This window comes from Microvirga arvi, from assembly GCF_016892765.1.
In the GTDB taxonomy this organism is placed as follows: Bacteria; Pseudomonadota; Alphaproteobacteria; order Rhizobiales; family Beijerinckiaceae; genus Microvirga; species Microvirga arvi.
In genome coordinates this window covers 1-56,702 of sequence record NZ_JAFEMD010000019.1, presented here as the reverse complement: position 1 = coordinate 56,702, position 56,702 = coordinate 1, and the positions used below count along the sequence as shown (strand labels likewise).

The 56,702-nt window shown below is 60.5% G+C and carries 52 protein-coding genes and 4 pseudogenes (1 of these 56 running past the window's edge); 26 read left to right on the top strand and 30 right to left on the bottom strand.

What is annotated here, in order from left to right; translation table 11 throughout:
* From ILT44_RS13780 to ILT44_RS13755, 6 genes are all read left to right on the top strand, one after another.
* Positions 1-1,367, top strand: partial view of an aldehyde dehydrogenase gene (locus ILT44_RS13780; protein WP_204240168.1) — the 3' portion only. The gene continues 130 nt to the left of window position 1, outside the view; the window shows 1,367 of its 1,497 coding nt (coding positions 131-1,497); the start codon falls outside the window, past its left edge; the stop codon is at positions 1,365-1,367.
* Positions 1,368-1,373: 6 nt separating this feature from the next.
* Positions 1,374-2,363, top strand: coding sequence for an amidohydrolase family protein (locus ILT44_RS13775; protein ID WP_204240167.1), 990 nt, complete (start codon positions 1,374-1,376; stop codon positions 2,361-2,363).
* 13 nt (positions 2,364-2,376) lie between these two features.
* Positions 2,377-3,267: a polysaccharide deacetylase family protein gene (locus ILT44_RS13770; RefSeq protein WP_204240166.1), complete on the top strand. Its 891-nt coding sequence runs from the start codon at positions 2,377-2,379 to the stop codon at positions 3,265-3,267.
* A 19-nt stretch (positions 3,268-3,286) separates the two neighbouring features.
* Positions 3,287-4,285, top strand: a complete 999-nt coding sequence (locus ILT44_RS13765; protein WP_204240165.1) for an asparaginase — start codon at positions 3,287-3,289, stop codon at positions 4,283-4,285.
* Positions 4,286-4,455: 170 nt separating this feature from the next.
* Entirely contained in the window at positions 4,456-4,791 is a 336-nt protein-coding gene (locus ILT44_RS13760) for a transposase (RefSeq protein ID WP_204240228.1), read from the top strand.
* Positions 4,792-5,084: 293 nt separating this feature from the next.
* Positions 5,085-6,689, top strand: a complete 1,605-nt coding sequence (locus ILT44_RS13755) for an ABC transporter substrate-binding protein (protein WP_372441163.1) — start codon at positions 5,085-5,087, stop codon at positions 6,687-6,689.
* 111 nt (positions 6,690-6,800) lie between these two features.
* On the opposite strand, the gene ILT44_RS13750 is transcribed toward ILT44_RS13755, so the two are convergent.
* The 6 genes from ILT44_RS13750 to ILT44_RS13725 all read right to left on the bottom strand — a co-directional run bounded on the left by ILT44_RS13750 (position 6,801) and on the right by ILT44_RS13725 (position 14,164).
* Positions 6,801-8,546, bottom strand: coding sequence for a gamma-glutamyltransferase family protein (locus ILT44_RS13750; protein WP_204240163.1), 1,746 nt, complete (start codon positions 8,544-8,546; stop codon positions 6,801-6,803).
* Between the two features lie 170 nt (positions 8,547-8,716).
* Positions 8,717-9,730, bottom strand: a complete 1,014-nt coding sequence (locus ILT44_RS13745; RefSeq protein WP_204240162.1) for an ABC transporter ATP-binding protein — start codon at positions 9,728-9,730, stop codon at positions 8,717-8,719.
* Complete coding sequence (locus ILT44_RS13740; protein WP_204240161.1) at positions 9,723-10,703, bottom strand: ABC transporter ATP-binding protein; 981 nt, start codon at positions 10,701-10,703, stop codon at positions 9,723-9,725. Before ILT44_RS13740 ends, ILT44_RS13745 begins: the two co-directional genes overlap by 8 nt.
* Positions 10,700-11,521, bottom strand: coding sequence for an ABC transporter permease (locus tag ILT44_RS13735; protein ID WP_204240160.1), 822 nt, complete (start codon positions 11,519-11,521; stop codon positions 10,700-10,702). Before ILT44_RS13735 ends, ILT44_RS13740 begins: the two co-directional genes overlap by 4 nt.
* Before the next feature lie 9 nt (positions 11,522-11,530).
* Positions 11,531-12,466 carry an ABC transporter permease gene (locus ILT44_RS13730; protein ID WP_204240159.1) on the bottom strand — a complete coding sequence of 312 codons (936 nt, stop codon included), beginning with the start codon at positions 12,464-12,466 and terminating at the stop codon, positions 11,531-11,533.
* 228 nt (positions 12,467-12,694) lie between these two features.
* Positions 12,695-14,164: a M81 family metallopeptidase gene (locus ILT44_RS13725; RefSeq protein ID WP_204240158.1), complete on the bottom strand. Its 1,470-nt coding sequence runs from the start codon at positions 14,162-14,164 to the stop codon at positions 12,695-12,697.
* A gap of 293 nt (positions 14,165-14,457) precedes the next feature.
* Here ILT44_RS13725 and ILT44_RS13720 point away from each other — a divergent pair.
* The 3 genes and pseudogenes from ILT44_RS13720 to ILT44_RS13710 form a co-directional block, all read left to right on the top strand.
* Positions 14,458-14,755 (top strand): annotated as a pseudogene (locus ILT44_RS13720) (transposase); the annotation flags it as partial.
* Positions 14,756-14,767: 12 nt separating this feature from the next.
* Positions 14,768-15,354 (top strand): annotated as a pseudogene (locus ILT44_RS30875) (IS630 family transposase); the annotation flags it as partial.
* Positions 15,355-15,421: 67 nt separating this feature from the next.
* On the top strand, positions 15,422-16,141 hold the full coding sequence (locus ILT44_RS13710) for an IS6 family transposase (protein WP_443673960.1): 720 nt from the start codon (positions 15,422-15,424) through the stop codon (positions 16,139-16,141).
* Between the two features lie 662 nt (positions 16,142-16,803).
* On the opposite strand, the gene ILT44_RS13705 is transcribed toward ILT44_RS13710, so the two are convergent.
* Positions 16,804-18,798 (bottom strand): BTAD domain-containing putative transcriptional regulator, encoded by a 1,995-nt coding sequence (locus tag ILT44_RS13705; protein WP_204240155.1) that lies wholly within the window; start codon positions 18,796-18,798, stop codon positions 16,804-16,806.
* A gap of 336 nt (positions 18,799-19,134) precedes the next feature.
* Between ILT44_RS13705 and ILT44_RS13700 the strand changes: the two genes are divergently transcribed.
* Positions 19,135-19,566, top strand: a complete 432-nt coding sequence (locus tag ILT44_RS13700) for a DUF6647 family protein (protein ID WP_204240154.1) — start codon at positions 19,135-19,137, stop codon at positions 19,564-19,566.
* Between the two features lie 992 nt (positions 19,567-20,558).
* On the opposite strand, the gene ILT44_RS13695 is transcribed toward ILT44_RS13700, so the two are convergent.
* Both ILT44_RS13695 and ILT44_RS13690 read right to left on the bottom strand, forming a co-directional pair.
* Complete coding sequence (locus ILT44_RS13695) at positions 20,559-21,722, bottom strand: sulfite oxidase (protein WP_204240153.1); 1,164 nt, start codon at positions 21,720-21,722, stop codon at positions 20,559-20,561.
* A gap of 970 nt (positions 21,723-22,692) precedes the next feature.
* A pseudogene (locus ILT44_RS13690) lies at positions 22,693-22,887 on the bottom strand (IS110 family RNA-guided transposase); the annotation flags it as partial.
* 51 nt (positions 22,888-22,938) lie between these two features.
* Here ILT44_RS13690 and ILT44_RS13685 point away from each other — a divergent pair.
* Positions 22,939-23,061, top strand: a pseudogene (locus tag ILT44_RS13685) (IS6 family transposase); the annotation flags it as partial.
* A 648-nt stretch (positions 23,062-23,709) separates the two neighbouring features.
* Entirely contained in the window at positions 23,710-24,069 is a 360-nt protein-coding gene (locus tag ILT44_RS13680; RefSeq protein ID WP_204240151.1) for a hypothetical protein, read from the top strand.
* 393 nt (positions 24,070-24,462) lie between these two features.
* Here the strand turns inward: ILT44_RS13680 and ILT44_RS13675 are convergent, their stop codons facing one another.
* The 6 genes from ILT44_RS13675 to ILT44_RS13650 all read right to left on the bottom strand — a co-directional run bounded on the left by ILT44_RS13675 (position 24,463) and on the right by ILT44_RS13650 (position 28,469).
* A complete protein-coding gene (locus tag ILT44_RS13675) occupies positions 24,463-24,726 on the bottom strand; it encodes a hypothetical protein (protein WP_204240150.1) in 264 nt (87 codons plus the stop codon).
* Positions 24,727-24,857: 131 nt separating this feature from the next.
* Positions 24,858-25,529 carry a transglutaminase-like cysteine peptidase gene (locus ILT44_RS13670; RefSeq protein ID WP_204240149.1) on the bottom strand — a complete coding sequence of 224 codons (672 nt, stop codon included), beginning with the start codon at positions 25,527-25,529 and terminating at the stop codon, positions 24,858-24,860.
* Between the two features lie 347 nt (positions 25,530-25,876).
* Entirely contained in the window at positions 25,877-26,377 is a 501-nt protein-coding gene (locus tag ILT44_RS13665) for a hypothetical protein (protein ID WP_204240148.1), read from the bottom strand.
* On the bottom strand, positions 26,370-26,858 hold the full coding sequence (locus ILT44_RS31720) for a LuxR C-terminal-related transcriptional regulator (protein WP_204240147.1): 489 nt from the start codon (positions 26,856-26,858) through the stop codon (positions 26,370-26,372). Before ILT44_RS31720 ends, ILT44_RS13665 begins: the two co-directional genes overlap by 8 nt.
* Before the next feature lie 541 nt (positions 26,859-27,399).
* Positions 27,400-27,702 (bottom strand): hypothetical protein, encoded by a 303-nt coding sequence (locus ILT44_RS13655; RefSeq protein WP_204240146.1) that lies wholly within the window; start codon positions 27,700-27,702, stop codon positions 27,400-27,402.
* 377 nt (positions 27,703-28,079) lie between these two features.
* Entirely contained in the window at positions 28,080-28,469 is a 390-nt protein-coding gene (locus tag ILT44_RS13650; RefSeq protein ID WP_204240145.1) for a hypothetical protein, read from the bottom strand.
* Positions 28,470-28,757: 288 nt separating this feature from the next.
* Between ILT44_RS13650 and ILT44_RS13645 the strand changes: the two genes are divergently transcribed.
* Positions 28,758-29,186 (top strand): YybH family protein, encoded by a 429-nt coding sequence (locus ILT44_RS13645; protein WP_204240144.1) that lies wholly within the window; start codon positions 28,758-28,760, stop codon positions 29,184-29,186.
* 267 nt (positions 29,187-29,453) lie between these two features.
* Here ILT44_RS13645 and ILT44_RS13640 read toward each other — a convergent pair whose 3' ends face one another.
* A complete protein-coding gene (locus ILT44_RS13640; protein ID WP_204240143.1) occupies positions 29,454-29,837 on the bottom strand; it encodes a hypothetical protein in 384 nt (127 codons plus the stop codon).
* Between the two features lie 35 nt (positions 29,838-29,872).
* The gene (locus ILT44_RS13635) at positions 29,873-30,220 is read right to left on the bottom strand and encodes a hypothetical protein (protein ID WP_204240142.1); all 348 of its coding nucleotides are present in this window, start codon (positions 30,218-30,220) and stop codon (positions 29,873-29,875) included.
* Positions 30,221-30,983: 763 nt separating this feature from the next.
* On the opposite strand from ILT44_RS13635, the gene ILT44_RS13630 reads away from it, so the two are divergent.
* Both ILT44_RS13630 and ILT44_RS13625 read left to right on the top strand, forming a co-directional pair.
* Positions 30,984-31,184 carry a NepR family anti-sigma factor gene (locus ILT44_RS13630; protein WP_204240141.1) on the top strand — a complete coding sequence of 67 codons (201 nt, stop codon included), beginning with the start codon at positions 30,984-30,986 and terminating at the stop codon, positions 31,182-31,184.
* Positions 31,181-31,735, top strand: a complete 555-nt coding sequence (locus tag ILT44_RS13625; protein WP_204240140.1) for a sigma-70 family RNA polymerase sigma factor — start codon at positions 31,181-31,183, stop codon at positions 31,733-31,735. The genes ILT44_RS13630 and ILT44_RS13625 overlap by 4 nt, the downstream gene beginning before the upstream one ends.
* A 124-nt stretch (positions 31,736-31,859) precedes the next feature.
* Here the strand turns inward: ILT44_RS13625 and ILT44_RS13620 are convergent, their stop codons facing one another.
* Entirely contained in the window at positions 31,860-32,240 is a 381-nt protein-coding gene (locus ILT44_RS13620; protein WP_204240139.1) for a hypothetical protein, read from the bottom strand.
* Positions 32,241-32,437: 197 nt separating this feature from the next.
* Between ILT44_RS13620 and ILT44_RS31905 the strand changes: the two genes are divergently transcribed.
* The 5 genes from ILT44_RS31905 (at position 32,438) to ILT44_RS13600 (ending at position 36,089) form a co-directional block, all read left to right on the top strand.
* Entirely contained in the window at positions 32,438-32,560 is a 123-nt protein-coding gene (locus ILT44_RS31905) for a DUF6894 family protein (RefSeq protein ID WP_372441162.1), read from the top strand.
* Positions 32,561-32,617: 57 nt separating this feature from the next.
* Positions 32,618-32,935, top strand: coding sequence for a DUF1330 domain-containing protein (locus tag ILT44_RS13615; protein ID WP_204240138.1), 318 nt, complete (start codon positions 32,618-32,620; stop codon positions 32,933-32,935).
* 136 nt (positions 32,936-33,071) lie between these two features.
* Positions 33,072-33,770, top strand: a complete 699-nt coding sequence (locus ILT44_RS13610) for an IS6 family transposase (protein ID WP_204240137.1) — start codon at positions 33,072-33,074, stop codon at positions 33,768-33,770.
* Between the two features lie 599 nt (positions 33,771-34,369).
* Positions 34,370-35,719 (top strand): family 1 glycosylhydrolase, encoded by a 1,350-nt coding sequence (locus tag ILT44_RS13605; protein WP_204240136.1) that lies wholly within the window; start codon positions 34,370-34,372, stop codon positions 35,717-35,719.
* A 43-nt stretch (positions 35,720-35,762) separates the two neighbouring features.
* Complete coding sequence (locus tag ILT44_RS13600; RefSeq protein WP_204240135.1) at positions 35,763-36,089, top strand: ATPase inhibitor subunit zeta; 327 nt, start codon at positions 35,763-35,765, stop codon at positions 36,087-36,089.
* A 71-nt stretch (positions 36,090-36,160) separates the two neighbouring features.
* Here the strand turns inward: ILT44_RS13600 and adhP are convergent, their stop codons facing one another.
* From adhP to ILT44_RS13580, 4 genes are all read right to left on the bottom strand, one after another.
* Positions 36,161-37,183, bottom strand: coding sequence for an alcohol dehydrogenase AdhP (gene adhP / locus ILT44_RS13595; RefSeq protein ID WP_204240134.1), 1,023 nt, complete (start codon positions 37,181-37,183; stop codon positions 36,161-36,163).
* A 27-nt stretch (positions 37,184-37,210) separates the two neighbouring features.
* The gene (locus tag ILT44_RS13590; RefSeq protein WP_204240133.1) at positions 37,211-38,473 is read right to left on the bottom strand and encodes an aminotransferase class V-fold PLP-dependent enzyme; all 1,263 of its coding nucleotides are present in this window, start codon (positions 38,471-38,473) and stop codon (positions 37,211-37,213) included.
* 386 nt (positions 38,474-38,859) lie between these two features.
* Positions 38,860-39,228 carry a hypothetical protein gene (locus ILT44_RS13585; RefSeq protein WP_204240132.1) on the bottom strand — a complete coding sequence of 123 codons (369 nt, stop codon included), beginning with the start codon at positions 39,226-39,228 and terminating at the stop codon, positions 38,860-38,862.
* Positions 39,229-39,302: 74 nt separating this feature from the next.
* Entirely contained in the window at positions 39,303-40,406 is a 1,104-nt protein-coding gene (locus tag ILT44_RS13580) for an AraC family transcriptional regulator (protein ID WP_204240131.1), read from the bottom strand.
* A gap of 899 nt (positions 40,407-41,305) precedes the next feature.
* On the opposite strand from ILT44_RS13580, the gene ILT44_RS13575 reads away from it, so the two are divergent.
* Complete coding sequence (locus ILT44_RS13575; protein WP_204240130.1) at positions 41,306-41,728, top strand: hypothetical protein; 423 nt, start codon at positions 41,306-41,308, stop codon at positions 41,726-41,728.
* Positions 41,725-42,060 (top strand): hypothetical protein, encoded by a 336-nt coding sequence (locus ILT44_RS13570; RefSeq protein WP_204240129.1) that lies wholly within the window; start codon positions 41,725-41,727, stop codon positions 42,058-42,060. Before ILT44_RS13575 ends, ILT44_RS13570 begins: the two co-directional genes overlap by 4 nt.
* 617 nt (positions 42,061-42,677) lie before the next feature.
* Here the strand turns inward: ILT44_RS13570 and ILT44_RS13565 are convergent.
* The gene (locus ILT44_RS13565) at positions 42,678-43,208 is read right to left on the bottom strand and encodes a Spy/CpxP family protein refolding chaperone (protein WP_204240128.1); all 531 of its coding nucleotides are present in this window, start codon (positions 43,206-43,208) and stop codon (positions 42,678-42,680) included.
* Between the two features lie 260 nt (positions 43,209-43,468).
* On the opposite strand from ILT44_RS13565, the gene ILT44_RS13560 reads away from it, so the two are divergent.
* Together ILT44_RS13560 and ILT44_RS13555 are read left to right on the top strand one after the other, a co-directional pair.
* On the top strand, positions 43,469-43,738 hold the full coding sequence (locus ILT44_RS13560) for a DUF6894 family protein (protein ID WP_204240127.1): 270 nt from the start codon (positions 43,469-43,471) through the stop codon (positions 43,736-43,738).
* A 665-nt stretch (positions 43,739-44,403) separates the two neighbouring features.
* On the top strand, positions 44,404-46,014 hold the full coding sequence (locus ILT44_RS13555; RefSeq protein ID WP_204240126.1) for an amidohydrolase: 1,611 nt from the start codon (positions 44,404-44,406) through the stop codon (positions 46,012-46,014).
* Between the two features lie 654 nt (positions 46,015-46,668).
* Here ILT44_RS13555 and ILT44_RS13550 read toward each other — a convergent pair.
* The 4 genes from ILT44_RS13550 to ILT44_RS13535 all read right to left on the bottom strand — a co-directional run bounded on the left by ILT44_RS13550 (position 46,669) and on the right by ILT44_RS13535 (position 50,416).
* Complete coding sequence (locus ILT44_RS13550; protein ID WP_204240125.1) at positions 46,669-47,964, bottom strand: M20/M25/M40 family metallo-hydrolase; 1,296 nt, start codon at positions 47,962-47,964, stop codon at positions 46,669-46,671.
* A 72-nt stretch (positions 47,965-48,036) separates the two neighbouring features.
* Positions 48,037-49,134 carry an ABC transporter permease family protein gene (locus ILT44_RS13545; RefSeq protein WP_204240124.1) on the bottom strand — a complete coding sequence of 366 codons (1,098 nt, stop codon included), beginning with the start codon at positions 49,132-49,134 and terminating at the stop codon, positions 48,037-48,039.
* Between the two features lie 119 nt (positions 49,135-49,253).
* A complete protein-coding gene (locus tag ILT44_RS13540; RefSeq protein ID WP_204240123.1) occupies positions 49,254-49,988 on the bottom strand; it encodes an ABC transporter ATP-binding protein in 735 nt (244 codons plus the stop codon).
* Positions 49,985-50,416 (bottom strand): hypothetical protein, encoded by a 432-nt coding sequence (locus ILT44_RS13535; protein ID WP_204240122.1) that lies wholly within the window; start codon positions 50,414-50,416, stop codon positions 49,985-49,987. Before ILT44_RS13535 ends, ILT44_RS13540 begins: the two co-directional genes overlap by 4 nt.
* Before the next feature lie 500 nt (positions 50,417-50,916).
* Here ILT44_RS13535 and ILT44_RS13530 point away from each other — a divergent pair.
* Positions 50,917-51,974, top strand: a protein-coding gene (locus ILT44_RS13530; protein ID WP_204240121.1) for an IS630 family transposase whose coding sequence is annotated in 2 segments (ribosomal slippage) — positions 50,917-51,450 and positions 51,453-51,974 — 1,056 coding nt in all. Because the reading frame shifts where the segments join, the coding sequence is not laid out codon by codon here.
* A gap of 322 nt (positions 51,975-52,296) precedes the next feature.
* Here the strand turns inward: ILT44_RS13530 and ILT44_RS13525 are convergent.
* The 3 genes from ILT44_RS13525 to ILT44_RS13515 all read right to left on the bottom strand — a co-directional run bounded on the left by ILT44_RS13525 (position 52,297) and on the right by ILT44_RS13515 (position 55,179).
* Positions 52,297-52,929: a class I SAM-dependent methyltransferase gene (locus ILT44_RS13525; protein ID WP_204240120.1), complete on the bottom strand. Its 633-nt coding sequence runs from the start codon at positions 52,927-52,929 to the stop codon at positions 52,297-52,299.
* A 213-nt stretch (positions 52,930-53,142) separates the two neighbouring features.
* Positions 53,143-54,186 carry an ABC transporter substrate-binding protein gene (locus ILT44_RS13520; protein ID WP_204240119.1) on the bottom strand — a complete coding sequence of 348 codons (1,044 nt, stop codon included), beginning with the start codon at positions 54,184-54,186 and terminating at the stop codon, positions 53,143-53,145.
* 192 nt (positions 54,187-54,378) lie between these two features.
* Positions 54,379-55,179 (bottom strand): rhodanese-like domain-containing protein, encoded by an 801-nt coding sequence (locus ILT44_RS13515; protein ID WP_204240118.1) that lies wholly within the window; start codon positions 55,177-55,179, stop codon positions 54,379-54,381.
* Positions 55,180-55,414: 235 nt separating this feature from the next.
* Between ILT44_RS13515 and ILT44_RS13510 the strand changes: the two genes are divergently transcribed.
* A complete protein-coding gene (locus ILT44_RS13510) occupies positions 55,415-56,308 on the top strand; it encodes a LysR substrate-binding domain-containing protein (protein ID WP_204240117.1) in 894 nt (297 codons plus the stop codon).
* Positions 56,309-56,702: the final 394 nt, after the last annotated feature.

Sequence of the window (56,702 nt, the reverse complement as noted above, 5' to 3'; positions counted from 1 at the left end):
ACATCGAGATCGCCATCAAGGCGGCGGAGAGGGCCTTCTCTGTATGGTCGGCTCTGACAGGCGCCGAGCGTGGCGACATCATGAATCGCGCCACAGAGATCCTGAAGCGCCGCCTGCCAGAGCTCGTCACCATCGAGATCGACCAGATCGGACGTTCTCGCCGGGAGATGGCGGCCCAGCTTTCCCGTCTGCCGGAATGGTTTTCCTATTTCGGTGCCGTTGCGCGGACCCATGAGGATACCGTGCCCCCGTTCGCCGGTCATTACTTGAACTACACCCGACGCGTGCCGCTCGGAGTGGTCGGGCATGTTACACCGTGGAACCACCCACTTCTCATTCTCACCAAGAAGGTCGCACCGTCCCTTGCCGCCGGGAACACGATGGTGGTCAAACCGTCCGAGCTCGCCCCGATCACGCCCCTCATCCTCGGGGAAGTGTTGAAGGAAGCCGGCGTTCCGGACGGGGTTTACAATGTGGTTCCGGGCTTTGGCGCCACAGCTGGCCTTGCCCTGTCCTCACATCCTCGCATTCGCAAGATCGACCTGACGGGTGGGACTGAAACCGGCAAGGCCGTTGCTTCCATCGCGGGCAAGAACCTCGTAAAGGTGGCGGCTGAGCTCGGAGGCAAGGCAGCCGTCATCGTCTTTCCGGATACCGACACGAAGCGCGCAGTGGCCGCCACGTTGTTCGCATCCTTCATCGCAACAGGCCAGACTTGCGTGCAGGGCGCACGCTTGATCGTGCACCGCTCGATCCATGACGAGGTGGTGGCGCAGCTTGTTGAGCGGACAGGCCGCCTCAGACTCGGCGACCCGCAGCTCGAAACCACACAGGTAGGGCCGATGGTCTCCAAGAAGCAGCGCGATATGGTAGAGAGCTATGTCCGCATCGGCATCGATGAAGGCGCGACGCTCGCCTATGGCGGGTGCCGTCCCGAGGGCGAGTCATTCGCGAGCGGTTATTATCTTCTGCCGACGATCTTCACGGACGTGAAACCGGATATGCGCATCGCCCAGGAGGAGATCTTCGGCCCTGTTGTCTGCGTCATCCCCTTCGACACCGAGGAGGAGGCGATCGCCATCGCCAATGGCACGGAGTTCGGCCTCGCCACCAGCATCTGGACACGGGACGTGGCGCGTGCCCACCGGGTCGCTCATCAGCTTGAGAGCGGGATCACATGGATCAACGATCACCACCGGATCGATCCTGCCTCGCCTTGGGGCGGCTTCAAGATGAGCGGCATCGGACGAGAGAACGGTCTTGTCGCTTACGAGGAATACACGCAGATCCAGAACATCATCGTCAACCTCTCCGACGCGGTCTTCGATTGGTATGAGGATGACAACCAGATCAAAAGGTACAGCTAACTCCCCATGAACATCGACTTTCACAGCCACGTCATTCCGACAGCCTTCGTTGCAGCCATCGAGAACGACCCTGCACGCCTGAAGGCCCGCATCATCGGGACAGGCAGCGACCGCAAGGTCGTGCATGATCAAGGTTATGCCTATCCGCTGTTTGCGGAGTTCACCCAACCCGAAGCCAAGCTCGCGGCCATGGATCGAAAGGGGATTGATATTTCCGTTCTCTCCCCGGCACCGCCGACCTTCACCTATTGGGCCGACCGTGATCTAGCCGTCAAGGTAACGAGCCTGGTCAATGACGGCGTCGCTGATTTCGTGGCTATCCGCAAAGATCGCTTTCGAGGCATGGGAATTCTGCCGATGCAGCATCCCGATGACGCCATAGCGGAGCTCGAACGCATCGTAGAGGTCCATGGCTTCCGTTCAGTCGAAATCGGAACTGGTATCGAGGGAGTGAAGCTCAGCGATCAGCGCTTCCGTCCAGTGCTGAAGCGGGCCTCCGAGCTTGGCATCTTCATCTTGGCCCATCCCTATTACATCGGCAACAAGTCAGGGCTGGAGGACTATTACCTCACCAACCTGATCGGCAATCCTCTGGAGACCACCCTGATGGTCGCCGACTTGATGTATAGCGGCACCTTGGACGAGCTTCCAGATTTGAAGATCGGCCTAGCGCATGGCGGTGGGTTCGCGCCCTATCAGATCGGACGCCTCGCCCACGGTCACAAGGTTCGTAGCGAGACACGCGCGAAGTCGCAGACCTCGCCCCTCGACCTGCTGCGCCGGTTCTATTTCGATAGCGTTGTGTTCGAGCCAAAAGCGCTGACCTTTTTGGCGGATCTCGTCGGAGCGGAACACGTCTTTCTCGGAACAGACGCCCCCTTTGACATGGGTGACGAAGACCCGGTGAAGACCATAGCGGATGCACCTGGGCTGACGGACGAGCAACGTGCGCAGATTGCAGGGCGCACGGCTCTCTCGCTCCTGGGCGAAGCTTAGGAGGAGCTTGCACATGACTGATACAGGAAGCGGACATTCGCTGCGCGGGCGTCTGGACTATCAGCCCATCACGCAGCGCAGGCGACTCGCGCTGCCGGGCAATGCCCGTGTCGCGGTGTGGACCATCGTCAATATCGAGAACTGGCGCCCGACCGGCCCCATGCCCCGGACGGTGCTGCCGCCGCCGATGGGCCAACCGCTGCTGCCGGACGTGCCGAACTGGGCCTGGCACGAGTACGGCATGCGGGTCGGCTTCTGGCGCTTCCATGAAGCGTTATCATCTCGTGGGCTTAAGGCGAGCCTTGCCGTCAACGGCACCTGCATCGATCTCTACCCCCAGGCTTGCCAGGCAGCGCTAGACGAGGGCTGGGATTTCATGGGTCATGGCTTCGTGCAGCAGCCCATGCACCGGGTCGAGGATCAGAAAGCAGCTATCGCCGACACCATCGATGCCATTGCGAGGTTTACTGGCCGCCCACCGCGTGGCTGGGAAAGTCCGGGACTGACGGAGACTGACGAGACACTCGATCTCCTGGCCGAGGCGGGCATCGAATACGTTGCCGACTGGGTTCTGGACGACCAGCCCGTATCGCTTCGCACCCGCGCCGGTGAAATTGTTTCGGTCCCCTACACAGTTGAGATCAATGATGTGGTCATGACTGCGATCCAGCAATCGCCGTCGGATGAGATCTTCCGCCGCGGGCGTGACCAATTCGATCGCCTCTACCTCGAAGGCAAGGATATCCCCCGGGTGATGGCGATTTCCATCCATCCGTATCTGACCGGTGCGCCGCATCGGATCAAATATCTGGAAGCCTTGTACGACCATATCCTCAGCCATGACGACGTGGTGATGTGGACTGGAGCCGAGATCCTCGACTGGTACAAGGCGCAGGCAAAGTAGGCTGGAAGGGACAGCGACCATGCTTCCAAAAGTGCTCCTCGTGTCGCTTGGCGGCACGATCACCATGACCTCGGGCGCCGCGGGAGGCATCGTGCCGACGCTGACCGGAGAGGACCTTGTTCGCGCCATCCCTGCCCTTGCGAAGGTGGCCGAGATCGAGGCTCTGTCTCCGTTCCGCCTGCCGGGCGCCTCTCTGTCCCTCGCCCACTTGCGCGAGATCGCTCGAATGCTCAATGAGCGTCTGCAGGGTGATTGCAGCGGCGCCATCGTCGTCCAGGGAACAGATACTATCGAGGAGACTGCTTTCGTGCTCGACCTGCTGGTCGACAGCGACAAGCCTGTAGTGGTGCTCGGCGCAATGCGTGGAGCGGAGGCGCCAGGAGCGGACGGACCGGCCAATCTGCTCGCGGGCGTCATCACCGCAGCGTCGGGGGCTGCGCGCGGGCTCGGCACTCTCGTCGTCCTCAACGACACTATTCACGCCGCCCGGTTCGTGCAGAAGATCAGCACCGTGTTGCCGTCCGCATTCCAGTCACCCGGAGCGGGACCGCTGGGATATGTTGTCGAAGGTGAAGCGCGCATCCTCACCAGGATTGTCCGCCGCCCTGCCATTCCGAATGGCGTAGACGGAGACGAAGCCCCCGTGGCCCTCATCATCATCGCTCTTGGAGATGACGGTAGGTTGCTCCCCACCCTGCCCGCGCTTGGTTACCGAGGAGTTGTCATCGAGGCCATGGGTGTGGGGCATGTTCCAGCCTCTGTAGTGCCTGCTCTCGAAGAGTTGGCCGGTACCTTGCCCGTAATCTTGAGCACGCGGATCACAGCAGGCCCGGTATGCTCACGCACCTACGGCTTCCCGGGCTCAGAGATCGACCTGATCGGCCGCGGTCTCATCAACGGCGGCGATATTGGGGGTCTAAAGGCCCGGTTACTGTTGTCCCTGCTGCTTGGCGCAGGCTACGATAGCGAGGCGCTTTTGGATCAATTCACCCGCTATGCCGCCTTGTTGCACGGATAGGCGATTTGGCTGCCGAGACTGGAACAAATAGAAGGACGGTGCTTTCCAGATCTCGGATTCGAATTGACCACGAGCGACGTCGATGATGGCTCGCAGGTTGAGCCTTTGCTCGATCAGATCTCAGTCCACTCGCCTCATTTACAGGCGATGGAGCTTACGATCAGGAGGGCATCTACGGTAGCGTAGCCGAGCGTCATCCTGAGGCTCACGTGATCGTTCCACCTCGATCAACGGCGGTACCGAGCGACATGGCGGAGAGCACTTCGACCGAGCGAGATCGGCATCTCCACGGCATCGCTGAGCATGGACGTGTGGCCTGGCAGAAGCGGTCCGGGTACACGCGCCGGGCTTTGGTGGAAACCGCCATCAGCCGCTTCAAACGGGTGATCGGGGATGCGTTGCGGTCACGGACGGATCAGCGTCGCGCGACCGAAATATCCATTGCCATTCATGCCTTGAACCGTATGCTTGAGCTCGGACGCCCGACGTCCGTCCGCATCGCCTAAACTACAGGCACGGGGTGGGCCCAGTGCGTTCACCAGACGATCCATGCAACACGGTCAATCCGCATCCCAGTTGACACCTTTTGGCTCAATCTCTGCCCTGAGCTCCACGGGCAGTGGCTATAGCTTGACAGTCTGATTGAGGGCCTTACGCTTCGATAGGTGATCCGAGGTTCAGGATCTACCAGTTGTCAAAGAGACACACGGGGAGCGCTTCGGTGCTAACGGCCGTGACAACTGGAGTGCTGTCATTCTGCGAGCGCAAGATCCCCGTTGCGCTTTGCGGCTTTAGAAATCTGGGAGGATTTGATTTGCTCGCGAAACTAGCTATCTCGACTGCACTTACTCTGGCAATCAGCACCTACGCTTACGCTGAAACGCCGCGCAACGGTGGCACAATCCGCTTCTCGGCACCCTACGGTTCAAGCTTTTCGAGCCTTGACATTCACACCTCGCACCGCGCCCAGGACGAGATTTACGCCAAGGCAATTCACCGCTCGCTGTACAACTGGGATGCCACTAATAACCAGCCGGTTCTGGAACTCGCCAAATCGGTCGATATCTCCGAAGATGGACTGACCTACACCTACAAGCTGCGGGATGACGCCTATTTCCATCACGGCCGGAAGATGACCGCCGATGATATCATATGGTCGTTCACGCGCATCATGGATGGTGCCAAAGCATATCCGGGCGCGCGCTTCGTCCGCATCATCAAGGGAGCCGTCGAGGTCGAGAAGGGACAGGCTAGGGAAATTTCAGGTCTCAGGAAGATTGACGACCATACCTTGGAGATGGCTCTCACAGAGCGTGTTGATCCCGGTTTTTATCTCAGGACGGCAGCAACATCCATCTATCCTGCGGATGAAGCGGTCAAAGAGTCCTTCGTGATCAAACCGATTGGACTTGGACCCTTCAAGTTTGTCGAGCATGTACCGGGATCCCGGTTTGTCGCAGAGCGCTGGGAGAAGTTCTACAAGCCGGGCAAGCCTCATGCCGACAAAATCGTGATCTCGACCATGGGTGAAGCATCCGCGCGCGACGTTGCTTTCCGCAACAAGGAAATCGACGTCTCGATTCTCGGGCCAGCGCAATATGTCGCCTATCAGGCCGATCCTGAGCTCTCCAAAGGCATTCTCGAGGTACCGGAGGTTTATACCCGGATCATGGGCATGAATCCCAATTTCAAGCCTTTTACCGACAAGCGTGTTCGACAGGCGGTCAACCACGCCATTGACGCAGATCTTATCATCAAGCGTCTCAACAAGAATAAGGCCTACCGAGCCACAAGCTGGCTTCCTCTGTCGTCACCCGCCTATGACAAGTCCTTGAAGCCGTATACGTATGATCCGGAGAAGGCCAAGAAGCTGCTTGCTGACGCCGGCTACTCCGGCGGCTTCGAGTTCGAGTGGACGGCGACCCCGAATGAGAGCTGGGGTGTCCCCATAGTCGAGGCTGTCATTCCGATGCTCGAGAAGGTCGGGATTAAGGCGAAGATCAAGCCTGTGGAGGGATCCGTTCTTGCAGGCATCGTCAGCAAGGGCGAGTATCAGGCCTACATCTGGTCGAATACGTCCGGCCCTGATCCGCTTGGATCGCTGAAGTGCTTCCACTCGGCTACTCCCCAGTCGGCCTGTAATTATACCGCATTCAAGAACGCAGAAGTCGACAAGTTGCTGGACCAGGCGGGAGACGAGCGGGATCCAGGCAAGAGGGTCGAGTACCTGAAGAAGGCGAATGCGATCATCCAGGAAGAGGCTCCGATGTGGTTCTTCAACTACAACAAGGCCGTCATGGCTTATCAGCCTTGGCTCAAGGGCTTGCAGCCGAACGCAACGGAGCTTGCGTTCCAGAACTATGAGGATCTGTGGGTGGACGAAACCTCACCCGCTGCCAAATAACGGCGGCAGTCCAGTACGGTTGAACCGACTGACTTTCATCCCGGCATCTTCCAGAGGTGCCGGGATGTTTTCCTTGGAGACAGCGCATGACTGAGCAGGTGCGCCGGTCGGTTACCACCCGACCGCATAGGAAGCCCGCCGGGGGTCCGCGGCTCCAGCATGAACTCCGGTAGATACATCCGTCGACGCGGCGCAGACTGCCCCCGCGAGCCATGTCCAGTCCGGCCAGCAATGAACATCGTGTCCCTTGGCCCGTAGGTCGGTTCCGACCGTGGTGGGAAAACGCCCCTCGAGAGCCAATCGGGCCGGGAAGTAATCGTGCGGATCAAACGAGTTCGGAAAACTGTATGTGGCAAAGCGCGGTGCCTCGACGGCAACCTGGAGATCGTGCCCGAAGATGACGCGGTTAAGGAAGACCTGCAGCATGGCCTGGCACTGCACGTCGCCGCCCGGTGTTCCGAATGGCATGATCCACTCGCCTTCCTTGATCGCAAGAGCCGGATTGCACGTGAGGCGCGGGCGTCGACCGGGGTTGATATACCCGGGATGGGCCGGATCCGTGTATCCTTGAGAGCCGCGCGAGGAAGGACACAGCCCGGTGCCGGGCACCATGACGGAATCATAGGATGTATCGCTGGGTGTTGCGGCAAATGCATTGCCATGACGATCTACGACACAGACGAACGACGTATCGCCTGGGGGGCCCGGCTGTCCGGATGCGGCAGCCAAATCCGGCAAATGCGCACCGGAGCCAGACGGGACCGGCAGGCCGGGAGCGGCGCGGTCAGGATCGATCATCGAACGCCGGGTCATTCGGTTCTTGTCCGAGAGCAGCATCCCGAGAGGCACATGGATCGTCTGCGGATCCCCGTAATAGCGCTCCCGGTCCGCAAAGGACAGCTTGAGCGCTTCCACGACGGCATGGATGTATTGCGGGGAATTGTGCTCCAGCCGGCGAAGATCGCCGGGATCGAGCAGACCAAGGGCCTGCAAGAGCACCGGCCCCTGAGTCCAGGGTCCGCAGACATGCAGATCGACGCCTGCAAAGGAGCGCATGACGGCAGGCTCGACCGGTGCGGTGAACTCCTTCAGATCGTCGGCCTGCAGCCAGCCCCCCTCCTGCCGGAAAAAATGATCGATGGCAGCCGCGATATCACCCCGGTAGAATGCTGCATGCGCGGCCTCCAATCCCGCATCGCGGCCGCGCGACGAAGCTGAGCGCTCTTCATCGGCGAGATACTGAAGCGTTCCTGCAAGGTCCCGCTGGACGAAAATCTCCCCTGTCCGAGGAGGACGCCCCTGCGGCAAGAAGACGGACGCATTCGACGGCCAGCGCCTGTAGTCATTCTCATGAAGGGCAATCATATCGGCGAGCAATGGGTACATCGGGAAACCGTTGCAGGCGAACCTGATGGCTGCGGATGCAACTTCGCCGAAGCTCATGGTTCCGAAGCGCTGCAAAGCCGTGATCCAGGCTGACGGCGCTCCGGGAACGACGCTGCGGAAGATCCCGTGCGGGATTCTGCCGCCGTACTCGCGTCGAAACACCTGCACATCCGTGCGCCGAGGCCATGGCCCCAGTCCCGCTATCGTGTGAATCGATGCAGTCTTGCTGTCATACAGGATGATCGGCGCGACGCCGGCAAAGTTGACCAGATCGCACTGAACCACAGCCAGAACAATGCCAGCGGCAACCCCAGCATCCACCGCATTGCCTCCGGCTTCGAGAATTGCAAACGCGGCATGGGAGGCTGCATAATGCCCGGACACGGCCATATGCAGGGTACCCAGCAGCGTCGGACGGTGAGCGCCCGTGGCCCCGAGACTAAGACCTGGATTGGGAGGCTGAGCATTCATGAAGACACTCGCTGAAACAGCTGCGCGCGGAGGTTGCAGCGTAAAACTGTTTCCATGTTGATGGAAACAGCCCTCTTCTATTTCTCGCCGCTTTATTGACGGCGAACCGGATCCACTTCGCCGCAACATGCTCCAAGGTCAGCTCTGCGGCTCCGGAAGTGATCTGCCGCTCAGCCTACGGCTGTTGCCAAACCATCTGGGATGGCAATCTCGTCGACTCTCCGGCACCGGACGTGGTGCTCCCCTCCCCGATTTTCGAGCGCTGGCGCTGGGGGCGTCCGGCAGATGTCCCGCGCTTCCGGGCATCGGGGGTGAAAACCGCAGCCTGTCGGCGGACTGAGCGGGTTCGGGATCTCGCCGGTGATCTTGGTGCCGCTGCTTCGTTTGAACGGATCGGGGATCGCCGCGATGAGCGCCCGCGTGTAGGGATGCCCAGGCTGCGTGAAAATCGTGTTCCATGGGCCGCTCTCGACGATGCGGCCGAGATACATAACGGCGACCCGATCGCTCATGTGCTCGACCACGCCGAGATCGTGGCTGATCATGATATATGAGAGACCGAGCGTCTCCTTAAGTTCGAGAAGCAGGTTGATGATCTGGGCTCGGATGGAGACATCCAGTGCGGAAACCGGCTCATCCAGAACGACGATCTTCGGCTCGAGGATAAGGGCGCGCGCAATTCCGATCCGCTGTCGCTGTCCGCCGGAAAACTCGTGCGGGTAGCGCTCTGCAGCCTCTGGCCGCAGGCCGACGCGCGCCAGCATGTCGCCGATCCTCCCGTCGATCTCGCTCTTTGCCGTGATGCCGTGTAGGCGCAGAGGAGTCTCGAGCGTCCTCCGCACCGTCTGACGCGGGTTGAGCGAGGAATATGGGTCCTGGAATACCATTTGCGTGATCCGCGCCCTCGTCTTCCGGTCCCTCCCCGCCGTGCCGACCTCGTGCCCATCAACAACCACACGGCCGCGCGTCGGCGCCTGCAGGCCGAGGATGGAGAGTGCCAAAGTCGACTTGCCACAGCCAGACTCGCCGACGAGACCAAAGCACTCGCCTCGCTTCAATTCCAGGTCGACCCCGTCCACAGCATGCACGAACCGCCGCGATCCTCCGAGGAGCCCTCGCCCAACCGGAAAATGAACCGCGAGGTTTTCGACCTTCAGGATCGTGTCGTTGGAAGTGTCAGTCATGATAATGGCACCGTACGAGACCGCTGTCGGGAAGCGGCGTCACAACAGGATCTTCGGCTCGACAGAGATCGGTCGCGGCATGGCAGCGGGGGTTGAACCGGCAGCCGGTTGGAAAAGCCACGACAGGAGGCACCACGCCTTCGATCTCCTTAAGCTTCTTGCGGCCAAACTTGGAGCGGGCTCCTAGAAGCGGGAGCGAGGCGAGGAGCCCCTGCGTATATGGATGCCTCGGAGCTAGGAATATGCTGTCGGCAGCGCGCTGCTCGACCAAGCGACCGGCATACATGACTCCGACGTTCTGGCACATGTTGGCAATAAGCCCGAGATCGTGGCTGATCATGAAAACCGCGGTCCCCTGCGCTGCGGAAAGCTCCCGGATCAGGTCGAGGATCTCGGCCTGGACCGTCACGTCGAGCGCTGTCGTCGGCTCGTCCGCCAACAGGAGATCGGGCCCGCAAACCAGCGCCATGGCGATCATGACGCGCTGCCGCATGCCGCCCGAGAGCTGATGCGGGAAATCCTTTACGCGCCGCTCCGGTGCGGGCACCCGGACCCTTGCGAGGGCCTCCACCGCCTGGCGCTCCGCCTCCCTCCAGTTCGCACCCTTGTGAAGCACGAACATCTCGGCAATCTGTCGCCCGACCGGCGACAGCGGATTGAGGGCCGTCATCGGCTCCTGAAAGATCATCGAGATCCGGCTGCCCCGCAGCTTGCGCATGCCGCCCGGCGACAGATCCCGCAGCTCCTGCCCATCGAAACGTATGCTGCCGCCTGCAATGCTGAGGGGATTTCTCAGCAGACCGATCAGGGCAAGAGCGGTGATGCTCTTACCGCATCCGGACTCACCTACCAGACCGAACGTCTCTCCGCGCCTGATGCTGAACGAGACATCCTGCACCGCCGGATACCTCCGGCCGTTGACGGACAGATCGATACGGAGACCCTCTACCTCAAGAAGCGCCTGTCCTGTCATGCCCGTCGGCTCCGCGATTGAGGATCGAGAATGTCGCGAAGGCCGTCGCCGAGCAGGTTCAAGCCAAGAACCGTGACGAAGATTGCAAGGCCGGGGAAGATCGAAATCCAGGGCGCCGTGGTGATCTGATCCCGCGCATCGGACAGCATGCTGCCCCAGCTCGGGAACGGCGGGCGGATGCCGAGACCAAGAAAGGAGAGAGCAGCCTCGGCAAGAACCGCACCGCCCATGCCGAGAGTGCCGATAACGATGATGGGGCCGAGCATATTGGGCAGAAGCTGTGTCAGCATGATGCGCACGTCGCTGTAGCCCAGGACCTTCGCCGCCTGGACGTATCCCTGGCTCTTGAGTGACAGGGTCGAGGCGCGGGCAAGGCGGCAGGTGAAAGACCAGTTGGTGAGGCCGAGTGCAATCAGCAGACTGGTCAGCCCTGGATTGAGGATCGCCATGATTGCGAGGGCAAAGATGAGAGACGGAATGGCCAGCATCATGTTGGTCAAGCCACTCACGAAATCATCCCACCACCCGCCCCAATATCCGGCGGACACCCCGAGGCAGGCTCCGATCACCGTGTTGATGAGCTGCGAGATGATCCCGACGGTGAGCGAAATCCGCGCCCCGTAGAGAACCCGGCTGTAGATATCGCGCCCCTGCGCATCCGTGCCAAACCAGAACGCGGCTCCCGGCGGCTCCTCCGCATAGAGCAGGTCCGCATCCATGACCGGATCGGTATGAGCAAGCCAAGGTGCAAGGGATCCTGCGATCACCACGGCGGCAAAGAGAAATCCTCCGATCAGGAGATTGGCTCTGATCTTCATGTCGTCCCCTCAGGTGTACTTGATGCGCGGGTCGATAATCGCGCAGACGACATCGACGAGGGTGTTGATCAGGAGAAAGAAGAGGACGATCACTAAGATTGCCCCCTGCACGACAGGGATGTCCCTCAATGTGACGCTGTCGACGAGCAAGGATCCCAGTCCTGGCCAGGCGAAGAGCTTCTCGACGACGACGGCCTGCCCGATGACGGTGCCAAACTGCAGGCCGATGGTGGTGAGGACGATGACGAGAGCGTTCCGCGTCAGATGCCATTGCACCACGCGAGCCTCGCTCATTCCCTTGGCCCGGGCGGTTCGCACGAAATCGGCATTCATGATTTCGAGCACCGTGGCCCGTGTCGTGCGCGCCAGAAGCGCCATTGGTGCAACGCCGAGGGCAATCGACGGCAGGATCAGGTAGCGTATGCCGCCATCCCCGTAGCCGAAGCTTGGCAGCCAGCCGAGCACAAGGGCAAAGATGTACATCAGCATCAGGCCCAGCCAGAATTTCGGGAGCGACAGACCCGACACGGCGCTGACCATTGAAATCGTATCGATCCAGCTTCCCTGTCGCAGAGCGGCGATAAAACCGAGCGGGACACCGAAGACGATGGCAAACAGCATGGAAGCGAGGGCAAGCTGCGCGGTTGGCCACATTCGGTCCGCCAAGACCGTCGTGACCGGTTGGCGCGTCCGGAACGAGGTTCCGAGATCGAGTGTCGCAAGCTGGCCTACGTACTTGCCGAACCGGATGTAAACAGGATCGTCCAGCCCAAACTCTTTGTTAATTCGAGCCGCAACTTCGGCGTCCATGACGCTGCGGCCGTCGTCGTTCATGCTCGATACGAAGGTGCCCGGAATCACGCTGAACATCAGAAAGATGACGGCAGCAATAGACAGGACAATCGGAACCATTTGCAGCAGGCGCCGCAGGACGAAAGAAATCATTCAAGACTCCAACCTGGCGCTCGCAACACAGGGTTCGCGAACATCAGGACTTGCAGTGCATCCCGAGGCTTGGCCCAGTTGCCATATAGCAATCACCTCAATCACACCCGATAGAACCGTTCTGCAAGACAATATCAACTATTGGCAACACAATAATTTCTCCGATTGAGGAGCTTGATGCGCTTATTAAGGCAAATCCCCATTCCGCTCATAGTCTTAGTCGGACGATCAAATTGCATCCAGAGGCCAAATCGGGCGTCTGATCTTGCGATAGGGCCGTTCCGTGAAGTTCCTCGTTGATAGAGCTCCCGTATCGACCTCAATAACCTCTCGGGCAATCGGCTCAAACGCGGCCCGGAAGTGCTGCATCGACTTCACGATCAGAGTTGACTTTCGCGTCGGGTCGACACCTAGTGACGTGAACTGTCCGAGATCATTGGCCTGCCCGTTGTGGCTGATCACGATGATCTCAACTCCGCCAACACGCAGGAGAAGGCTCAGGCCGTAATTGCGCCGCGCTCCGCCGCCCATGGGCCCATAGGCGATGAAGCTGCCATCAGTAATGGCCGCAACATGGCCTGTGACCTCAATCGGTCCGCCACCCATAGTCGGATCGGTTTTGCCACCGAGCAGCAATGTCACGCGATTGCCCACACCCGCAGCCTGTGCCTGTAGAACAGCCTCGGGATCGTGGATGGCATGAAAGCCAGCGTTCTGCAGATCGGCATCAAGCACGGCCTTGAGCAGATTGGTGGCGTCTCCATAGGCTCCCGATCCCGGATTGTCGGAATAGTCGGAAATGACAAGAGGCTTGCCCGAACCGGTGCCAACCTTCGCCTTCGCGATGGCCTCGTCCAGCGGCGTGAAATGAATGGACGAGAACGTCCGCTGCTCCCACACATAGTCCATGAGTTGTTCGGCAATGGCCTGCGCCGCAGGCAGCTCATTGCCCGTTACGGCGATTGAAGGGCCGATGTCATGGACGTCGGCAGACGAGAAACCGGCCTGAACGCTGACCACGAGAGCCTGCCCAGCGGTCTCGATCTCATCGCCGCGGCGCAGCAGCTCCATCATAGGAGGCGAGGTCGTGCGGCCTCCATCCAGGGCGTACAGGATAGGCCGCCGGGCCAGCGCCACCTTCGGTGTCAGCTCTCCTGTCATTGCCCTTTCCAGGAGTTCGGCAGCCTGCCACGTGCGCTCGTACTGATCAATGTGAGGATAAGTCCGGTAAGAGATAAGCGCATTGGAATTATCGGCCATGCGCTGCGTGACGGTCGCATGCAGGTCGAGAACCGCGACAATCGGGACGCGGGAGCCGACGCGTGAGCGGATGCGGGCCAGCAATTCGCCCTCGCCATCATCATGGCTCTGCGTGGACATCGATCCATGGAGGTGAAGCAGGATCCCATCCACTTCATCACAGGCATCAAGGATGAGCTTCGTAATCGTCTCGAAACAGTCATCGGTGACGCGACCGGACGGATTGGCAGAAGCGGCGACGGGATGAACGAGCTTCCATTGGAACTTTTCGGCAGCTTCGAATGCGGAGCCGATCGACGTATGTGTTCCTCTAAAGGCGGGGATGATGTCCTCATCCTGATAGTAGCTGCAATTCCTAAATGCGCTCTCATCAGTTAGCTGAACACTGAACGTGTTCGTCTCGTGCATAAACTCTGCGAGAAGAACGCATTTCACCATTTTCCTTATCCCCCCATCATATCTGTTGGCTGTAGGAGCGCTGGCTCGCTGACACCCAATCGATATGTTATGTCCCTCAAGCCTCTAAGGGCGCAGTTTTACCGATGGTGGCAAAGGCTGGAATATTCTTCAACCCGAAACTTAAGGACGACCCATCATTCATGCACAACGATCGGTGTGGGCCAGCCGTTTGCACTTTGGTGCTATTGCCGCCTTGTTGCATGGAGGAGCGAGTTGGTAACCCAGGCTGGATATCATAGAGGCCCGTCGCCTTTTAAACAAAGACCCCCGCCATGCCCTTCAAGGCTCATGCCGCTCGCCGTCACCACATCCCCAGGCAGCGGTACTGGGTGACCAACTGGGCCGAGTACGATGCAGCCCTGCACCAGCGGGGAAGTCTGACGCTCTGGTTCTCCGATGAGGCGATTGCCGCCTGGCAGGCCGAGCCCCGCACGACACCGGGCGGCCAGCCACACTACTCCACTCTGGCGATCAGGACGGCGTTGACGCTTCGGGCGATGTTCCGGCTGGCGCTCCGCCAAACGGAAGGTCTGATCGGCTCGGACCTGAGGCTTCTGGGGCTGGATCTGGTTCTGTTCCGGCAACCGGAACACGGCCCAGAAGCATGTCTGGCGGGCCGCCATCGTGCTGCTGAGCGCCGATGGCGTCGGCACGGCCGAGATCATGCGCCAGACCGGCACCTCCGAAACCTGCGTCTGACGCGGGCAGGAGCGCTTCATGCACGAGGGCGTTGACGGGTTGTTGCGCGACAAGACCCGCCCGTCCCGGGTCAAGCCGCTCGGCCTGATATTGCCGAGCGGGTGGTCAACCCGACGCTGTCCGACCCTCCGGCCGAGGCCACCCGTTGGACCGCCGCCATGATGGCCGAGCAGACCGGGATCAGCGCCAGTGCCGTACGGCGCATCTGGCGGGCTCACGGCCTCCAGCCGCATCGCTATCGCCAGTTCAAGCTCTCCAACGATCCCAAGTTCGCTGAGAAGCTCAGAGACGTGGTCGGGCTCTACGTCAACCCACCGGCGCATGCCATCGTGCTCTCGGTAGACGAGAAGAGCCAGATCCAGACGCTCTACCGCACCCAGCCCGGTCTGCCGCTCAAGAAGGGCCGCCTCGAGACCATGACCCACGACCACAAGCGCCATGGCACCACCACACCGTTTGCCGCCCTGAACGGGTTCTGTTGCAGCTTTGAAGCTTCCCACCACCCAAGCTATGACGGGATAGGGTTGAGAGGGGCTCATGGTGATGGCAGGTAAGAAGAACCCGTTCCAGGGTCGGCAGTTCACGGCGGAGATCATCCTATGGGCGGTGCGCTGGTATCCGCAGTTCCCCATCAGCTATCGTGATCTTGAGCGGATGTTTGCGGACCGCGGCGTTAAGGTGGACCATACAACCTTGTTCCGCTGGATCCAGGCCTATGCTCCTGAACTCGACAAGCGCATTCGTCCGCACCTGCGGATGACCAATGGCTCCTGGCGCGTGGACGAAACATACATTCGGATAAAGGGCGAATGGGTGTACCTGTATCGTGCCGTCGATGCTGCCGGGCAGACCATCGATTTTCTGCTTTCACCCAGGCGGGATGCGGCTGCCGCTCGGCGCTTCTTCCGGAAGGCCTTGAAGCAGCCCCATACGGTCAATCCGCGGACCATCACGGTCGATAAGAATGCCGCTTACCCTATTGCGACCAAAGCCATGAAGCGGGCTGGAGAGCTCTGGCACTTTGCGAAACTCCGGCAGGTGAAGTTCCTGAACAACATCGTCGAGCAGGATCACCGGCGCATCAAGCGGCTGGTCAGACCGGCGCTGAGCTTCAAGAGCTTCGTAACAGCCTCACGGACGATTGCAGGCTACGAGGCTATCGCAATGATCCGAAAAGACCAGATTGTGAGCGCACCCGCGAACGACATGAAGGCCCAGAGGGACTTCATTGCTGCTCTGTTCAGCGCTGCTGCCTAACCTGAGTTCACCTCTGGCCATCGCTCGACCTATGTCGGGGGTTGCAACGGAACCCTTCGGACCATCCTGAGGGTGGGACACATGGCTGTCAGAGCGATTGATCCGGTTGGCCCCAAATCCATAGGCCCGGCTCCGCGACACAACTCCTTTGGCGACTGGGGTCGGCGGATTTGCGGACCTTTAACCGCTCTGCCCCGCTCGGCAGACGGGCGCACTGCCGGCCTTCGTCTTACGGGCGGGATAATCGCCCTGCTGCTAGGATCCTCAAAGCCGGCTATGGTTTCTCCGCCTTGGAGATGCGGCAATCCCTTGGTGTTCGGGACCAGGCAGGAGGGGTCGGAAGGTGGCGTCGCCGATCCTTCTTCACCCGCTCGCTCCAAGGGCAGCATTGCTAAAGTTAGCTTTCAGCCAAAGCTCAAGATAGCGTGAGGCAGCGGACCTTGGGCATGGTGGCCGCTCAAGAACAGGCGTTGTGGGTCGTCAGGTCGATAGGGATACGCAGGACCCCGCCGCTGTCTGCGGTGACCCCGGTGTAGCTGCCGGGGTCGTCAAGCGGCTTGGGGGTGTTCCACGGGGGATTTGGCCCCGCTGCCCCGCAGGAAAGGGCTTTGAGATTTTTCCAGCGAGCACATCTGAGACTACTTTCGCTGGCGAAACACGTTCTATGTGCTGGCGAGGCCTGCCATCTCCAAGCCATGCTCATAATGCTCCAGGTCAGCCGGACTTTGAAAGCGTGCAGGGATCCGCAGCCATGCGATTGGACCGCCAATAGCCTGCAGTTGCTCCGGCCCGAGGTGCTGATAAAGGGTCTCGCGCATAAGCTGAGCGTGCATGGCGGCCTCCTCTGTCTGGCCGGCATAGGCTGCTGCGGCGGCTAGCCAACCCCGGTTAGTTCTGATCCGGTCCGGCGACTGGCGAAGCCAGAAAAGCGCCTCCTCGTACTTGCGCCCGATGAAGCACGCTTTGCCCATCTGCTCGACAGAAACAGCCGGGTAGAATGGGTTCAGCTTGATCGAGCGCTCTGCCTGCTCGATACCCCGGCTTGGATCTCCGGCGTAGGCATACTCGAGGCCAGTGTAGCCGAGGGTCTCTACATCGCCAGGGCTGAGCAGAACGGCACGATCTAAATGGAGACGGGCCCCTCCGAAGTCGCGCCTCATCTGTAGGAACATCCCGAGTAGCCAGTGACCCTGCGGGTCGAGCGGATCAAGTTCAATCGCCTGCCGTGCATAACCGATGGCTTTCTCCCGCCGCTCTTCCTCCTCCCGGGGCGCAATCCCGCCTGTCGCGATGTGGCAGACAGCCAAGCCGCAATACGCTGCAGCCGAGTTCGGATCTTGCTCGAGCGCACGGCTAAAACACTCGAGCGCCTTCGCGTGTGAACTGTAGTTGGTCGAGCGCTCGTACTCCCGTCCACGTAGGCAATGCTCATAAGCTGTCAGCGAGTGGATCTCTCTGTGGCGCACCCTCTCCAACTCGGCTTGCTCCACCTGCACCGGGATGCTGGCGACAATCGCTTTGGCAGCCTCTTCCTGAAACGAAGGCAGCTCCTGCCAGTCTCCTTGGAATCGCTCGCTCCACACGTGGCGCAGTGAAGCATTGTCAACGAGCCGCACCGTGACGCTCAACCGGTTGCCGGTGCGACGGACACTGCCCTCGACCGTATATCGAGCCCCCAGTTGTCGCAGCCTTCCTTCTATGTCCGGTTCTTGCAGGAGGGCGAACGATGTATGTCGAGCAAGCACCGCGAGCCGGCGGAAACGCGCGAGATCCCCGATAACATCTTCCGTCAGCGCTGCCGGCAAACTGCCCAGCGTTTGGTCCTCCGAAAGATCCCGCAACGGCAGAACCGCAACAAGGGGTTTGCCATCGAAGGACGCGTCGCTGCGACCAAGAACCCAGGCAGCATTGAAGGGCTCAGCGGCAGAGCGGCCACCCGACTGGCTTACAGTGCGCCCGAGTTGTTCGACCTCTGCCCCAGGTCTGATCTGGAAATCACGTGCCAGAAGGGCGCGGAGCTGCCCGTAACGCCCGACTGCGAGAGCGTGTTCGCCTTGGTTCATGTGCAGCCGTATCAGGGCGGCGTGCATGCGCTCGCAGTAGGGGTCGATCCCGAGGTAGCGTTTGGCACAGTGCTTGGCTTCTGCCACCTCGCCGCGCCACAACCTGAGAGAGAAGAGATTCCAGAAGGCTGATTGAGCTATTTCGCGCAAACGCTCCCTCTCCGGCAGGAGCCAGTCTTCGTACTCAGCGCTTGCGTCCGCGTTGGGCATAAGATCGCCTAGGTAAAGTTCGCAAGCCTCGCTGAGCGCTTTGAGGGTTCCTTCTCGCGCGAGGGCCTCAAAGCGCGCCACATCAACGGAGACACGGTCGGGGTCCAGCCACACCGAGTGGCTGTCGCTGAGGAGGATCCGCTCACCTTCTTCCAGGTCCTTCCTGATCTGGTGGAGGGCAAACCTCAGATTGCCTTGCGCGTGCGGCAGATCGGAGCCGGGCCACAGCAGATCCTGAACAGTCTCCCGTCGATACTTCTTGCCAGGTACGTAGGCCAGAAGCGCAAGCAGCAGCCCTCCCTTTTGACTTGCGAGTTCGACATCCCCGCGATCGGGATGTCGCAGGCGAAGCCCGCCAAGCAGTGCGATCTCGAGTTTCGTCATGGCTGACCCTCGAGCGCTGTGGATGCGCACAACAGTCTAGCACCAGCGAATGGTTAGCCGCAATGGCAGGGGGTATAGCTCTAACGCCCGACTAACGCTGGCCTCCCTCAGCCCTAACGGCGGTCTAACGCAAAGGTCGCAGAATCCCACCGGCTCAGAGGGAGGGTTCATAAAGTGGAGAAAGCTCGTCTAATCAGACACCCACACACGCACCACAGCTCCAAGAGGGCCCCGCGCACACAGGCCTTTGCTGGCGCGCTCATAACCTGCGGCATCCTGCTTGTCTCGCCAATGCTCGACTACGCGCCAGTTCGTGCGGAGACGCCGGAGGGATGCTTGGATGGCGAGTGGATCAATGAGGTCACTCAGTTCGTCGCGGAGGAAACACGCTCGCAAGTGCCGGAGGTTTGTGTACGCTCTGCCCCGGCAGAGGTGTTGAATGCGCTTGTTCCATCGGCAGTGGCCAGGAAGTCTCATGGAGAAACTCTCGCTGCCGTTTACGTCGCCGCGACCCGTGAGATCCTGATGGTACAAGATCTGAATCCTGCCACACCGCTCGCCCGCAGCTATCTCGCCCATGAGCTTGTGCATGCGCAGCAGTTTGGCCGGGGTGCGCACGAGCGTGCCTCATGCTTGGGAGCCTTGGAAGGAGAGGCCTACAACGTTCAAGCCCTGTACCTTCACACAAGAACCAGCAACAATGACGGGGATGCGTTCATCTTCCAGGTGCTTGGCATGTTCCAGAGCGCATGCGGCTACGCCAACTGACTTCGGCCACCTTTCAGATAGGCAGGGGGTCTAGCGGAACTTGAGGGCCTTATATGGGAAGCTCAAGGAACGGTGTCGAGGACTATCAGGTAGCTGGGATTACCCAGGCTCCCATTGTCGTCTGCGGTAACCCCCGGTGTAGCTACTGGGGCTTCGGCGGGGTCAGGTGCCCATGGGGGATCTGGCATCGCCTCCCGCAGATAGGGGCCTTCAGATTATTAAGCTCTGATTATCCTGATATTGCTTCGGCAAATCAGGCTGACAAAACCACACTAAACACACCTACGAAGAAGAGAGCGTAGGCGATCCAGAGGAGCGCCTCTGTGGTGTTCCTCAAGACGTTGAACTCTCTGTCACCGAGGTCGTGGTCGAGCGTACTGATTTCGGTTCTGCATTCGTGCATGTAAGCTGTATTGGCGGCAAGTTCGCTGTTTATAGTTCCACGCGCCAGTGCTTCAGACCTTCTCGCATCGAGGGTGACAGAAAGCTCTTTGATTTTCTAGGTTGTGAAGTCATCTCGAAGCCGCCCGTGGTGCGTCCACTGAAAGGCCCGACGCTCCAGCCAGCAGCGCGACAGAGCTGGAGCGCGTGGTAGGGGCAGGTCCAAGGTAACCAGGCGAATGTCTCTTATTGGCACTCCACGGACGAAAGAGCTTGGTCCGCTTTAGCGCTCACAAGCCGACCTTCGTTGAGCGGCCGGAAGGTGGACGTTTGCCTAGAGGCGACATTCCGGGACGTCGCTCGAGGCCAAGGCCATCTGCTATACGGCATGGCCGGATGAGGCTGCTATTGCTTTGCTGCATGCAGCATTGCCTTGCACCGATCACGGCTTGCTCGCGGCTGGGGCACGCCTAACCTGCCGACTGATTTGGCATGCCGAAGCCCATCGCCGCCGGGCGAGTCGAGTCAGGCTCATAATGAGAAATTGCTGCGCCTGTTCGCCTGGTAATAGGGTTATGTGTGACCTCTACCATGACCACAACGCGATGTCCTCAACTCACCTGCACTCGGCGCGTCACCTGGCCGTTGCTCTCCCAGTAAGTTCGCTTGTTGGCAATCCCCGAGTCAGTCATCGCCGGTTGAACGTTCCCCTGGAAATCTACTGCCCTGGAGGTGATGCGATGCTCACCCGGTGACGGGCGTTCCCAATCAACCGACCAGACCCGCCAGGCATGGTCCGCCTCCTCGCTCCGATCGATGCTGGCCGCCATCCAGGGACCATCGTCAATCTGGACCTCCACCTTGGCGATGGGCGCACCCCACGCCATCCCGATGATGCGGTACTGACCGCCCTGGCGGGTCACCCTAGCCGGTGCCGACTTGAGCCGGTCCCGCCCAACGGAGGTCTCAATCCCCACCACCGTTCCGTCCCGCTGCTCCTCCCGCAGGGTCACGTAGTCCCGAGCCATGAAGCGGCCCATGAACGGGGTGTCGTGCACCTCGATGCGGTCGAGCCATTTAACGTTAGCAACTCCGTACCAGCCGGGGGCAATCAGACGTAACGGGAATCCGTTGGGCTGAGGCAGGGGAGCCCCGTTCATTTCGTAAGCCAGGATGCTGTCGCTGCTCATGGCATCAGCAAGCGACATGCTGCGGGCGAAGTTCTGCCGTACCTTGACATCACGCACCTGCTCCTCGCCGGCATCGCTGCCGAAGAAGACCACTTCCCGACCGCCGCGCACCTGCGCTTCCTCCAGGATCGGCGCCAGGGGCGTGCCGGCCCATCGGGCGTTGCCAACTGCGGAGGTCAACCAGGGAAAACCATGATTGCCGGAGCATTCGAGGGTGAAAGTAACCTCGCGCCGGGGGCGAGCCTTGATGTCGCCGAGTGTCAGCCGGAGCGGGCGCGCGACTGACCCGCTGATCTCAAGAGCCCAGGACTTCTCATCAATCACGGGGCGATTGTAGTGGGCAACGCTGAAGAACTGCTCGTTCGGCGTCAACCAGGTGTTCAGGTCCTCCCACTTGGGCAGGTTCTGGACAACGCCGGAGGCCGCATCAGGAACGGGCGGCGGCTGGTCAGCCCACCGGATGACCTCCTCGCCAGGGCGAGCCGGGAACGCGCGGGCGAGGGAGGAGCGGAGAACCGTCAGCCCGGCGAAGGCGGCACTGCCGTAGGTGAGAAAGTCGCGGCGGAGAAGGTGATCGGATTGCATTGCTGTCTCCATCAATCCAGTAACGCGGAGCTGTCTTGCCGCTCTGCGTCCCTGCCGAGGCTCAATTGCCCCAGAGCAGGTTGTTTGGGCCGACCTCGTCCCCCCAAGGGTCAAGAAGCCCTTCGGGGTGGCTTGCCGTGGCACAAGGCAGAGTCGACGGACTCACTGAACACTTACGGAACTCACACAAGCGGCAATCGCGGGCGACGGTGTAGCCACCTGTCGCGGGATTGTGGCACCACGTAAGAACTCCAGTCTCACGTGGACAAGGCGGGGCCAGTTCGTGGTTCGGTCGCAAAACCGCGAGGACCAGGCTTGAGCCTGCGCCCTTCAGCGGTGCATGTCGACCACAGAGGTCATTTGCTTATCCTTAAGAGTTTGCATGCCTTGTGATGGAGAAAGTCCGAGCTTTGAGGGTGGCCTACTTCCATCCACTGGCTTCTTGGAAGCACGTGTCGTATCCCTTGGCTGCCGGAGAATGGTGTTCTGGCTAATCACGAATGTCGTCTCTTGGCCGATTTTGTTGAAAAACTCCCTGGCGCCGCTGCATGAGCCTATTGGTAGCGGCAGCGTGCGAGATCGGGCCCAGCATCTTGTATGCTGACCACGCAAAAATCGGCAGTTCCGGACTTTTTCAACACTATCGGCACGGAGCCGAAGTAAGCCGAACGTCTGGTTGCGCAGGGTCAGCGGACCTTTACACGGCTATGCTGAAGGGCAGGACGTGACCGAGGGTTCTCTAATTCCGGGCCTGAGATCAAGCTCTCTGTGAGCGTCCTTGCCGGGTCCAGGGTTCTCTCCGCGGTAAGGACAGGCCTTCCGCATGATGGCGTCAGATGACGCTGGTGGATCAATGTGTGAAGCGCGCTTGGCCCAAGAGGGCCTCGCAAAGCCTGGGGCGATCTCACCAACGCCAACGTCCCGGCAGGAACCTTGCTTCCCGCGGGTTGGCGGGAATCCAGTTAAACTTTCATGCTGCTTGTTGGGCGGCCTCCTGTGATGACCAGCGGAAGTCCGTGCCATCCATCCACATCCGGTGCAGAATGACGGCAAGCTTGCGCGCGACGGCAACCTTGGCTTTGCGCAGTCCGCTGCGCTTGGCCAGCCTGAGACCCCACGCCTTCAGCGCCGACCACTTGGCCACCCGGGTGAGCAGCACGTTGGCGGGCACCGTCAAATTAACCAAGGGGTGACCGGATCGGGGCATAGGCGAGGGATGAAGAACACCCGTCATCCCCGCTATGCCCGCCACCGCTTTCCGGCTGAGGTGATCAGCCATGCCGTCTGGTTGTACTTCCGATTCCCCTTGAGCTTGGTCGTGTGGGAATTGTTGGTCGCGTGGAAGCTCCAATCGGTGCTGAAAGCGATAAGCCGTGCTGATGGATAGTCAGGTCAACTGGAACAGCCCGCGCTGATAAATACTCCATGACGAGGAAGTGCTGCTCTGAGAACCAATGCTCATTGATTACGTGCGAGCGATGCGCTCGACGATATAGCAACAGGGTTGCTCGGCGAATCCTGGCCACGAACCCTCGAAACCTGTTGGCCATTGAAATCGACGCTGCCCTTCCCTCGTTGGCTGCCTTCTGGTGTTGGCGCATCGAGATCCGTAATTGGATGGACCATCGCCGCCGATCAAGCAGCTATTGGAGGTCGGTCGGGCTATACGTGTGGCTCTCTCAGGACAGTTGGGTCCGTGGGGTCATAACGCTCGATGCGCTTACAAAGGCCGAAGTTGAGATTGCACTCGGCGGGCGATGGCCAATCATCTTACGTCAAACCGATCAAACAGTCCTTCGCGGTCGCATCTACGAAGCAGTGGGTCCTCTCGTGATCTGGAACGACGGACAAGATCAATTCCGGTACCAGCACCGGAAGCTGACAATCTGGCCACGTCGCACACCGGTACTGATTGAGCCGCGCTTCTCACCGAGGAAAAACAAGTTTCTCGAACCGGTGCCAATTTTGGTGTGAGCAGAAGGAACTCATGAAAATCTCACCCCCTGCCGTGTACGCCTATGATCTCACTGCTGCGGAAGTCATAGATATCATCCATGACCGTCATCTCCGGAACTGTGAGCTTCTGTCTGGGCCGGTGCTCATGCTGGGCTTTCGGCATGATGCTGATCTTCTTCATTTTAGATTTGCGTTCGGCGAGGATGTTGATTTTGCAGATGACTTCGCGTTCGTGCGTCCCTCCCGCCAAGATCAGGTTAGAAGCTTCCTCGTTGAGAACGAGATAGGAAGCCGAGTGACGCGCCGAGAGCTTCTTGCCGTAGCGTTCTGGAACATGGACGATAAGGTCGCCTTCGACGAAGAGTTATATATTTCATCGCTTCAACCTTGAGCAGCGACCTCTATCTTATGATGATCGTTGCGAGAACGTCTCCTGAGCGCCGAGGTCGGTGATATGCAGAGCATGACAAGCCACCGGATCATTGCAGTGTGTCTGACGATGTTTCTGCCACTTCCAATATCCGCCATCGCACAGGCTCTTCCCAAGGTCGGGACGTGCCCATCTGGCTATCACACGAGCGGCAGCGCCTGTATTCCGAACTCTAGGGAAAGAGCAGCCCGTCCCGCTTTGCCGAAAGTCGGCTCCTGCCCTTCAGGCTATCACACCTCGGGTGACTACTGCCTCGGCTATGAGGGTGCCCGACACGCTCTCCCGAAAACAGGAGCCTGCCCGAGCGGTTATCATACCAGCGGGGCGTACTGCCTATCGTCCCGGTGAGACTTGCTATGGACCATTTGCTTCGCGGCGAAAGCCGCCTTGGAACCGCTCGACCTCAGCCAGGACCTCAAGACGGAGGGGCTCCTCCTGACCCTTGCCTACGCGACTAATGAAGTTGTCGATCTCGGTCGCACTTATTGGAGGACCGTGCTCGCACATCATCTCGGCGAGATCTTCGGGAAGCGCATCAATTTGCTCTTGCAGGAGGAGGAGCGCCGCGCGGATTGTACTCAACTCTCGCTTGTCAACGACAAGAGTGATGGTACTCATCTGGTCCTTATGTCCAAAGCATATTCGCTCAGCCTATCCCCTGATGAGGCGAAATCAAGGCAATGGAGGCGTGCAACGGCACCGGAGACCAGCCCTACTGACAGTGAGCACGTTGGACGTGGTTCTGCCTTCTACCTGTTGGCGGTGACGACTAGCGCAGTCTGATCCCCGAGCCAAACCCAATCTAGGCTGTCGCTTCCCTCTCGCTTGACGTAGCCGTAGCCCGTCTCCTGCCAGGACAGAACCGCGTCCTTCTTGTTGTCGAGGATGAAGTCACCAAAGTCGGACCTCACCATCAAGACGGCGTGTCCTGCACCTTGCTCGTCGATGGCGACCGTCATTCGCAGGGCTCGTCGCGGCAGACCAGCTTCGACCAGGAGCTTGCGCTTGAGCAACTGGATGTCCTCGCAGTCACCCAGCCCATCATCCGGATAATCCCACCGGTCCACCACACCCCAGTGATCCTGATCGGCAACAGAGAGGATAGTCCCATTCACCTCTTCATTAATCTGAACGATGGTGTCCCAGGTCTGCTGATCGAGCGCGATCATGTCAGGTTCGGAGAGATCAACTGCACACTCCTGAGGCTGTCGCTGGCAGAACTCGATCCAGGCAGGGGTCGGACCCGCCCAACCGGCAGGCTGAAGGGTCTGGTTGACGAAAGCAGAAAGCGACGTGGCGGAAGCTGGTTCAGCCCCATAGCCGACCATGAGAGTGGCGAGCAGAAGGCCCACCTTCATTGCTCTGCGGGTCGCTCGTCCCTTGTCAGGGGTGGTCAGGCCGCTTCGATGACACCGCTCCATGTCCCACCCGCCTGTCTTCCTAGCCCTTTTGAACAGGCTGTCAGCGGAAGGAGCACGGAACAAGGTAGATTCTGGAGCGGGGTGTCAGACGGCAGGTTACTGTTGAGATCGAGCCACACCTCCAAAGGATAGGATGCTGGAACACCACTGACCAACTCCGAAGCGCTCAACGAGGAGGTCGTGGTCACAGGAGGCGGTGGCGTGCAGGCCATCAAGGTGGCAGAGCCGATCCATCAAGCCCTTTGCTCACCCTTGCAGGCGAAGCAAGCTGCTTTGGTAAATGTCATGCAAAATGCTTGAACCCACCTGAAGACTGAGGATGAGCAAGCTGCTGGTGTCGAGGGCGGCTACTTCTTTCGCCCGAACAGCGCGGTTATCAGGCCAGTCTGCTTGCGGACAGGCTCATGTTCAAGATGGACGTGAAATTGTTCGTCATCAGCCTTCACTTCGACTGGTAGCTCAACCTCGGATTCACGGCAGAGGTCTGCTTGAGGTGCTTGTTGCTCGTGAGCGTCTTGCGCTTCCGCCTCTGGTGTCTCGGCTGTTGTGGAACGAGGCGTACCCTCCCGCTCGACATCAAGTTTTGTCGCGGACAACACCTCGATCCGACCTGGAAAGTCGTTCCGACATTCGTACCGAACGTAGTCCTGGAAACCGGGCCTGATCCGGTGCTCACGGTCAAGGATGACTTCGTGCGTGACCTCCACGACGAAGAAGCGCCCTTCCGCCGATGGCACATCAACTCGCCTGACCAGCCCCTCGAAAAAGCTCTTCCATGAACCGGGAGGATGGAAGTGAACGCGAACCTCATCTCCAACAGCAATCTTCATCGGCGATGTCTCAGACATTCAGGTCAGATACTCCTGTTCTCGGCAGGCGCTGAGACGCCCACATGGCCGCTTGAGTGCGGTTCGCCGCGCCGATTTTGCGCAGGATCGCTTTGACATGAACCTTCACTGTCGCCTCAGTCACATCGAACTTGCGGGCAATGAGCTTGTTGGGCGCTCCCTCCCGCAGGCAACCCAGGATCTGTGTCTCCCGTGCCGACAGCTTGCACTCCTCCAGATCAGACGGATTCGGCTCTGGTGTATTGTCCTGAACCGGCTGTTCCAGCTTCTGGGGAGCCGCATCCATGATTGAGCGTAGGACAGCATAGGGCAGAACATTCTCGCCCAGCATGACCAGTTCCAGCGCCTTGATCAGAACGTCAGGTCCATTGCCGGTTAGGCAGAAGCCGGTCACGCCCACCTCATGTGCTATCCGCACGAAGCCGAGGTCAAACTGATCCGCCAGAGCCACGATCAGGGTCTCTGGCGAGCGCTCTCTCACTTGCTTGATCACCTCAAGCACCCGCCCGGTGCTCTGGGTTGCTTCAATGAGAAGCAAGGCGGTGTTGAGGGCACAATATTGGAGCCGCTTTGGCCCTGTGACCGACGCTGCCTCGTCAATCGCAAACGGCGTGTCCCGAAGGATGTGCTGAAGTCCAGAGCGCAGAAGAGCGCTGTCACAGATCAGAGCCGTTGGGACGGCTGGCGCAGGGCTGCGAGGAGGCGTGACAGTGTCAGATGAGGTATTGTAAACAAGCGTGAGCGTCTGCGCAGTCATCCGTGCCCCCTACTGAGATTTTCCCGTTAAGAGAAAGTAAACAAGTAGCAGGAACTCTGTCTGTCTGAATCCCGACAGAACGCACTCAGCCAAAAGTCCTAAGCTGTACTTTCAATCACATTAACGTGACTAAGCTTGACCGTAATCAACGTAGATTATTAACCTTGCTTCAACACCGCTGAAAACTGCCAAACAGCAGGCAATAAGAAGCGCTTCAAAGTCCCGCTCGGTAGGGACAAATGAGCCGGTCAAAGCAGAAATCCTGTTAGCCCGCCGCTTGAAGTTCATCCGAAACGGCTGACGAGAGGTGGCTCTGGAGTTCGGCAATCAGCGCCAAGTAGGGCTGACGCCGCTCGCGGTGCCGCCGCTTCAGGTTGTCCGTGATCTGCCTCTTCAGTGCAGGATCTGTCCTGCCGCGCTCCACCCGCTGCATCTCATGCTGGTGCTCAAAGTCCAGATTGGACAGGGTGCGTGACGTGCTCTGCAACAGAGCATGCAAATCAAAGGGGCGCTCTGCGCCCACGATCAGGCGGTTCAGCGCAGGCGAGACATACTGCTGGTTCTGCATTACGGCCCTCGGCTGGCCGCGCTGAGCCGCACCCTTATTCAGGTGCTTAAGCTCAGCACGTGTCCATTCTCAAGAAACGGTTCATCCCTAAACTATTCTGCTTCAGCAGACAGCGACCATGTCACAGTTCCTGATCCTCTCTGTGGGAGGTCAGGTGGTTGGCGGCGGCACCCGCCACTGGCTGTTTGCTGAAGACGCGCCGGGAGATACTGAAGATTGAGGCTCCTGTCTGTTGGATACCCGACAAAGGCGATTACTTTTTGTAGAGGTCGGCGTGTCGCAGCCGAACTTCCTCCGAAACAGCATCAAGGGGCACTGGCCACAGGAGCACTACGTCAATCAGCAGCTACAGGCACTTCTGAGGCCGTGTTGAAGGGCTAATTTCGTGCGGCCCCAGCCAAAGGTGTACCGGGAGGGAGGTTGCACCGTTCCCGAAACACCTGTTGGGCGGCAGCAAGATCAGGAACCCAGGTCTCGAACCGTGCTGTCATCGCACCACGGCCCACAACATTCAAGGATTGAAGCCCTATGGTGTGGAGCGGCCCTACGAGGCTGTCGCCTTCGCCGAAGAACAGGGTGCCATCCTCCCACTCAAGCACCACGAAGCCTTTTTCCGTCTGAACGATGAAGTTCTGGCAGAATGGCTTGAAGTCGAAAACAACCGTGCCGGTGAAATTGGGATTGCCGGGACCGGTGGTGATGAGGCCCACAAGAGCGATCACAAATGCCAGACACCAGAGGCCGAACGCCAGGAGCAGCTTTGTCATCGCAGGTCCCCTCGCAATGCAGGAGAGAACGCCCAGATCGACGCGGCGGGAACTCTGGGAAGATTATATCCCTTTCTGACACTCTGCGCGAATGTTCCTTTCTCATTGTCGTGTTTACAGAGCTAACCGTGGCGGTTGGCGTAGCGGCGCTTCTTGGCGAGGTTTCTCTGCCCTTCGAGCAGCTTGGCTCTGGCAACACCTCCTCCCGAAGGGGTACGCGGAGCTTGGATGGCCTGTAGTTGTAGCAGTGCTATGCTGATGCTGCTGAAAACAAGATGGGAGGGAGCTATGCGTATCCAGGCCATTGTTGCTGCGGCTTGCCTGTGCCTCCAGGTTCCTGCCATGGCACAGGACAAGGCCACCATCCAGAGCCTGAGCGATAAGTTTGCCCAAGCCTTCAATGCGGGCGATGCGGCAGGAGTTGCTGCCCTGTACACTGAGGAAGCTGTCATCCTGCCGCCTGGGGCCGAGATGATGAAGGGCAGGACTGCCATTCAGGCGTTCTGGAAGGGTGCTGCTGAGCAGCTTGGCAATGGCAAGCTGACGACCGTTGAAGTGAAGCCGCTGGGGAGCGACCGAGCCCTTGAGATTGGCGCCTTCTCGTTACAGACAAAGGGATCGCAGCCGCAGGAGATCACTGGCAAGTATGTGGTGGTCTGGGAGAAAGTCGGAAGCGATTGGAAGCTCGCCACCGATATCTGGAACACGAACAAGTAGCGTTGCCCATTTCTCCATTCAGTACCAGGAAAATCCAGAACGAATGACAAATGAACTGCATGGCGCACGATTCTGCCTTCATTGTCACTATCAGGGGGTAGGGATAGGCATGCAGGCAAACCCAACCAAGACCGCAATCAGCACCCCAAGGACGCTCAGCCCAAGGGCGACGATCAACGGAAGGGCAACAGATTTGAAGCCATGATTGGTCATCGGACTGCCCCACGGCAACCCTTTAGATAACGCGGAAGGGGTCTAGCGGGTGCCTCAGTTTGGTTTCTCTGGCTGACATATCGGAAGTGCAAGATGGTTCGTCAGAATGCCAACAATCTTGGCCACATCCTCTCTAGGGAGGGCAAAGGCAACTGGCCCATAGGCCGGGTGGTTGAAGGCAAGGAGCGACCCGTCAATCTCGGCCACCTGCACGTACCACATGGGATTGCTGATGGTGGTGACCATCGTGCCGTCGAGCGGTTCGATCCGCTTCCCTTCCAGCATCTGCATTCGTGCTTGCCCCAAAAGGTCGATTGTCTTGGTCAATTGCTCATGGTTCATGGCAACCGGTGCTGACGGGCCTTCAACAGGGCCAACCTCAACGCTCACGGATTGCCGGTCATCAGCCACTCGAACACCAACGCGTGCTTCAGGCATGACACGCCTCCGTGCTGATTCAGGGGGTGTGGTGGCTACGCACTTGTGGCCGGAACCCAGCCCAGTTGACCGGCCACATGGTTGTAGAGTTGTGTCTTGAGGAAGCGGTCCTTGACGGCCACAACAAGGTCGCGCCGTCCTGAATACCGCCAGCGGCGGCCATCCGCTCCCACAACCGACACCAGAACTTCCGTGTCATACGACACGAGGCCATGATGCCGGTTGATCTCAAAGTTGATCCGGTATTCGTCAGCACGCTTCTGCCCGCTGTCACGCACCTCCACCCGGGCGACCACCAGAATATCGCTGCGCCCACGCAAGGGTTGGGCTGACAGCTTCAGGGTGTCCCACAACACCATTGGACGTGTTCCAAGTTCGGTCATGGCCGTTCTCCGAACCTTCTCAAGCAACTCCTATGACAATTAGGAACAAAAAGGTGGCGACACTTTCGGCTGCCACGGCGGTAGCAAAAAGCAACTCAACTACGGTCTCAATTACTGTATGAAACCCATTTCTGAAACAAAGTAGCCTCTTGATCAATGGTCAGCCCACCGGATCGAGTGGACACACGTTAACGCCACCTACGCCAACTGGTTCTCTTGTTCACGTCGTGCGAGGCGCTCCACAAGCTCTGCCAGCCGAGCCGGAAGTGGAGCCTCCACTGGTCCGTAGGTCAGCCGCAGACGCTCTCCAAGCTGCTGAAGGTCACAGGAACCCGGCGCTTGGCTTGGAATGGAGTCGGATCGAGTGAGCGCAACTGCCGGGGCGTCACGTTGGAGCAGGGTTTGTTGCATAGAGACACTCTCGCTGGTGGCACGGATAGCCACTGAACGCCCCTATGGGCTCGCCCCTGTTGGGGGTCTCTTACGTGCAACGCAGCGGGATTTTGTGGCAATTGTACGAGCAGCGTGTCTGGCTTCGTCGAAAACAGCACCCTTTTACTACCTTGGAGTGGGCTCTCGGTTGCTTGCGCAGTCGCAATGTTCTGGTGCTTTTGCCTCTTGAGCAACAGTTCGAACGCGGCTGGTCGTCTTATGAGAGTTCGCCCATTAAGAACTCGTTTAGTCGGACGCCCCTATCGTTCACGACCAGCGATGATGATCGCTTAAGCCTCTGGGACTGGAGCTTAGCTCAGGAGTTCCCACGATGAGCAAGACCGACAAGCGCCAATCCGTCTCCCGAACGGGTCTCCTTCGAACAGACCCGCGCACCTTCTCGACCATCAGAGACAAGCTCGGTGAGGAGCTTCGCGCGATGTACGGAAAGTTTGAAGAGGAGCCTCTGCCCGACCGCCTCCTGAACCTTATCACGCAGCTAGGTCAACCTTCCTCTAGGGGAAAGCCATGACATTGCCGCCAGACCTTCGCGCCGGGCTGCTCCAGTCCATTCCTTCGTTGAGGGCTTTTGCCATTTCGCTGACCGGCAATATCGATCAGGCCGACGACCTGGTGCAGGAGGCGATGGTACGCGGACTGACTTACATCAATCAGTTTCAACCCGGCACCAATATCCAAGCTTGGCTTTTCACAATCCTGCGCAATCAGTTTCACACCTTTTATCGGAAGAGACGACGTGAAGTGGAAGACCCGGATGGTGGCACCGCAGCCCGCCTTGCTGTCCCGCCCGAGCAGGACGGACACGTTGATGTGGAAGACCTGAAGGCTGCCTTAGCCCAACTGCCCATTGACCAGCGGGAGGCCCTTCTGCTCGTGGGCCCACAGGGGTTCTCCTACGAGGAGGCTGCTGCAATCTGCGGCGCACGGATTGGAACGATCAAGAGCCGGGTCAACCGAGCCCGGACCAGATTGGCCGATCTGCTTGGCATCGAAAGCGCGGAGGACATCGGAGCAGATCGGGTGATGAAAGCCACGATCTTCAAGGAGAACTGCACCCGGTAACAGCCTCCCGGCAGATCACGTTCATCATGGCAGGGGCCATCGGGTATGCCTTGACCTGGATGATCCTTGGTCAGCGGTGTGGGCGGGACGACCACGTCCCGGAGTACGGCAGAACCAACCGGGGCTATGCTCCCCATTGGGACGAGCCACGCGGGCGATAACCACGAGATGGTCTCACCCGCCCAGAGCCATTACTGACCTCGGTACCTTTGTGCTGCGAACTGCGCAGGCTCTGGAGCATCGCCGCCGTGGTGATCTGCTGATGCAGATCAGCAAGACGCTGGACGAGGGGCTGCCGCTCCTGGGCATGATGGGCCTCAAGATGCTCGACGAAGCGCACCCTGATTGCGTAAGGGCCAGACCAGCCCTTGAGGCATTCCCGGTCGCTCTCGTAGCGGGCTTCAACTTCGGACAGCGCGGCCAGCACCCGTTGTATCTCTGTGGTCAGAGCGCCGCGATCAGGTTGGGACAGGGGCGCTGGGTCGTTCGTCGGGACGCATGACATGGTAAGCCTCCCTCGCTCTTGTTCTTACGGGCATTTTACACCCTGCTTGGCATCAAGAACACTGGGCCTTCTCGCAGCGCACCACAGCGTGCCTCGGCCAGAGATCAAGCAGGCTCTCCCTGCCAGCAGCAACTCAGGTGGTGCCAGCACATTGATATGAATGGTCTTGCGATGGGCGAAGCGCGATTGAAGGTGTGATGCCGTGCTTCTATTTTCATCTCACGACCGCACGGGATCTCAATCCTGACGAGATCGGACTTAAGCTTCCGGCTTTGGAAACCGCCTATCTGGAGGCATTCCGAACGGCTCAGGACATGTGATGAGACGAGAGATTGTCAGGTGGTTACCAGTTTACGGTGACGCCAAGGAGGAAAGCCATGGCTTATGTCATGCTCCAGTATGATCGTCCGACCGACACGCAGCACTGGAACGACTACAACCGGCACGTCCAGGACTGGATCGCTCGTCTCCTGCAACTTCCCGGAGCGGTATCCTTCATGGCCTACCGCACGGCTCATCAGGAAAGCCCCGACACGTTCGCCATGCTGGAGTTCCGCACGACACAGCAGGCTCAGCAAGCAGCCGCCTCTGAGGCGATGAAGCTTGTTTTGGGCGAGTTGCGGTCCGCTGGCGCAGTGGCCAGGGTGTTGCTGGTTGATCGCTCGCCGTTCACGCCTGAGCCCATACTGGCGTGACATCAAGACCGGAATGTTGACCCGGCCACTCCGCATTTTTTCAGAGTGAGGCTCTACCGCCCCATACGGATGTGTCGCAAACGTTTTGTTTCAGAGTTTCAGCTATAGCCTCCTCGGCTTCAGGGAAGAGAGTGGCATGTTCAAGGGCAGGCATTTTGATCGCTCGGTGATCCTGCTCTGCGTGCGGTGGTATTTGGCTTACAATCTCAGTCTGCGGAACTTAGAAGAGATGATGGCCGAGCGGGGCATCTCCGTCGACCATGCCACGGTGCATCGCTGGGTCGTACGTTACTCCCCCGAGCTGCTGCAGCGGTTCAATCGACACAAGAGGCCCGTGAGCCGGAAATGGCATGTCGATGAAACGTATATCAAGGTGCGCGGGCAATGGACGTATCTCTACCGAGCCCTTGACAGCCATGGCGACACGGTCGAGTTCTGGTTCAGCGAACGGCGCGATCTGACGGCCGCCAAGAGGTTCCTGCGCAAGGCGCTCAAGCGGCACGGCCGGCCCGAGAGGGTCGTCATCGACGGCAGCCAAACCAATCGGAAAGCCATCATATCGTGTGATGCCGAGAGCCGGTTACAGGACCGTTCAAGACGCAGGCTCGAGCCGATCAGGATCCGGCAGAGCCAATACCTCAATAACCGCATTGAGCAGGATCACCGCGCCGTCAAACGCCGCGTTCGTTCGATGCTCGGCTTCAAGTCCGCTGACAGTGCCCGCGTGATCTTGGGTGGCATCGAGTTGATCCATATGATGCGTAAACAGCAGGCGAAATATGTCTGCAGTCAGCAGCTGTCGCTCGCGGAGCAGTTTCACCTGCTCGCCGCATAAGGGCACAGTACGGTGCATCTACTGCTCTCGCCCGTGTTCCGGATTTGCGACAGAACCCATCCTTTTTGCTCCTCATAGGACGCCATGGCAGCCCCATCAGGCCTGGAATGGGACCGTAGGGAGTAACGTTCTTCGCTTCAAGCATAGTAGAAAGCAAAGCAGAATTGCGATCAAAATCAAACCTATACATTGCCTTACTTTCAGGTTGATCTTCGATCCTTGAGCAAAGGCCTAAGATCCGAGTCCGGCATCCATTGCAGCAACTCGTGGAACTCAGGCACTTCCGTCGTTCGTCGTCACAGGTTACGGCCGGCGACGTTCGGTAATCAGCCTAACCAAGTCACAAAGTCTGCCAGGGCAGCACCTCGGTCGGGAACCGAGCCGCGACGTCGGTCACAATTTGCCGAATGAATGACCCAAAAGGTCAAGCAGGATACTCGATTGGTGCGATACTAGCGGCCGCTGGAAGAGGGCGAGACTATTGCTCAAGGATCACTGCCGCACTGTCGGGCCTTGGCGCACGTCTTTCATTGCAGGCGGCCCTAGGCCCGGCTCAGAAGACCCCAATCGCCTCGACTGAGAAACCGACGAGGAGCATCATGAGAGATCCTTCCCACGGCGATGGTGACCGCCAACCTACCAGGGTCACACTCTTCCTGTTCGCGACCGGCATCGAGAACAGCTATCCCACGATCCAGAACGGCCGCGTGCGCCGGGACCAGATGGAGGAGTGCGGTCACTACGACCAGTGGCAGCGGGACTTCGAACTCCTCGGGGACCTGAACATCCGCTTCCTGCGCTACGGTCCTCCGCTGTACAAGACGTTCCTCGGTCAGGGCCGCTATGACTGGGAGTTCACCGACCTGACATTCGCCTGGCTGAAGGAACGTGACATCATCCCCATCGTCGACCTGTGCCACTTCGGCGTGCCGGACTGGATCGGCGACTTCCAGAACCCGGACTTCCCCGAGCTGTTTGCCGAGTACGCCCGCGCCTTTGCTCAGCGTTTCCCCTGGGTCCAGTTCTACACTCCGGTCAACGAGATGTTCATCTGCGCCCAGTTCTCGGCCGCCTTCGGCTGGTGGAACGAGCAATTGAAGAGCGATAAGGCTTTCGTCACCGCGCTCAAGCACATGGCCAAGGCGAATGTGTTGGCCATGTATGCCATTCTCGACGAGCGTCCGGATGCGATCTTCATCCAGAGCGAGTCAACCGAGTATTTCCACGCCGACAATCCGCAGGCGATCAAGTCCGCCGAGTTCTACAACGCGCGACGGTTCCTGTCGCTCGACCTGAACTACGGGTACCCGGTCAACTCGCACATGCACGAGTACCTGCTCGATAACGGCATGACGCGGGAAGAATACCATTTCTTTTTGGACAATACCCTGCGCCACCACTGCATCATGGGCAACGATTTCTATCACTCGAACGAGCACCGGGTGGATGCTCGCGGCGGGATCCTGCCCGCAGGCGAGGTCTTCGGCTATGACGAGATCACACGCCAGTATCACGACCGCTATGGCCTGCCCGTGATGCATACCGAGACCAACTTCGACCAGGGTCACGAGGGTGACGAGGCCGTTGACTGGCTCTGGAAGCAATGGGCCAACGTCCTGCGCGTGCGCAACAACCGTGTGCCCATCGTCGGCTTCACCTGGTACTCGCTCACGGATCAGATCGACTGGGATATCGCCTTGCGTGAACAGCGGGGCAAGGTCAACCCGCGTGGACTGTACGATCTCGATCGCAACATCAGACCGGTGGGAGTAGCGTTCAAGAAGCTTCTCTCACAGTGGCGGGAGGTGCTGCCGACCCAGAGCGTCTGTCTGTTCGTGCCGGTCATGCTGCCGAGCGAGTACGATGAACCGGTGGCGGCCCGGCGTCGCGAGGGTTGGCGCCGGTACTTGCGCCATGAGCTGAAGACCAAGCCGGAACTCAGGAGCTAGTTGACTTCCCTTCCGTGCAATGACCAGCGATCGGAGAACTCGAATGATCAACTCCAACGATGTGCAGACGACGATAATCCGCAACAAGCTCCTCGGCCGATGGGCCGCCAAGAAGTTGGGCATCACGGGCCAGGATGCAGATACTTACGCAGACGCTCTCGCCAGAGGTACGGTCGATCCAAAGCGCAGCGACGTGTTCAGCAAGATCCGCAAGGATTTTGACGCCGCCAGCGTGGTCCAATCGGACGAGGAGATCCTGCACGTCATGACCGAGCTCATGCTCAAGGCCGGGAAGCTCATGCCAACCGCCAAGGGAGGATCCCCCGATGCCGCAGCGGTGATGCTCGCCCGCAATCTCATGTCGCGATGAGATCGGCTCTGGAGCGGACCGTGCACCAGCCCAGCATGCATCGAGGTGACGGCTTGGCTGCTTCTCCCTCGCTAGATGGTCATCACGACCCGACCATCGATCCTGTTGTCACGCATGCGGTCGAAGATGTCGTTGATCGCCTCCAGAGGCTCGAGCGAGTAGTGAACCTTGACCTTGCCGTCACCCGCGAATTGCAGGCATTCCGCCAGGTCCAAGCGGGTGCCTACGATCGATCCCCGGATGGTCTTGCGCATCAGCACCGTGTCGAAGATATCAAGTGCAAACGAGCCCGGCGGCAGCCCGACGAGCGCCATTGTCCCCCGCTTGGCGAGCATGCCGAGCGCTTGGCTGAAGGCCTGAGGAGAGACGGCGGTCACGAGCGCGCCCTGGGCGCCCCCGCACAGCGCCTTCACCTCGGCGACAGGGTCCGTCGTCTTCGCGTTGATTATGGCGTCAGCCCCCATCTCGCGCGCGAGCGCCAATTTCTCGTCGGAGATGTCGACGGCGATGACATTGAGCCCCATTGCCTTGGCGTACTGCACGGCAATATGGCCGAGCCCGCCGATGCCCGAGATCACGACGGTGTCGCCTGGCTTGGTATCGGTTTCCTTCAGCCCCTTGTAGACGGTGACGCCGGCACAGAGGATCGGGGCAGCCGTGTTCCAATCGAGGCGGTCGGGCAGATGCCCGACATAGTTCGGGTCCGCGAGGACGTACTCGGCGAAGCCGCCATTGACCGAATAGCCGGTGTTCTGCTGTGCGTCGCACAGGGTTTCCCAACTTGCGAGACAGTGTCTGCAATGTCCGCAAGCCGTATGCAACCAGGGCACCCCGACCCGGTCCCCCTCCTTCACTGCGGTCACGCCCGCGCCGACCGCAGCGACGGTGCCGACGCCTTCATGGCCCGGAATGAAAGGCGGAGTGGGCTTGACCGGCCAATCGCCATCTGCCGCATGTAAGTCGGTGTGGCATACCCCGGAGGCCTCGATCTTGACGAGGATCTGGCCAGGGCCAGCCTCCGGCACCGGAACCTCGTCGATGGATAACGGCGCCTTGAACTGACGCACCACGGCTGCCTTCATTGTTCTTGCCATAGCTTCCTCCCGTATCGATCCCGCGCATTACACCTTGATCAGTTCCCGCATGGAGGCGACACCGTCGATAGCCCGCTGGATATGGGCGCGGGTGTTGTAGATATGCGGGCAAAGCCGCAGTCCGCCGGAGGTCGAGGCCGCGATGCCGAACTTCGTATAGAGGGTATCGGCAACCGTCTTCTGGTTCTCCTTCGGAACCTCGATGACCACCACGCCCCCGCTCAACGCCGGATCCTCCGGTGTCACCAGGGTCGCGCCCGCATCCTTCAGCCCTGCCTTCAAGAGGCTCGCGAGTTCCGTGACACGGGCCTGAACCCGCTCCGGGCGGATTTGCGCGTGCAGATCGGCGGTCTCGCCGAGGGCTGCGACGGCCGCGTCGTCCCGCTGGCCCAAGGTCTCGAACTTCTGTGCGTTCTGGAGGTCCAGCTCCACCTTGATGTCGCCGGTATAGCCGATGGTGTTGGGCCAGATGTCCGGGGCACGCCCATTGCGGACGTAGAGAATGCCGACTTCCTTGGGGCCCATGAACCACTTGTGGGCGCTGGCGGCTAAGGAGTCGCAACCCGTGTCATGAACATTGAGGGCCAAGGCCCCCCAGCTCTGGGCGCCATCCACGTGGCAATAGATGCCTCGGTCGCGGGCCGTCGCGGCCAGCTTTTTCGCCGGCAGCTTGAGCCCGCTGACGTTGGAAACCTCGGTGAAGGTGAGCACCTTCGTGCGGTCCGTGCATGCCTTGGCGAACAGATCCACGACCTGCTCATCGCTGTCGGGCACCCGCGGCAGCGCAACCCGGATGATCTTCAATCCGAAACGTTTGGCCCGAATATCCCAGGCCTCGTTGTTGGTGACGTGGTTCTGATCCCAGATCACGATCTCGTCGCCAGGCTTGAAGTTGAGGCCGTTGGTGATGATGCTGTTGCCCTCCGACGTGTTCCGGGTGAGTGCAATCTCGTCCGGCGCCGCGCCGATCTGGGCTGCCACCTTGGCCCGTGATGCTTTCAGCGTGTCATTGAACTGCGCCCGGTTGTTGAAGGACACGTCATAATCGACGACCCGGGTCAGCGTCTCGACCTTGTCCGCGACGGATTGGAAGGACGGGCACAGGTTGGCGCAGTTCATCGGAACGGCGGTGTCCGCGAAGATGAACTGGCGACGGACCAGGTCCCAATAATCCTCGCCATTGGTGGTTTGTGCCCGCGCTATGTTCTGGAGAGCACCGCTGCTGGCGGCGAAAGCTGCCACGCCACCAGCCTGCTGGAGAATGGACCTGCGAGTGATCGAAAGCGGCATGGTCGGCTCCTTTTGTTGAGCCCCCAACCCGGGCGTTCACGAACCCGAGCTCACGTTGGCTATTCTCACCTGGCCTCCCATCCTGCCTCCTGAAGTGTGCAGGTGGCCTTGGCACTGATCATGGCGAGGGCTCATGGACCGGATCGTGTGAGGCACCAATAGCGAAATTCGCCAAGGGGAGGCACACTTCGCACCAGGACGGGCCTCGCGGCTTTCCCGCCTTTCTGGCCTCATGCTAGTCCGGCGAGAACCTAGTGCTTGATCGGCAGGGACAATCCCTTAACAATTTGGGTCATCGCTGAACAGCGTCGCCGCTCGACAGCACTAACCCTCAGCCTTGACTCGCTTCAGGAGAGTTTCGACGCGATTGACTCCGCCCTCAGGCGTCAGCCTCGTTTCGCGGCGGTCCACCGTCCCGAACAGTCGATCCTCCCGGCCAAGGTCCATGTGCCCGAACCCGATTGCCCCGCGAGATTGCCTGTCACATCAACCTGAGCCTCACGACGTTGGAGGCTGGCCTGCACGCGCCCGCTGGGCTCCAGCCCGCCAGTGACAGTGGTCCTCGTCCGCCCTGAGGCATTGCGGGCCACGCCATTCTCAACCACGACCGCATAATGATTCTTCCTCCGACAGGCACCCCTCTCTGGAATGGTCGTGACGGTCCAGCGCCCGTCGAACTGCGACTGCGCCATGCCCGTGGTGCTGACTGGGATCAATGGCGCGGCAAGGAAAAGGCTGACCAGCAGTCGGTTCATGGTACGGTCTCCCATTGGCGTTCAGACATGGCCAGTGCGGCGATGATCCCTTGACGATTTAGGTCGCCGGGGCGTCACTCATGACGGCCTTTGGCCCGCCACGCGGTCGGCGTCTGGCCCGACCAGCGCCGGAAGGCGCGGGTGAAGGCACTCGCTTCCGAATAGCCCAGCGCCGCTGCAATCTCGCCCAGCGGCACCGAAGTGTGCTGCAACAACTGACGCGCAATCTCGAACCGGATCTCGTTCGAGATCGCCCGATAGCCCAGGCCGCTGTCCTTCAACCGCCGGCTCAGGGTGCGCCGGTGCATGGCGAGCAGTTCAGCGATGTCGTCGGCCGAACAGCGGTTGCTGGTCAGCCGCGTGCGCAGCAGCCGCCGAATGTCGTCAGAGAACTCAGACCCTGGATCGCCCTTCAGGCGCTGGATCTTCTCCTCCAGCATGGCCCTCAACAGAGCATCGGCCCCGGCAATCCGCAGATCCAGATCGCGGGCCGGGAAGACGATGCTGGCGCTTTCCTGGTTGAATCGGACCGGCGCACGGAAATGGTGCCGATACAGCGACTGATCCGCTGGGGCGACCCGGGGCAACAGAGCCTCACTCGGCCGCCAGTCCGATCCGCATAAGGTCCGCAGGATGTTGACTGTCACGCCCACGGCTGCGTCGAGGATCTGCTCCACGCTGCTGCTCTCCACCGGATAGGTCGCATACGTGAGCAGGACCGTGCCGTCGCTGGTCGTCAGCGACGGCACCACCGCCCGGTCCTCGACGCTCAGGTTCGAGGCGAGGGCGCGCACCGCATCGCCGATGGTGTGTGAGTGCCGCATCAGGCGACCGACCAGGCCCAGCGACAGGATGCTCGCCCGCCGGCCAACCAGCAGCCCGAAATGCGCGCAGCCCGTGCGGGCCACGCACAGGGTGTAGAGCCGGCCCAGGGCCGCAAACGGGATCACGTTCATGCTGTCATCGAACAGGCGTGGGTCGAGTCCTGCGGCCCGGATGACCGGATCAGGATCGACGCCGAGTTCGCGCAGGGTCGGTACGATTTCTTTGGAAACGCCGAGGTGGATGTAACCTGGGGCAAGCGTTCGCCCGCTTGCTGCCGGGACAGTGTGGGACCCCTGGCTTGGTGGCCGGCTGTCACCTGCTGCCAGACATTCGGTGCCATCAACTTGCTTCATGAGAACCTCATGCAGGTCGATCGGATGCCCTTACGCAATCAACCTGATGATGTCCCCGCATCCTCAGTCACACCGTCGTGCCTGGGGCGATCGTCGCCCCAGTCCCAATCCAAGCTGGAGATCTGGGATCAGACCATGGCTCCATCAACAGCCCGACCATGGTCTTCATTCGTGCGAATTGGAGCAGATAATGTCCCTAAGTGTCAACACAAGACTATCAGAACCACCAAGCTGTTCCATCAGAAAAACCCTAAAGCCAACCGGAAAAACCCTGAAAATGGCAGATCAGATACAAAAAACCTGCCCGTTGTGAGGGCAGGATCTAGTTTTCTTTACTTTGGAGGTCTCCGAAGACATGACCATTAGGCCGCGAAACTACTCCGAAGTCAAATCAACCAATACATCCGTTAGGGCATCGGCGTGGAACCGGGACAGCAATCCTGACAGAACAGCAGACGCATTCTGGTGTAATCTTGAGCCGTAGCCGGAACCCGCCACTGCCTCATACTTGACCGTGCGACTTCGGCACCTGCGGTACTGATGACCGATCTCGGAGGAACGCATGATTCAGGACTGGAGCCGCCCCTCGACGGGCACGGGTTCTCCTGTGCTGGATGTCCCAAACTGCAAAGCACCTGTCCTGAAGTGTCAAGCACGAGGTGTGAACCGATAGAATGCTGGTCCCAGACCGAGCATGGAAGACATTTTTACGGACCTTGTTCCGATTGCGACGGGGCCGCTCCTTGCTGCTCGTGAGGCACTGACGGGAGAGGCGCATGCATAACAAATGCCAAGGTCGGTTCCTCCTTGGGACGATCGGACCTGCTTGCTTGATCGGATTGCTGATCGACGCCGGAACTCCGGCAACGGCAACTCCCGTGCCGTCGAGCACTTCACGGATGGACTGCCCACCCACGCTGCTCACCATCGTTCAGGACCGAGACCTGGTGTATGCTCGGGCAGCCGCTCGCGGCCCACGGGGCGGGACTGTGGCGCGCGGACCGCGTGGTGCGGTCGCCCGTGGTCCCCGGGGCGGAGTTGCCGCCCGCGGGGCTTACGGCGGGGCCGCTGTGCGCGGGCCGGCGGGCAATGTCGCGGCCCGGCCGGGCTACCGGCCACCCGTGCCGGCGGGCGGCTGGTATCGACCACCGTCGTACTGGTGGCGTCCCGGCGCCGCCGTGGCCGCCGGCGCGGCACTGGGCTTCGTGACGGCCGCGGCCGCTACGGCCTACGTTACCTCGCCACCGCCTGCTCCCGGCTATTGCTGGTACTACAGCAATCCGCAACGCACCCAAGGCTTCTGGGATGTCTGTCCCCAGTGAGAGCGGAGGACTGCCAGTGCCTTGTCCATGGCGAAATCTCGACCAACCCTTCCACTGGGTTGCATCCACTTGGGGCGAGCAGGGAGGTTGTTCCGACTCTCCGCAGTTTCAGCCTCAATCCGAATCCCCTGATCCGCACGGCGGGGCTCCATCCGACCCTGTTCGATGATGGTACGAACGTCGTTGCGCTCACCGCCCTCGCCCGGCTCTACACCCTGTGCGTGGTGCGCTCCCGCGGCCCGCAGTGCGAAGAAGCCTACAGGCCCTTAGCGAGGCAAGCCTCGCATCGGCATCGCCGCTCCCCCGAAGGCGTCGTTGCGGCCCCCCGGTGATTGGGTCGCCTGGCTCGAAACGTAGTTCGGAGGCCGCGAGTTCGAGCCGGAGCTTGAGACGCAACCTGTCAGTAAAGCACCAACCGCAAGCACGGCGATGATCATCCGCATGGAAACTCCTTGATCCGCCGATGGGTGCCCGAGCGCCTTGCCAGGACACGCATCGACCCTGTGTCACCCGGCCGACAGGCCGGGCTGCTTTGTGCGGGGGGGCGTCGGGTGAACGTCCCACTGCCCTCTCACCGAGACATCCTTTTCCACATCGTCTCCAAACCGTTGGTTCAGCACGGACGATCATCGTGGAAGGGATGGGCACCCGGTCTGGGAGCGGGAACTGGAAGCCTCAAGGCTGCGGATCATTCCCTGTTCGTGAGCGGCTAGCTTGACCGTTGGAGACAGTGGCTGAACCTTTTGGGACACCTCACTGTCTGCGGCAGAGTTTCACCCGTTTCTGGGTGTCCCTATAGCGGCATTTCGGTCATCTCTGGCCACCTTCTCCAGTTTGACGTCAGGGCTGAGCTCCCAAAGCCAATCCGGCACGGTACAGGGAGTTCATGGGCATCCTCTTCCTTGCGCTGTCCCTGCTCCCGCGATCAGGTGTGCTTTTCTTGATCCGCTTAACGAGGGAGCACCCAAAGCTCGGTATCCTCCTCGTCATCCGAGTCCATGCGGCGGTTCTCCATGGCAGTCCGGAGCCCCTCGATCGCATGCGCCGTCACGAGGCGCAGCCGCGTCTTCTGGTCGGGCGTAAGGCTCTGGTAAAGCGGCTGCCAGGCATCAGCGAGCTTTCTCAGGCCCGCCGCACGGTCCGCCAGGACATCGGCGCGCTGGCGATAAAGCTGCACCGGATCGACGTCGCGTTGCTGGTCCATGCGCTCTCCCAGCGCGGCCAGTCGGCGGGAGCGCGTCTCGGCTCTGGCGCGGATCGCCTCCTCCACGGCCGGCCAGAGTTTCTCCTGCTCCGGCGTGAGTTGCAGCGCGGCCTTGATCACCCCGACCCGAATGTCGGTCAGCATCTTGAACTCGGCCTGGCTCAGCCGTCCGCTTTCAGGCGTGCCACCCGGGCCGGAGCTGGCTTGCTGTGCGTGGGTCACTGGCGCGCCAACGATGAACATGGCCGCCACGACGCCGATCATTCCCTTCCGCATTCCGGTCTCCTGCTGGTTCCGTCGATCGTCAGTCTATGAACCGGACCGTGGCATGCTTGATACCTTGGGACTTCCCGTTGGCAGTTTGGGACACGGACGAAGCCGTGCCCTGGCCCGGCCTCTGCTCCATTCCCGGATTCTGGATAGCTGCGGACCTTTGGACCCTCCCGTCGACGGGGCTGCCGTTGCGATATGCAGGGGCTCCAGGGGCGGATCATGATGGCGCGCGTCCGACACGCCCTGGGAATGAAAGGAGTGTCATGCCTCGCTTCTTCTTTCACGTCAGGGGTGCACGCCAGGACCTGAGCCGCGACGAACTCGGGCTCGACTTTCCTGACGTGGAGACCGCCTATCGTGAGACGTTCTGCGCGGCCAGGGACATCAGCGCCGAACTCGCGGCGTGCGGCCAGCATCCGTGCGACTACACCATAGAGGTTATGGATGCCGCGGACGAACTGATCTTCAGGCTTCCGGTCTCCGACTCCCTCGACCATCGAGTTCCCCGCCTCACCGGGCGCTTCCGCCAATGACGCCGCTCGATGGCGTGGTCCGGTCCCATAATGAAGAGGCCCATCGCCGTCATCGGACCCGGGCGCGTCGGGAGAGCAAGGACGTAAAGGGCGGGCCGTTGCCGTCGATCAGCTTTCATCGTCCCAGCGCGACTCCTGGCTTAGTGAAGCCAGTAAATGTGTTTCCGAGGCGCGGTGACTACCTGCTTTGAAGGTGTGGGAAGGTCTCTTATGGGTCAAACTAGGCCTTTGGGCTTGGCCTTATGAAGGTCGGCTTACCCTATGATTACAGAAATTCGGCTTTCGTCTGCCTCGTGCCGATAGTGTTGAAAAAGTCCGGAACTGCCGATTTTTGCGTGGTCAGCATACAAGATGCTGGGCCCGATCTCGCACGCTGCCGCTACCAATAGGCTCATGCAGCGGCGCCAGGGAGTTTTTCAACAAAATCGGCCAGAAGGCGACCTTCCACTTCAAGCCCTACCCCTACCAACGTCTGCCCGAAATCTCTGACGCTGCGCCAAGCGCATCTTAATTTTGCGACTTCAACGAAAGTTCCCCCGATAGCCATGTTTTTGTTGGATGGCTGGAGTGCGTTCCACGACGAGGCTGAGATAATCCTGATCTGATCGGATGGTAGTTGCGTTGCCTGATTTGCTGACGCCAATCCGAAGACCCGGGAGGACCTCATGAAACATGGTTTGCTGCCCAGTCTGTTGCTCACTGCGTTACTCACAACCTCGGCACCTGTTTTTGCCCAGACCACCGACCAGAGCGCCGCGCTGGTGGAGCGCATCGCGGAACTAAAGAAGCGTGCCGTCGCAGGCGTGGAGGCCCGCGCCAAGCTCGCCCAGGAGATGAACGACTCCATCTTCAGCTTCGGCGAGCTCGCGTTCCAGGAGTTCGAGACCTCGAAGTACATCACCGACATCCTCGAGAAGAACGGCTTCTCGGTTCAGCGGAACGTTGCGGGCCTGCCAACGGGCTGGGTCGCCAAGTGGGGCTCCGGCGGTCCCGTGATCGCATTCGGCAGCGACATCGACTGCATCCCGAAGGCGTCCCAGAAACCGGGCGTCGCCTACCGCGAGCCCATGATCGAAGGCGCACCGGGGCACGGCGAAGGGCACAACTCGGGCCAGGCCCTGAACGTCGTTGCCGCGCTTGCCCTGAAGGAGATCATGGAGCAGGAGAAAATTCCCGGCACCATCATGCTCTGGCCCGGCGTGGCCGAGGAGCTCCTCGGGGGCAAGGCCTACATGGTCCGCGACGGCGTGTTCAACGGCGTGGACGCGGTCCTCTTCACCCATGTCGGCAACAATCTGGAGACCACCTGGGGCCAGCCCCGCGGCACGGGCATGGTCTCCGTCGAGTACACATACAGCGGCGAGTCCGCCCATTCCGCCTCGGCCCCCTGGCGGGGGCGCAGTGCGCTTGATGGCGTCGAGCTCATGAACATCGGCTGGAACATGCGCCGCGAGCACCTGCGGCCCGAGCAGCGCTCGCACTACGTGATCCCGGATGGCGGCGACCAGCCCAACGTCGTGCCGTCGGTCGCCAGCGTCTGGTACTTCATCCGCGAGCAGGACTTCGCGAACATCCGTAAGAACTTCGACATCGCCAACACCATCTCGGAAGCAGCGGCCAAGATGACGGACACCACCGTCACCCGAAAGGTGATCGGCACGGCGGCACCGCGCCACTTCAACAAGCCAATCGCTGATGCTGCCTATGCCAACATCCAGCAGGTTGGGCTGCCACAGTGGACCGAGGACGAGCAGGCCTTCGCCAAGGCCGTGCAGCGCACGGTCAAGGACAAGGAGGAAGGGCTCGCAAAGGAACTGAAGAAGCTCGAGCCGCCGCTGGAGAAGCCCGAGAGCGGCGGATCCGACGACATCGGCGACATCTCCTGGACGGTCCCGACGATTACGCTGAACTACCCGTCCAACATCCCCAACCTGCCGGGGCACCACTGGGCGAACGCCATGTCGATGGCCACGCCCATTGCACACAAGGGCATCGTCGCCGGGGCGAAGGTGATGGCGATGACGACCATCGACCTGCTGTCCAAGCCGGAACTGCTGGTGCAGGCCAAGGGGTATTTCGCCAACGAGCAGCAGAAGAACCAGAAGTACGTTCCGATGATCTCGGCCGAGGACAAGCCGCAGATCCATCTCAACGCCGACATCATGGCCAGATACCGGCCCGAGATGAAGAAGTACTACTACGACCCAACCAAGTACGCGACGTATCTCGACCAGTTGGGGATCAAGTTCCCGGTTCTGGAGAAACCTAAGAACTGAAACTCGCAACCGCACGGAGGCCCCTTCACGAGGCGCAATGATGCAACCGACGGCGGTCTCCGTGGACCGCCGTCATGCCCTTACCCAAAGTTGCGGGCCCTTCTGCAACAGCCGAGACAGGCCATAGCAGCAACACACATTCCAATCTGAACAACAAAGGTCGGCTTAGGGTCATCCTCTGCCGATCCCCTGCCCTTCAGGAGCGTCCGCTTCGGCGGGGAAAGCTGTACTCAGGGTTAGGTCTCAGATGTGCCATTCCCGGTCTTTCGAGAACTCATGGAATCTAAGCAGATGACTTCTCGCTCTTCAGCGTGACGGCCAGAAGGCCGCCCTCAGCGGTACGACGGTGGCGCTCGTGTTCACCCCGAGGCATAAGGAGGCACGTTTTGGCAGTTCTTCCCCGTCCAGGACAGTGGCAAGCCGTTGATCGTAGCCTATTGGGCCAGAGTGGCATTCAACGTCGTCAACATGGTCGGCAACTCCCAGACATACATCAACCCTCAATGTCCGGTGGCCAGCATGGCCAGAACCCTGGACGCGCCTGTTGCCATGTCGATGTGCTCCAAGTTTACCAACGCGGTGAACAGGATCCGGCAACGAGGGCCAACTAGCCATGGGCTGGACCGGGCGCAAGTGCCCGGTCCAGCCCATTCATCATTGAGCCCCAGAGACCGCCAGCACGGTAGTCAGGATCGTCTTCTTTACCGTGTGGTTGCTCTCCGGATCGGTGTCGATCCACTCATCAAGCGAGTGGGAGCGATCCGCCTTGGCAACGCGGGGGATCGTGACCGCCGGTATGCCCAAGCTCATGGGCATGTTCGAGTCGGTCGAGCCGCACTCATAGGTCGGCTTGCTCCCGTTCGCCAGGAAGGCGGCCGTCGTGAGTTGCACGAGATCCGTCTTCTCGTCCGTCCGCCCCGCAGGCCTGTCACCCACGAGTTTGATGTCCGCCGTGATCGATCCTTCCTTGATCGACCGGGCGAAGTTCTCCGTCTCCAGGGACTGGTTCACGATCGCGAGGAAGCGCTTCTCCAGGCGCTCGAGCTCCTTGGCATCCTCGGAGCGCATGTCGAACTCCATCCAGACCTCGTTCGGGATCGAATTAACCGAGGTCCCCCCCTGCGTCACACTTGCCGAGTAGGTGGTCTTCGGCTTGGTCGGGGTCTGGATCTTGTACATCTCGACCACTGTCTGAGCCATCGCCGCCATAGGATTGACGAGGCCGAAGGCACCGAAGCTGTGCCCGCCGGGGCCCTTGTAGGTCACCCGATAGCGCTTCGACCCGACGCCGCAGTTCGTGAGGCGAGTCGTGCTGCTGCCATCGAGCGAGTAGAAGTACTTGACCTGGTCCTTGTACTTGCCCTTGGTGAAGAAGTAGCGCACGCCGCGCAGGTCGCCGAGGCCTTCCTCTCCGACGTCGCCCAGGAAGACGATGTCGCTCTTCGTCTTGATCCCGGCGGCATCCATCGCGCGGACGATGCTGAGCAGGGTGGCGAGTCCAGCGCTGTCGTCGCCGACCCCTGGGGCCGCCAAGCGGGTGCCGTCCCGCTTGACCTTGACGTCCGTTCCCTCGGGAAAGACGGTGTCGAGGTGGGCGGACACCACCACCAGCGGACCTCCTCCGGTGCCCTTTCGCACGCCAATGGCGTTGCCTTCCTCGTCGAGCTCGACGTCGCTCAGGCCATGAGTCTTGAACATCTCCATGTAAGCCTTGGCCCGCTCCTGCTCCTTGAAGGGCGGAGCGGGGATCTCGGTCAGCTTGATGACCTCGCTGATCCAGCGGTCATGGTCCTTCTGGAGCGCGTCGACGGCCGTTTTGAAGGATTGGCTGTCCATGATGCGCTTCACGGTCTCGGTGTGCGCTGGTGCAACGTCCTGAGCAATGGCCGGGCCTGCAATCAAAGTTCCGACCACCAGAGCGTGTTTCAGTTTCCTTAGAGCCGAATGCATCGATTACTTCCTCCTGGTTGTTCTGTGCTGGGATCAGCACAGATGGAAAAGGCAAATGAGCGGGAGCTTTGTTTAGCTCTCCGCGAGGGACATCGCGAGCGATCGTCGCTGAACAACGTATGCGGGCAGAAGAGCCAAGATCCATCCTGTAGCTAGTATGCTGACTGCGATGAGGTACTCGCTTGAGGCGAGTGTCGGGGTAAGCTCCACGCCTGTATCAGCGGCAAGCCACTGGCTTACTCCGTATGAGAGCCCATATCCGGCCACAAGGCCGAGCACCACACCGGCGAGCACCAACGTGGCGGTAAAGCCCCAAGCAATGGCAGCAATGAAGAGCCGAGGAGCGCCCAGAGCTCTTAAGGTGATGAGCTGTGGTACGAGAAACCGAAACAATAATAGCACACCCATCACGATGGCCATCAAGACCAGCGCTTGTGTGACGATGGCGAGCAGGCTCATGAGCTGGCGCAAGTCGCCCATCACAGAGTAGAGACGGGTCAGCGCTTCGGCGGGAAAGAACGCCATGGACTCGTTGGTCGTATAGGCATTGCGAAGCTGATATGCGGCGGCGATCGTAGTAGGTCTAACCACGGCTGCCGGGACGCCGGGCGTCCGGGTAGGATCGAAGGGCGGGCCGACCGCTTCGCTGCCTTCCTCGTGGCCATCAGGGAGTGAATGGAGCTGCCATACGTGCTCGACCGGCAGCATGATGGCGCTATCCCACGGCGAGCCTGTCGGCTTCATCCGGCCTACGACCGTGATCATTGAACCATGCTCGTGAGGATCGGTGTCTTCCTCCGGATTGCCGTCGCGTGGGATGCCGTGCGTCGGTCGGAAAGTCTCCCCGACCTTCATGGGCGAGGCAGCTCCCACAACCGCCTCCTCTCGACGGGCGAAAACTCGGCCTTCCTGCAATTCGTTCGATAAATGAATGACGAGCTGGCTTGTTGTTCCAACAATGGGAGCGCCGCGGTGGCTGTCTCCGAAGCCGATTGGAGCCACAAACACTGCCCGTTTGTCATTTAAGAGGCGCGCCGTTACTTCTGGCGGGAGCAATTTGGTCGTTCCAGGGCGCAGAAACACAGCGGTAAGCAAGACATCGGTTTGGCTCCCGGGGGCTGCCACGATCAGATCGAAGCGGTCGGCCGCACGGGCGCTGCCGGTGCGCAAGGCCCGCTCTTGCGAGATGAGCGCTACCGCAAGGCTGACACCTGCTGCAACAAGGAAGACGAATGCGAGGGCGGCCCAGCGATGCCGGACGAGGAACGCACGTACAATGGGCCAAGGATTCATGCGAGGTCTCCCGCTCGGAGCCCAACGAAAGGATCCACAGCAGGCGGGCCCATCCGCCCAGCCTTCAATGAAATCACTTCGTGTGCCCGGGAAACGAGCAGGTCATCATGAGTGACACATACGACAGCCTTCCCCTGTCCGGCGAGGCCCTCAAGGGTCTTGGCGACCGAGGCGGCATTTGCGCGATCGAGGCTGGCGGTCGGTTCGTCCGCGAGGATGATCGCGGGGTCCATCAGGAGAGCGCGGGCAATGGCAACCCGCTGCCGCTCGCCACGGGACAGACGCGACGTCGGAACGGAACGCTCCAGCAATCCGAAATCGCGAGTAAGCGTGCGGGCCCGTTCGCGCAGGATTGAAGGAACCCGATAGTGACCGAACAGCGCCGGCGTTGTGACATTCTCGAGCACGGTGAGTTCGTCGATGAGGCGAAAATCCTGGAACACCATTCCGCAGTTGTGACGCCGCCATGTGTCACGAGCGCTCTCCCCTAAGGAGCTGACGATCACGCCACCATGACGGATCTCGCCTGAACGCGGGACGAGAATGCCCGCGATGCAATGCAGGAGGGTCGTTTTTCCAGAACCCGATGGGCCGACAATGGCAGTAATTTGACCGGGTTTGAACTGTGCAGTGACGCCGGACAGAGCATTGAACCGGTCGCCGGTCGCGTCGCAGAAGGAAACCTCAAGCTGGAAGACTGAAAGCCCGACCTCAGCGTCATGCGGGCTCACGCACCCGCCCTCTGGAAGACTGCGTCTGTCAACCTGACCTTACTGACGAAGCCAGTCGTCGGGTCAATCGCAGGACCAACCTCGAGCGTTCCCTGCACCAGGATGAGTGTTCCAGGCGCAGCCATCTCCTGCTTGGCGCGCATGCGCACGAACACGATCGAGTCGATCCATTCACCCTCCGATGCACAGAAGGGGCAGGTCTCAACCGGTGTGTTCGACAAGATGAAGAAGTCGGAGTCGACCTTCAGATGGGGTGCCATGAAACCCTGCATGGCAATGCGTGTCCCCTTCAGCTCATCTGCCCGTGGAGAGAAGGACCCGTCGTGATTATAGAGTTCGCCCATGCGGATCCTGGTCGCAGCTAAGCCCGCTTTTGGAAGAAGTCCGGCCGCCAGGGCGGCTGTGAGGAGAGTTCGTCTGGTCACCATGGCAAGTATGCCTCCTGACACGCTTTGCTCAGGTTGACGGCTGGGCTTGAAAACGGCCCAATCCAGCCTGCTCTATTGTGATTAGACCCACGAGTCGTCGATTAGTTCAACGAACTTGAGCCTATCCTTCGCGACCAAGGTGTCAACGGTCGTAGCCTCGATCAAGGCCTTCAAAGATGGGTTTGCACGAATGGTGATAGGACATGCTGCCGTGCCTTGATCGAGCGTAGCAGCAGCACTCCCTACAGCCAGCAGGAAGGACGAGCCATACCGCTGCCTGAGGTCGCATATTGATAGCTTACTTCATAGCTCATTGGATCCACACGCCAGTGATAGTCAGCATCAAGCTTAGATTATAAGTAGTTTGGCTGATCCAGCAGCATGTCGGCTGTAGTGCAGCCCAGAGGTTGCTATTATACCAAGCGGCATGAAGGCTGACTCATTTGGGGTTTCCCGCTGGGCGCATGTCTGATTCCATGCTGGCGAGCAGGAGGTTCGCCATGCGCCCAGGGATCGAGCTTCGCCAGGATTATGATGCGCCCCGGCTGCGGGCTCTGGCCAAGGCGACACGGAATGCGGGACAAAGCCGACGATTGCTGGCGCTGGCCGAGATCTACGACGGCGGCACGCGGACCAAGGCGGCGCGGCTCGGCGGGGTCGGGCTGCAGACGGTGCGGGATTGGGTGGTGCGGTTCAACGCCCATGGGCCCGACGGCCTGGTCGACGGCAAGGCGCCGGGGAATGTCTGCAGGCTGAGTGCCTGCCACCGGGAGGCCTTGCTGGCCCTGGTGGAGAGCGGCCCCATTCCTGCTGTCCATGGCGTGGTGCGCTGGCGGCTGGAGGATCTGGTGCAGTGGCTCTGGGACGAGTTCCGGATTGGGGTGAGCCAGACGACCCTGGGCCGCGAGCTGCGGGCGCTGGGCTACCGCAAGCTCTCGGCCCGCCCGCGCCATCATGCCAAGAGCGAGGCCGCAGTGGCGGTTTTTAAAAAGAGCTTCCCGCGCGTCTGGCGGAAATCGCAGCCAGCGAGGCCGCTGGCAAGCCGCTAGAGATCTGGTTTGCCGACGAGGCGCGGATCGGCCAGAAGAACAAGATCACCCGGCGCTGGGCTAAGCGCGGCACCCGTCCCTCGCCGCCGCGGGATTTGAGGACGGCCTCGACCTATATCTTCGGGGCGATCTGCCCGGCTGAAGGCAAAGCCGCCGGCCTGGTGCTGCCGCGCTGCACGACCGAGGCGATGACGCTGCATCTGGCTGAGATCTCGCAAGCGGTGGCGCCCGGGGCTCACGCCGTGCTGCTGCTCGATCAGGCGGGCTGGCACGTCTCGCGCAAGCTGCAGGTGCCATCGAACATCACGCTTCTGCCACTACCGGCGAAAGCGCCTGAGCTGAATCCGGTCGAGAACATCTGGCAGTATCTGCGGGAGAACTGGCTCTCCAACCGGGTGTTCACCTCCTACACCGACATCCTCGATCACTGCTGCGCGGCTTGGAACAAGCTCGTCGCGCAGCCTTGGACCATCATGTCCATCGGCCTGCGCGACTGGGCCAATGCATGAGCATCAGTGCCGATTGGTATTACTTGCTCTCACGCGCACCTTGGAAGGTCCGTTGGGGTCCAAAGTGTAACGTAGAGCGGATCCAATGAAGGTCCGCTTCTCGCCTCATGACGGTCCAAGTGCTTACGTCTCAGGAGTGCCAAAAGTTGACGTTGCTGCCCTTGTCGCTGGGTCAAGTTGCTGGGTTCCATCAGAGGTGACGATAAGCGGGGCGAGATTGGCCGTCAGGCCTGGGGCAACATCTCGATCGGATCATCAACGCGGGGAAGGTCGATGGAAAGCGCCGCGGCCTCACGGGCGCGTGACAATGCAACCTGCGACGTTACTGGCCTTGGGCGCCACGTTGCCGAAACCGGGTGAACACGAACCGCTGCCGACCACCCGATGGTGTCTGATGATCCTCCTCGAAGGCCTCGATCAGCTCGAACTCGGGGCCGAGAAGGACCGCGATCGCGTCCGGGTCCGCCCGCAGCACAGGCAGCCCGCTGCACCGCTCGGGCCCGCTCGGCGCGAAGCCCGAGACCAGGACAAAACCGCCCGGCCTCACAGTGCGGCGGAGCGCATCCACATAGGCGACCCGATCCTGCGGCTCCGTCAGGAAATGCAGGACCGCCCGGTCGTGCCAGAGGTCAACCGGAAAATCCGGCTCCCATGTGGCGACGTCGGCAACGATGAAGCGAACAGATATCCCTTTCCCGCCGAGACGTGCCTTGGTCCTTGCCAGGGCGGCGGCCGAGACATCCAGCACGGCGATGTTGGTGAACCCCTCGCCCAGAAGAGCGTCTGGCAGGCGCGAGGCCCCTGCTCCAACGTCGAGGATGGATGCGTCCTTCGGCAGGTGGCAGGCGCGGATCAGGCGCAGCGAGGTTTCTGGTACAGGCTGATACCAACTGACCGCCTCGTCCGCCTTGGTGGTGTAGACGGTGTCCCAGTGTCCCTCTCGTGTGTCCGCCATTGTTGTCTCCTGCGTGCCGACCGGCCCTTCAGGCAAGGTCGGCACAGGTGTCAGACTGATTGTAGCACTGTTGGCACAGCCGCACGCTACCGCTATCCGCAGCGTGCTAGACGTCGCCTCAAGGACGTCGACGAGGAGATGCGGTGTTCGGCATCGCCCCCGACGGGCGGCCTCACGCCGGCAAGGCTCCCTCCTGCGGGATGAAGACGCTTCCTACTCGATCAGTTCGTCGGCCCAGGCAAGCAGGCTTTGCGGCAGGTCGAGGTTGATCGCCCTTGCGGTCGCCTGGTTGATGGCCAGTTCGAGCTTGGTCGGCTGCTCGACCGGCAGATCGCTTGGCCTGGCTCCCTTGAGGATCCTGTCAACATAGTCAGCCGAGCGGCGGCCCATGGTGGCGAGGCTCGGGCCGTAGGCCATCAAGCCGCCCTCGACGACGTACTCCCGCATCTCGTACATGGACGGCAGGCCGGTCCTGGCCGCGAAGTCGACCAGCGCCTTGCGCCGGCTGAGGGTGACCGGATCGCAGAGCTGGAACACCGTGTCGGGTGGCGTCGGGGCCTTGGCCACGGCCCGGATCGCCTCTTCCCAATCGTCGCTCTTGCGGATCTCGAAGTACTGGATCTCAAGGCCCAATTCCTGCGCCACGCGTTGCGCCTCCCTGATCCCCGGCGCCTTGTCCGGCGCAGCCAGGGAAGCCCAGACCAGCGCGAGCCGCTTCATGCCCGGGAAAGCCTCTTTGAGCAACTGAAGGCGCTTGCCGTTCAGGTGAGTGGACAGGGTCGTGAGCCCCGTGATGTTGCCGCCCGGCTTCGAGAGGCTTTCCACGAGACCGGTTTCGACCGGGTCGCTGCTGACGGCCATGACGATCGGCACCGTACCGGTCGCGTTCCTGGCAGCAACGATGGCCGGATAGGTCTCCGCCACGATCACGTTCACGCCTGCGTTGACCAGCTCGGTGGCGAGTTGCGGGAGCCGTTCATCCTTTCCGTCCGCGCCGCGCCATTCGAGGACGACGTTCTGTCCGGGAACATAGCCGCGGCTGCGCAATCCGTCCTGGAACGCCCCGAAGACGGGTGAGTGCCCTTGAGGGGGAACGGACAGAAAGCCGATGCGTGGTGTGGAGGCTTGTGCGGATGCGGACCCCATTCTGGCGAGGAAGGGCAGGCTCACCAGCCCGCCCAGGCTCTTGAGAACCTGGCGGCGGCTCCGGGATCCTTGATCCTGCACATGGGGCAAGCTGGCGGAATTGCTCTTCATGGCATCCTCCATATGCTCCGCCAACTCTACTCCTCATCCGGAGATCGGCAAAGGAATGCGAGGGGCCAAGCCCTGGGCCTGACCTGCACGTCGGACTGCGGCAGGGATGCATGATCCACAAATGAAGCCGCAGCGGCAAAACCGCAGCTACATACAGCGATGGGCCAAGCCCTTTATCGGCAATGGCACGTCTCAGTTCTGGGCGAGCTTCAGGTCCGTCAGAGAGCCGGCGTAGAAGCTGACGTTGTGGAACGCGTTCCTGGCGATCTCCTCGGCCACGTCGCGCGCCTGCCCTGCATCGGCCCCGAACACCACGATGCGGGTGGCATGGTCCTCCATCGGCAGCCGTCCGTCGTCCTTGGCCTTGGACACCTCGGCCTTGGGCAGATGGCGGGCGCCTGTCATGGTGCCGGCCTTGAACTCCTCGAGGGAGCGCGCGTCGAAGAACACCGCTGTCTTGTCGCCCTCCCGGATGTACCGGATGCCCTCGGGCGCGATTTGCGTCACGCCGATCAGTGCCCGCCAGACCGGGATCCCGAGCTGATAACGCCGCACGCTCGTGTAGCCTGCCGCAACCAGTTCCTCAGCCAGACGCTTGCTCTTTCCGCAGAATGGCCCGTTGCAGTAGAGCACAATGGGGGCATCCTTCCTGTCGCCCAGCACCCGCCCGATCTCCGCAACATCCGATACGTAAACTGACATCGGCACGCCTGCCTTGGGCGAGACATTCACGGCTCCAGGAATATGGCTGATCGCGAACTCCATTTGCGGTCTGGCGTCAAAGACGACGGTGCTCTTGTCGGCCAAGATCCGGCGCAACTCATCGGTTGCGACCTCTGGCGTCTTGTCGTTCGGCTGAGACAGGGTCGCCTTCATGATGTCGGGCGACGTCTGAGCAGAAGATGGACCCGTTGAGAGTGCGACCATTCCAAGCATTGGGACCAGAGCACTGATCAGAACAGGCTTGAGAGCTTGGTGAGACCATGAGGACATTGCGAATACCTCCGTGAGAGGATGGGGATCGTCGCTTCAGGTCGAGATACAAACGGTGTTCCCAGCCTGCTGCGAGCGTGTGGGATGGCCGTTAAAGGTGGGCCAAGTCGCTGCTCCTGGATGTCGAACTGGGAACTTGGGCAGGGCAGCCATGTAACGTCTTCTGCCTCTTGCTTACCGGATGGGTCCGCAGTACGAAAATACATAATTGGCCAGCTTGATATAAGTTTAGGTTATGAGACTGGAAGCACGACTGCGGGCCCTTGCGGCGTTCGCCCGACTGCGCTCGTTCTCAGGGGCGGCACAGGAACTGCGGATCAGCCAGCCCGCTGTGTCGAAGCACATTGCCGACCTTGAGGATGAGATCGGGGCTGTTCTGGTCGAGCGTCAGGCCCGCGGCGGCGCCCTCACCCCTGCCGGGGAGTTCCTCGCCAACCATCTGTTACGCGCCGAAGCAATCCTGGCTCAGGCCGCCCGCGGCCTGAGCGAGTTCAGCAAGCCTGGTTCGGGAGTTCTGACGATAGTTGGATCGGGCAATACGGGAACATATCTCCTGACGGACGTCATCGCCGAGTTCCAGCAGCGCTATCCTGGTATGCGGGTCGTCCTTGAACTGGCGACCTCGGCGAAGGCAGTCGAACTGTTGCGAGGCCATCGGGCCGAATTCGGGGTGGTCGGAGGGTTCGTGGCGGCGCCGGAGATCGAGGCCGAGCCCCTGGTTGAGGATGAGATCGTCATTGTTGGGCCACCGCAGTTCCGCGGCAGGAAGCCGACGCGGGAGGAACTGGAGGCTCTCACATGGATCTCACGCGAGGAGGGCTCATCGACCCGGCTGGTTGTGGAGGCTGCGTGTGTTGACCTCGGGATCACCCCGAAGCGGCGGCTTGAGCTGCCGTCCTGGGAAGCGATCAAGATCGCAGTGCGGCACGGCTATGGCATTGCTGGATGCAGTCGCTTTGCTATCCAGGATGAGCTCCAGGCCGGTGCGCTTGTCATCATCCCGGTGCCCTACTGGAAGGTGCGCAAGACCATGTCGATCATTTGGTTCCGCGACGCGGCGCTGACCCCTTCAGCGCAGCAGTTCCTGAACCTGCTGCGCACACGCTGGGCTGGCGACGAAGCGCGCTGAAGAAGCCTCCAAGCGAGCAGCACCACGGCAAGGGCTTGCGAAGCGGAGCTTCCATATGGAAATCGCTGAATGTCGCTTGTGGGTCAAGAACCGCCTTTAAGCGTGGCTGTGTGAAGGTCAGCTCATCGCGCAGCTGCAGACGTTCGTCTACCCAACTCAAACTATGGCTGGACTGGCGCCGGTTGTCCGAATTTCGTCTGCTGTTACCCGTGGCGTTACCCGAGAGAAAGGCAGCTGCAAGACTGCAGACGCAAGAAAGCGATAAAACCCTTGCCGGTTAAGGGTTTGAGATGGTGAGCGCGCTGGGACTCGAACCCTGTAGTAGTCGGCATTTGATCTGACATTCAGCGTCAGAGAGTGATCGGGTTGAGCCTGTCCGGCAGGATCAGGCTGC

Bases quoted from the DNA above. Each gene is read 5' to 3' on its own strand.
- ILT44_RS13730 (WP_204240159.1), bottom strand. From the start codon at position 12,466: ATGATTTCTTTCGTCCTGCGGCGCCTGCTGCAAATGGTTCCGATTGTC.
- ILT44_RS13575 (WP_204240130.1), top strand. From the start codon at position 41,306: ATGGACTGCCCACCCACGCTGCTCACCATCGTTCAGGACCGAGACCTG.
- ILT44_RS13605 (WP_204240136.1), top strand. From the start codon at position 34,370: ATGAGAGATCCTTCCCACGGCGATGGTGACCGCCAACCTACCAGGGTC.
- ILT44_RS13680 (WP_204240151.1), top strand. From the start codon at position 23,710: ATGAAAATCTCACCCCCTGCCGTGTACGCCTATGATCTCACTGCTGCG.
- ILT44_RS13750 (WP_204240163.1), bottom strand. From the start codon at position 8,546: ATGAATGCTCAGCCTCCCAATCCAGGTCTTAGTCTCGGGGCCACGGGC.
- ILT44_RS13585 (WP_204240132.1), bottom strand. From the start codon at position 39,228: ATGAACCGACTGCTGGTCAGCCTTTTCCTTGCCGCGCCATTGATCCCA.
- ILT44_RS13520 (WP_204240119.1), bottom strand. From the start codon at position 54,186: ATGAAGAGCAATTCCGCCAGCTTGCCCCATGTGCAGGATCAAGGATCC.
- adhP (WP_204240134.1), bottom strand. From the start codon at position 37,183: ATGGCAAGAACAATGAAGGCAGCCGTGGTGCGTCAGTTCAAGGCGCCG.
- ILT44_RS13705 (WP_204240155.1), bottom strand. From the start codon at position 18,798: ATGACGAAACTCGAGATCGCACTGCTTGGCGGGCTTCGCCTGCGACAT.
- ILT44_RS13630 (WP_204240141.1), top strand. From the start codon at position 30,984: ATGAGCAAGACCGACAAGCGCCAATCCGTCTCCCGAACGGGTCTCCTT.
- ILT44_RS13735 (WP_204240160.1), bottom strand. From the start codon at position 11,521: ATGAAGATCAGAGCCAATCTCCTGATCGGAGGATTTCTCTTTGCCGCC.
- ILT44_RS13610 (WP_204240137.1), top strand. From the start codon at position 33,072: ATGTTCAAGGGCAGGCATTTTGATCGCTCGGTGATCCTGCTCTGCGTG.
- ILT44_RS13745 (WP_204240162.1), bottom strand. From the start codon at position 9,730: ATGACTGACACTTCCAACGACACGATCCTGAAGGTCGAAAACCTCGCG.
- ILT44_RS13625 (WP_204240140.1), top strand. From the start codon at position 31,181: ATGACATTGCCGCCAGACCTTCGCGCCGGGCTGCTCCAGTCCATTCCT.
- ILT44_RS13590 (WP_204240133.1), bottom strand. From the start codon at position 38,473: ATGCCGCTTTCGATCACTCGCAGGTCCATTCTCCAGCAGGCTGGTGGC.
- ILT44_RS13670 (WP_204240149.1), bottom strand. From the start codon at position 25,529: ATGGAGCGGTGTCATCGAAGCGGCCTGACCACCCCTGACAAGGGACGA.
- ILT44_RS13525 (WP_204240120.1), bottom strand. From the start codon at position 52,929: ATGGCGGACACACGAGAGGGACACTGGGACACCGTCTACACCACCAAG.
- ILT44_RS13555 (WP_204240126.1), top strand. From the start codon at position 44,404: ATGAAACATGGTTTGCTGCCCAGTCTGTTGCTCACTGCGTTACTCACA.
- ILT44_RS13775 (WP_204240167.1), top strand. From the start codon at position 1,374: ATGAACATCGACTTTCACAGCCACGTCATTCCGACAGCCTTCGTTGCA.
- ILT44_RS31905 (WP_372441162.1), top strand. From the start codon at position 32,438: ATGCCGTGCTTCTATTTTCATCTCACGACCGCACGGGATCTCAATCCT.
- ILT44_RS13635 (WP_204240142.1), bottom strand. From the start codon at position 30,220: ATGACCGAACTTGGAACACGTCCAATGGTGTTGTGGGACACCCTGAAG.
- ILT44_RS13725 (WP_204240158.1), bottom strand. From the start codon at position 14,164: ATGGTGAAATGCGTTCTTCTCGCAGAGTTTATGCACGAGACGAACACG.
- ILT44_RS13510 (WP_204240117.1), top strand. From the start codon at position 55,415: ATGAGACTGGAAGCACGACTGCGGGCCCTTGCGGCGTTCGCCCGACTG.
- ILT44_RS13665 (WP_204240148.1), bottom strand. From the start codon at position 26,377: ATGTCTGAGACATCGCCGATGAAGATTGCTGTTGGAGATGAGGTTCGC.
- ILT44_RS13615 (WP_204240138.1), top strand. From the start codon at position 32,618: ATGGCTTATGTCATGCTCCAGTATGATCGTCCGACCGACACGCAGCAC.
- ILT44_RS13580 (WP_204240131.1), bottom strand. From the start codon at position 40,406: ATGAAGCAAGTTGATGGCACCGAATGTCTGGCAGCAGGTGACAGCCGG.
- ILT44_RS13535 (WP_204240122.1), bottom strand. From the start codon at position 50,416: ATGGTGACCAGACGAACTCTCCTCACAGCCGCCCTGGCGGCCGGACTT.
- ILT44_RS13650 (WP_204240145.1), bottom strand. From the start codon at position 28,469: ATGACAAAGCTGCTCCTGGCGTTCGGCCTCTGGTGTCTGGCATTTGTG.
- ILT44_RS13765 (WP_204240165.1), top strand. From the start codon at position 3,287: ATGCTTCCAAAAGTGCTCCTCGTGTCGCTTGGCGGCACGATCACCATG.
- ILT44_RS13710 (WP_443673960.1), top strand. From the start codon at position 15,422: ATGGTGATGGCAGGTAAGAAGAACCCGTTCCAGGGTCGGCAGTTCACG.
- ILT44_RS13655 (WP_204240146.1), bottom strand. From the start codon at position 27,702: ATGCAGAACCAGCAGTATGTCTCGCCTGCGCTGAACCGCCTGATCGTG.
- ILT44_RS13645 (WP_204240144.1), top strand. From the start codon at position 28,758: ATGCGTATCCAGGCCATTGTTGCTGCGGCTTGCCTGTGCCTCCAGGTT.
- ILT44_RS13695 (WP_204240153.1), bottom strand. From the start codon at position 21,722: ATGCAATCCGATCACCTTCTCCGCCGCGACTTTCTCACCTACGGCAGT.
- ILT44_RS13560 (WP_204240127.1), top strand. From the start codon at position 43,469: ATGCCTCGCTTCTTCTTTCACGTCAGGGGTGCACGCCAGGACCTGAGC.
- ILT44_RS13550 (WP_204240125.1), bottom strand. From the start codon at position 47,964: ATGCATTCGGCTCTAAGGAAACTGAAACACGCTCTGGTGGTCGGAACT.
- ILT44_RS13600 (WP_204240135.1), top strand. From the start codon at position 35,763: ATGATCAACTCCAACGATGTGCAGACGACGATAATCCGCAACAAGCTC.
- ILT44_RS13515 (WP_204240118.1), bottom strand. From the start codon at position 55,179: ATGTCCTCATGGTCTCACCAAGCTCTCAAGCCTGTTCTGATCAGTGCT.
- ILT44_RS13740 (WP_204240161.1), bottom strand. From the start codon at position 10,703: ATGACAGGACAGGCGCTTCTTGAGGTAGAGGGTCTCCGTATCGATCTG.
- ILT44_RS13565 (WP_204240128.1), bottom strand. From the start codon at position 43,208: ATGCGGAAGGGAATGATCGGCGTCGTGGCGGCCATGTTCATCGTTGGC.
- ILT44_RS13640 (WP_204240143.1), bottom strand. From the start codon at position 29,837: ATGCCTGAAGCACGCGTTGGTGTTCGAGTGGCTGATGACCGGCAATCC.
- ILT44_RS13620 (WP_204240139.1), bottom strand. From the start codon at position 32,240: ATGTCATGCGTCCCGACGAACGACCCAGCGCCCCTGTCCCAACCTGAT.
- ILT44_RS13675 (WP_204240150.1), bottom strand. From the start codon at position 24,726: ATGAGTACCATCACTCTTGTCGTTGACAAGCGAGAGTTGAGTACAATC.
- ILT44_RS13770 (WP_204240166.1), top strand. From the start codon at position 2,377: ATGACTGATACAGGAAGCGGACATTCGCTGCGCGGGCGTCTGGACTAT.